At 68.0% G+C, this 56,788-nt stretch carries 49 protein-coding genes (1 of these 49 only partly in view); 22 read left to right on the forward strand and 27 right to left on the reverse strand.

The window, feature by feature from the left end; all coding sequences use genetic code 11:
• The 5 genes from AC1RKE_RS05015 to dapF form a co-directional block, all read right to left on the reverse strand.
• A protein-coding gene (locus tag AC1RKE_RS05015) for a transglutaminase family protein (protein ID WP_183216361.1) crosses the window boundary here: on the reverse strand, positions 1 to 384 show its 5' portion. 432 nt of this gene lie to the left of the window's left edge; 384 of the gene's 816 nt are visible here — the first part of the coding sequence; its start codon is at positions 382 to 384; the stop codon falls past the left edge of the window.
• A 9-nt stretch (positions 385 to 393) separates the two neighbouring features.
• Positions 394 to 813, reverse strand: a complete 420-nt coding sequence (locus tag AC1RKE_RS05020; RefSeq protein ID WP_348683518.1) for a YraN family protein — start codon at positions 811 to 813, stop codon at positions 394 to 396.
• Complete coding sequence (rsmI, locus tag AC1RKE_RS05025; RefSeq protein WP_348683519.1) at positions 810 to 1,682, reverse strand: 16S rRNA (cytidine(1402)-2'-O)-methyltransferase; 873 nt, start codon at positions 1,680 to 1,682, stop codon at positions 810 to 812. Before rsmI ends, AC1RKE_RS05020 begins: the two co-directional genes overlap by 4 nt.
• A gap of 2 nt (positions 1,683 to 1,684) precedes the next feature.
• Positions 1,685 to 4,042, reverse strand: a complete 2,358-nt coding sequence (locus AC1RKE_RS05030; protein WP_191554799.1) for an NADP-dependent malic enzyme — start codon at positions 4,040 to 4,042, stop codon at positions 1,685 to 1,687.
• A gap of 139 nt (positions 4,043 to 4,181) precedes the next feature.
• Positions 4,182 to 5,012, reverse strand: coding sequence for a diaminopimelate epimerase (dapF, locus tag AC1RKE_RS05035; protein WP_348683742.1), 831 nt, complete (start codon positions 5,010 to 5,012; stop codon positions 4,182 to 4,184).
• A gap of 138 nt (positions 5,013 to 5,150) precedes the next feature.
• On the opposite strand from dapF, the gene AC1RKE_RS05040 reads away from it, so the two are divergent.
• From AC1RKE_RS05040 to AC1RKE_RS05055, 4 genes are all read left to right on the forward strand, one after another.
• Positions 5,151 to 5,951, forward strand: a complete 801-nt coding sequence (locus AC1RKE_RS05040) for a potassium channel family protein (RefSeq protein WP_152949275.1) — start codon at positions 5,151 to 5,153, stop codon at positions 5,949 to 5,951.
• Positions 5,952 to 6,043: 92 nt separating this feature from the next.
• Positions 6,044 to 8,203, forward strand: coding sequence for a prolyl oligopeptidase family serine peptidase (locus tag AC1RKE_RS05045; RefSeq protein WP_348683738.1), 2,160 nt, complete (start codon positions 6,044 to 6,046; stop codon positions 8,201 to 8,203).
• 146 nt (positions 8,204 to 8,349) lie between these two features.
• Positions 8,350 to 10,557 (forward strand): prolyl oligopeptidase family serine peptidase, encoded by a 2,208-nt coding sequence (locus AC1RKE_RS05050; RefSeq protein WP_348683737.1) that lies wholly within the window; start codon positions 8,350 to 8,352, stop codon positions 10,555 to 10,557.
• A 69-nt stretch (positions 10,558 to 10,626) separates the two neighbouring features.
• Entirely contained in the window at positions 10,627 to 11,409 is a 783-nt protein-coding gene (locus AC1RKE_RS05055; protein WP_054764438.1) for a DUF1223 domain-containing protein, read from the forward strand.
• A 12-nt stretch (positions 11,410 to 11,421) separates the two neighbouring features.
• Here the strand turns inward: AC1RKE_RS05055 and AC1RKE_RS05060 are convergent, their stop codons facing one another.
• Together AC1RKE_RS05060 and glpK are read right to left on the reverse strand one after the other, a co-directional pair.
• Positions 11,422 to 12,513, reverse strand: a complete 1,092-nt coding sequence (locus AC1RKE_RS05060) for a phosphotransferase family protein (RefSeq protein ID WP_348683735.1) — start codon at positions 12,511 to 12,513, stop codon at positions 11,422 to 11,424.
• A gap of 48 nt (positions 12,514 to 12,561) precedes the next feature.
• The gene (gene glpK / locus AC1RKE_RS05065; protein WP_348683733.1) at positions 12,562 to 14,058 is read right to left on the reverse strand and encodes a glycerol kinase GlpK; all 1,497 of its coding nucleotides are present in this window, start codon (positions 14,056 to 14,058) and stop codon (positions 12,562 to 12,564) included.
• 58 nt (positions 14,059 to 14,116) lie between these two features.
• Between glpK and AC1RKE_RS05070 the strand changes: the two genes are divergently transcribed.
• From AC1RKE_RS05070 to AC1RKE_RS05080, 3 genes are all read left to right on the forward strand, one after another.
• On the forward strand, positions 14,117 to 15,097 hold the full coding sequence (locus tag AC1RKE_RS05070; RefSeq protein WP_395941857.1) for a threonine ammonia-lyase: 981 nt from the start codon (positions 14,117 to 14,119) through the stop codon (positions 15,095 to 15,097).
• 66 nt (positions 15,098 to 15,163) lie between these two features.
• Positions 15,164 to 15,625, forward strand: a complete 462-nt coding sequence (locus AC1RKE_RS05075; RefSeq protein ID WP_333897373.1) for a MaoC family dehydratase — start codon at positions 15,164 to 15,166, stop codon at positions 15,623 to 15,625.
• Between the two features lie 222 nt (positions 15,626 to 15,847).
• Positions 15,848 to 17,005: an OmpA family protein gene (locus AC1RKE_RS05080; protein ID WP_492896548.1), complete on the forward strand. Its 1,158-nt coding sequence runs from the start codon at positions 15,848 to 15,850 to the stop codon at positions 17,003 to 17,005.
• A gap of 488 nt (positions 17,006 to 17,493) precedes the next feature.
• On the opposite strand, the gene AC1RKE_RS05085 is transcribed toward AC1RKE_RS05080, so the two are convergent.
• Positions 17,494 to 18,168, reverse strand: coding sequence for a YiaD family glycine zipper/OmpA-like lipoprotein (locus tag AC1RKE_RS05085; protein ID WP_152949280.1), 675 nt, complete (start codon positions 18,166 to 18,168; stop codon positions 17,494 to 17,496).
• A gap of 229 nt (positions 18,169 to 18,397) precedes the next feature.
• On the opposite strand from AC1RKE_RS05085, the gene AC1RKE_RS05090 reads away from it, so the two are divergent.
• Positions 18,398 to 19,309, forward strand: a complete 912-nt coding sequence (locus AC1RKE_RS05090) for an isopenicillin N synthase family dioxygenase (RefSeq protein WP_182715108.1) — start codon at positions 18,398 to 18,400, stop codon at positions 19,307 to 19,309.
• A 12-nt stretch (positions 19,310 to 19,321) separates the two neighbouring features.
• Here the strand turns inward: AC1RKE_RS05090 and AC1RKE_RS05095 are convergent, their stop codons facing one another.
• From AC1RKE_RS05095 to AC1RKE_RS05120, 6 genes are all read right to left on the reverse strand, one after another.
• Positions 19,322 to 21,262 (reverse strand): pilus assembly protein TadG-related protein, encoded by a 1,941-nt coding sequence (locus AC1RKE_RS05095; RefSeq protein ID WP_224762294.1) that lies wholly within the window; start codon positions 21,260 to 21,262, stop codon positions 19,322 to 19,324.
• A gap of 111 nt (positions 21,263 to 21,373) precedes the next feature.
• Complete coding sequence (locus AC1RKE_RS05100) at positions 21,374 to 23,278, reverse strand: M2 family metallopeptidase (protein ID WP_348683189.1); 1,905 nt, start codon at positions 23,276 to 23,278, stop codon at positions 21,374 to 21,376.
• 119 nt (positions 23,279 to 23,397) lie between these two features.
• Positions 23,398 to 24,108 (reverse strand): monofunctional biosynthetic peptidoglycan transglycosylase, encoded by a 711-nt coding sequence (gene mtgA, locus AC1RKE_RS05105; RefSeq protein ID WP_348683188.1) that lies wholly within the window; start codon positions 24,106 to 24,108, stop codon positions 23,398 to 23,400.
• A complete protein-coding gene (locus AC1RKE_RS05110; protein WP_348683186.1) occupies positions 24,108 to 25,073 on the reverse strand; it encodes a WD40 repeat domain-containing protein in 966 nt (321 codons plus the stop codon). Before AC1RKE_RS05110 ends, mtgA begins: the two co-directional genes overlap by 1 nt.
• Before the next feature lie 104 nt (positions 25,074 to 25,177).
• On the reverse strand, positions 25,178 to 26,116 hold the full coding sequence (locus AC1RKE_RS05115; RefSeq protein ID WP_182715105.1) for a pirin family protein: 939 nt from the start codon (positions 26,114 to 26,116) through the stop codon (positions 25,178 to 25,180).
• A 39-nt stretch (positions 26,117 to 26,155) separates the two neighbouring features.
• Positions 26,156 to 26,644, reverse strand: coding sequence for an Lrp/AsnC family transcriptional regulator (locus AC1RKE_RS05120; protein WP_054764449.1), 489 nt, complete (start codon positions 26,642 to 26,644; stop codon positions 26,156 to 26,158).
• Between the two features lie 150 nt (positions 26,645 to 26,794).
• Between AC1RKE_RS05120 and AC1RKE_RS05125 the strand changes: the two genes are divergently transcribed.
• From AC1RKE_RS05125 to lpdA, 5 genes are read left to right on the forward strand one after another with little or no spacing between them, the layout of a single operon-like run.
• On the forward strand, positions 26,795 to 28,042 hold the full coding sequence (locus tag AC1RKE_RS05125; protein WP_054764450.1) for a 3-methyl-2-oxobutanoate dehydrogenase (2-methylpropanoyl-transferring) subunit alpha: 1,248 nt from the start codon (positions 26,795 to 26,797) through the stop codon (positions 28,040 to 28,042).
• A 2-nt stretch (positions 28,043 to 28,044) separates the two neighbouring features.
• Positions 28,045 to 29,169 (forward strand): alpha-ketoacid dehydrogenase subunit beta, encoded by a 1,125-nt coding sequence (locus AC1RKE_RS05130; RefSeq protein WP_333897645.1) that lies wholly within the window; start codon positions 28,045 to 28,047, stop codon positions 29,167 to 29,169.
• 1 nt (position 29,170) lies between these two features.
• Positions 29,171 to 30,889, forward strand: coding sequence for a dihydrolipoyl dehydrogenase family protein (locus AC1RKE_RS05135; RefSeq protein ID WP_348683184.1), 1,719 nt, complete (start codon positions 29,171 to 29,173; stop codon positions 30,887 to 30,889).
• 4 nt (positions 30,890 to 30,893) lie between these two features.
• Positions 30,894 to 31,355 (forward strand): hypothetical protein, encoded by a 462-nt coding sequence (locus AC1RKE_RS05140; protein ID WP_492896526.1) that lies wholly within the window; start codon positions 30,894 to 30,896, stop codon positions 31,353 to 31,355.
• Entirely contained in the window at positions 31,352 to 32,749 is a 1,398-nt protein-coding gene (gene lpdA, locus AC1RKE_RS05145; RefSeq protein ID WP_054764451.1) for a dihydrolipoyl dehydrogenase, read from the forward strand. The genes AC1RKE_RS05140 and lpdA overlap by 4 nt, the downstream gene beginning before the upstream one ends.
• Before the next feature lie 18 nt (positions 32,750 to 32,767).
• Here the strand turns inward: lpdA and AC1RKE_RS05150 are convergent, their stop codons facing one another.
• The gene (locus AC1RKE_RS05150; protein WP_228184824.1) at positions 32,768 to 33,565 is read right to left on the reverse strand and encodes an SDR family NAD(P)-dependent oxidoreductase; all 798 of its coding nucleotides are present in this window, start codon (positions 33,563 to 33,565) and stop codon (positions 32,768 to 32,770) included.
• Between the two features lie 7 nt (positions 33,566 to 33,572).
• Positions 33,573 to 34,043: an Rrf2 family transcriptional regulator gene (locus AC1RKE_RS05155; RefSeq protein ID WP_182715083.1), complete on the reverse strand. Its 471-nt coding sequence runs from the start codon at positions 34,041 to 34,043 to the stop codon at positions 33,573 to 33,575.
• 167 nt (positions 34,044 to 34,210) lie between these two features.
• Between AC1RKE_RS05155 and AC1RKE_RS05160 the strand changes: the two genes are divergently transcribed.
• The 7 genes from AC1RKE_RS05160 to AC1RKE_RS05190 all read left to right on the forward strand — a co-directional run bounded on the left by AC1RKE_RS05160 (position 34,211) and on the right by AC1RKE_RS05190 (position 45,231).
• Positions 34,211 to 36,187, forward strand: coding sequence for a potassium transporter Kup (locus AC1RKE_RS05160; protein ID WP_348683183.1), 1,977 nt, complete (start codon positions 34,211 to 34,213; stop codon positions 36,185 to 36,187).
• 47 nt (positions 36,188 to 36,234) lie between these two features.
• On the forward strand, positions 36,235 to 37,578 hold the full coding sequence (locus AC1RKE_RS05165; RefSeq protein ID WP_333897394.1) for an RsmB/NOP family class I SAM-dependent RNA methyltransferase: 1,344 nt from the start codon (positions 36,235 to 36,237) through the stop codon (positions 37,576 to 37,578).
• Between the two features lie 47 nt (positions 37,579 to 37,625).
• A complete protein-coding gene (gene rpe / locus AC1RKE_RS05170) occupies positions 37,626 to 38,297 on the forward strand; it encodes a ribulose-phosphate 3-epimerase (RefSeq protein WP_348684977.1) in 672 nt (223 codons plus the stop codon).
• A complete protein-coding gene (locus AC1RKE_RS05175) occupies positions 38,294 to 40,147 on the forward strand; it encodes a heparinase II/III family protein (protein ID WP_183216313.1) in 1,854 nt (617 codons plus the stop codon). Before rpe ends, AC1RKE_RS05175 begins: the two co-directional genes overlap by 4 nt.
• Before the next feature lie 89 nt (positions 40,148 to 40,236).
• Positions 40,237 to 41,841, forward strand: a complete 1,605-nt coding sequence (purH, locus tag AC1RKE_RS05180) for a bifunctional phosphoribosylaminoimidazolecarboxamide formyltransferase/IMP cyclohydrolase (protein WP_395941938.1) — start codon at positions 40,237 to 40,239, stop codon at positions 41,839 to 41,841.
• A gap of 151 nt (positions 41,842 to 41,992) precedes the next feature.
• A complete protein-coding gene (locus AC1RKE_RS05185; protein WP_395941939.1) occupies positions 41,993 to 42,901 on the forward strand; it encodes a dienelactone hydrolase family protein in 909 nt (302 codons plus the stop codon).
• Between the two features lie 287 nt (positions 42,902 to 43,188).
• Complete coding sequence (locus AC1RKE_RS05190; RefSeq protein WP_395941940.1) at positions 43,189 to 45,231, forward strand: S8 family peptidase; 2,043 nt, start codon at positions 43,189 to 43,191, stop codon at positions 45,229 to 45,231.
• A 127-nt stretch (positions 45,232 to 45,358) separates the two neighbouring features.
• Here the strand turns inward: AC1RKE_RS05190 and grpE are convergent, their stop codons facing one another.
• Positions 45,359 to 45,991, reverse strand: coding sequence for a nucleotide exchange factor GrpE (grpE, locus tag AC1RKE_RS05195; RefSeq protein ID WP_201463513.1), 633 nt, complete (start codon positions 45,989 to 45,991; stop codon positions 45,359 to 45,361).
• Positions 45,988 to 47,040, reverse strand: coding sequence for a heat-inducible transcriptional repressor HrcA (gene hrcA, locus AC1RKE_RS05200; RefSeq protein ID WP_182714648.1), 1,053 nt, complete (start codon positions 47,038 to 47,040; stop codon positions 45,988 to 45,990). Before hrcA ends, grpE begins: the two co-directional genes overlap by 4 nt.
• 106 nt (positions 47,041 to 47,146) lie before the next feature.
• Here hrcA and rph point away from each other — a divergent pair, with 106 nt between their 5' ends.
• Positions 47,147 to 47,872: a ribonuclease PH gene (gene rph, locus AC1RKE_RS05205; protein WP_054764458.1), complete on the forward strand. Its 726-nt coding sequence runs from the start codon at positions 47,147 to 47,149 to the stop codon at positions 47,870 to 47,872.
• A gap of 61 nt (positions 47,873 to 47,933) precedes the next feature.
• Entirely contained in the window at positions 47,934 to 48,308 is a 375-nt protein-coding gene (locus AC1RKE_RS05210) for a hypothetical protein (protein ID WP_156314142.1), read from the forward strand.
• 69 nt (positions 48,309 to 48,377) lie between these two features.
• On the opposite strand, the gene pnp is transcribed toward AC1RKE_RS05210, so the two are convergent.
• From pnp to AC1RKE_RS05255, 9 genes are all read right to left on the reverse strand, one after another.
• Positions 48,378 to 50,600, reverse strand: coding sequence for a polyribonucleotide nucleotidyltransferase (pnp, locus tag AC1RKE_RS05215; protein ID WP_395941941.1), 2,223 nt, complete (start codon positions 50,598 to 50,600; stop codon positions 48,378 to 48,380).
• Positions 50,601 to 50,845: 245 nt separating this feature from the next.
• Positions 50,846 to 51,115, reverse strand: coding sequence for a 30S ribosomal protein S15 (gene rpsO, locus AC1RKE_RS05220; protein WP_054764461.1), 270 nt, complete (start codon positions 51,113 to 51,115; stop codon positions 50,846 to 50,848).
• A gap of 72 nt (positions 51,116 to 51,187) precedes the next feature.
• Positions 51,188 to 52,120: a tRNA pseudouridine(55) synthase TruB gene (gene truB, locus AC1RKE_RS05225; RefSeq protein ID WP_348683134.1), complete on the reverse strand. Its 933-nt coding sequence runs from the start codon at positions 52,118 to 52,120 to the stop codon at positions 51,188 to 51,190.
• Complete coding sequence (locus AC1RKE_RS05230; RefSeq protein ID WP_492896533.1) at positions 52,120 to 52,635, reverse strand: hypothetical protein; 516 nt, start codon at positions 52,633 to 52,635, stop codon at positions 52,120 to 52,122. The genes truB and AC1RKE_RS05230 overlap by 1 nt, the downstream gene beginning before the upstream one ends.
• A complete protein-coding gene (rbfA, locus tag AC1RKE_RS05235) occupies positions 52,632 to 53,084 on the reverse strand; it encodes a 30S ribosome-binding factor RbfA (RefSeq protein ID WP_152949303.1) in 453 nt (150 codons plus the stop codon). Before rbfA ends, AC1RKE_RS05230 begins: the two co-directional genes overlap by 4 nt.
• A 65-nt stretch (positions 53,085 to 53,149) precedes the next feature.
• Complete coding sequence (locus AC1RKE_RS05240) at positions 53,150 to 53,827, reverse strand: DUF2459 domain-containing protein (RefSeq protein ID WP_348683132.1); 678 nt, start codon at positions 53,825 to 53,827, stop codon at positions 53,150 to 53,152.
• Between the two features lie 77 nt (positions 53,828 to 53,904).
• Complete coding sequence (locus AC1RKE_RS05245; RefSeq protein ID WP_348683130.1) at positions 53,905 to 54,417, reverse strand: hypothetical protein; 513 nt, start codon at positions 54,415 to 54,417, stop codon at positions 53,905 to 53,907.
• Positions 54,418 to 54,464: 47 nt separating this feature from the next.
• Positions 54,465 to 55,397, reverse strand: coding sequence for a Gfo/Idh/MocA family protein (locus AC1RKE_RS05250; protein WP_348683128.1), 933 nt, complete (start codon positions 55,395 to 55,397; stop codon positions 54,465 to 54,467).
• Positions 55,398 to 55,400: 3 nt separating this feature from the next.
• Complete coding sequence (locus tag AC1RKE_RS05255; RefSeq protein ID WP_182714636.1) at positions 55,401 to 56,564, reverse strand: DegT/DnrJ/EryC1/StrS family aminotransferase; 1,164 nt, start codon at positions 56,562 to 56,564, stop codon at positions 55,401 to 55,403.
• Positions 56,565 to 56,788 lie beyond the last annotated feature (224 nt).

The raw sequence follows: 56,788 nt of genomic DNA on the forward strand, positions 1-56,788 counted from the left end.
GCCGGGGAAGTCCACACCCGCCGCCTTCAGCCCCGCCGCACGGGCGGCGTGGAGATAGAAGACCGCCAGGGCGGCGGACAGGCCGCGCCGCCGCTCGGCCACCTCGATCAGGTCGGTATTGGCGGGATGGTCGTAATGGAGCAGGTCGCCGTTCAGACGCAGGTCGGCGGCCATGGTTTCGGACAGGGCCTCGTCCGGGCTTTCGCCCCCGACCCGCTCCTTCAGCCTTTCACAGGCGCTGCGGGCCAGGGTGCGGACGGGTTGGGGGTCGCGGAAGGGATGATCGTGGATGGCGCAGGCGATCGCCGCCTCCAGCAGGGGGAAGCCCTCGTCGCCGCCGTCACCGGCCGACGTCAGGATGGCCTCGGCCTCTTCCCGGGTCATGCGATCCCTTCAGTTCCCGCGCCTCTGAACGCCGCGAAGATGACGCGGAAATCGACCGGGAGCCAGCGCCACCATATCAATTCTCAATTCAAGTGGTTGCAGGGCCGGGCGATTGCGCCGGACCGCCTCGCCCGCTGCAACCAGCCGATCATGCTGGGCGGGCTTCAGCGCCAGGACGGCGAGGTCGAGCCGGGCGCGGCGCTTGACCTCCACCACGGCAAGGGTTCGCCCGCGACGGGCCAGCAGGTCGATCTCGCCGGAGCGGGTCTTCAGCCGAAACCCCAGAACCTGATAGCCCTTCAGCATCAGCCAGAGGGCGGCGATCCATTCCGCCGCATGACCGGCCTTGAAGGCGGCGCCCCCCTTGGCCTGACGCCAGGCCGCCTTCGGACGTCGCTCCGGCGTCGGGCGGGGCAGGCGGGGGCTCACTTGCCCTGAAGCTCCAGGGCGCGGCGGTACAGGGACTTGCGGTTCAGGCCCAGGGCGCGGGCGACTTCCGAGGCGGCTTCTCCGGTCGAAAGCCGGGTCAGGGCGTCGGCCAGGGCCGCGTCGGCGTCCGCCTGGGTCGCTTCTTCCGCTTCGCCGGGGCCGATGACCACGACGATCTCGCCCTTGGGCGCATCCAGTCGGGGATCGACCGCCAGTTCGTTCAGCGAGCCCCGCACGCATTCTTCGTACAGCTTGGTCAATTCACGCGCCACGGCGGCCGGGCGAGGGCCGAGAACCGCCGCCATGTCGGTCAGGCTGTCGCGCAGGCGCGGCCCGCTTTCGAAGAAGACCAGGGTCTGGCGCTGGCCCTTCAGTCCTTCCAGGGCGGCCGTCCGGCCGGCGGTCTTGGGCGGCAGGAAGCCGGCGAACAGGACGCGGTCGGCGGGCAGGCCAGCGATGCACAGGGCGGCCAACAGACTGGACGGGCCGGGGATCGGGTGGACCGGCAGGCCCTCGGCGATCACGGCGCGGGCGACGACGAAACCGGGATCGGACACCAGGGGGGTGCCGGCGTCGGAGACCAGGGCCACCACCTCGCCGTTCCGGAGGCGCTCGATGGCCTGTTCGGCGGCGCGGCCCGAGGCGTGATCGTCGCAGCGTTCCAGCCTGGCTTTCAGTCCAAAGGCGGACAGCAGCTTGGCGGTGACGCGGGTGTCCTCGGCCAGGACCAGGTCGGCGGCGGCCAGGACGTCGAGCGCCCTGAGCGTCATGTCGCGCAGGTTCCCGATCGGCGTCGCCACCAGATAAAGACCCGGCTCCACCCGCCGGGGCGGGGGGGCGGTGGGCGGGAAGGGGCCGGGTTCGCTCATGATCAGACGGTGGGGGGGACCGCCGTGCTCGGCTTTTCGACCACGGCGGCGGGCGGACGCGGCGCCGAGGTCAGGCCCGAGCCCTGGAAGGCGGGGCCGGCGTCATAGGCGGCGAAGGTGGCGGCGGTGATGATTTCGCTGACGGAAGCGCCCAGGGAGACGATCTGGACCGGCTTCTCCAGCCCGACCAGCAGCGGTCCGATGACGGTCGCGCCGCCCAGGGCCTGGACCAGCTTGGTCGAGATGGCGGCCGAGTGGATGGCCGGCATGACCAGGACGTTGGCCGGTTTGGTCAGGCGGTTGAAGGCGTAGGCGGGATGGCCCTTGGGATCCAGGGCGATCTCGGGCGGCATCTCGCCCTCGTATTCGAAGTCGACGCCCTTCTTGTCCAGGATGCGGATCGCCTCGCGAACCTTTTCGGCCCGGTCGCCGGGCGGATTGCCGAAGGTGGAATAGCTGAGGAAGGCCACGCGCGGATTGCGACCGAGCTTGCGCACCGTCTCGGCGGCCTTGATCGCGATGTCCGCCAGCTCAGCGGCGTCCGGCAGTTCGTGAATGGTGGTGTCGGCGACGAACAGGGTCCGGCCCTTGGCCAGCAGGATCGACAGGCCGATCAGGGTGTCGTCCACATCCAGGACGCGCTGGACCTCTTTCAGGGCCATGTTGAAGTTGCGGGTGACGCCGGCGACCATGGCGTCGGCCCGGCCCTTGGCGACCAGGGTGGCGGCGAAATAGTTGCGGTCCTGGTTGATCATCCGCTGAACGTCGCGGCGCAGATAGCCGCGACGCTGCAGCTTCTCGTACAGCCAGTCGGTGTCCTCGACATTGTGGCCGGAGACGCGGGCGTTGGTGATCTCTATGCCCAGATCGTCGAAATTCAGCCCGGCCTCGGCGGCGTTCTGGCGGATCAGATCCTCGCGTCCGACCAGGATGGGGGTGCCCAGATCGGCCTGTTTGAAGCCCCAGGCGGCGCGGATGACGGCCGGCTCCTCGCCCTCGGCGAAAACGATGCGCTTGTTGGGTCCGCCGCGCACGGCCGAGTTGATCTTCTGCATCAGGGCGGCGGACGGATCGACGCGCGAGCGCAGGGCGTTGCGATAGGCGTCCATGTCGTCGATCTGGACGCGGGCCACGCCCGAATCCATCGCCGCCTGGGCGACGAAGGGCGGGATGTACCAGATCAGCCGGGGATCAAAGGGGGTCGGGATAATGTAGTCCGGGCCGAACTTCAGCTTGCGGCCGCGATAGGCGGCGGCGACCTCGTCCGGCACGTCCTCGCGCGCCAAGGCGGCCAGGGCCTGGGCGCAGGCCACCTTCATCTCATGGTTCACCCGGCGGGCTCGCACGTCCAGGGCGCCCCGGAACAGATAGGGGAAGGCCAGGACGTTGTTGACCTGGTTCACATAGTCCGAGCGGCCGGTGGCGATGATGGCGTCGGACCGGACCGACTTGACGTCTTCCGGCGTGATCTCGGGATCGGGGTTGGCCATGGCGAAGATGATCGGATTGGGGGCCATGGAGGCCACCATCTCCTTGGTGATCGCGCCCTTGGCGGACAGGCCCAGCACCACATCGGCGCCGACCATGGCCTCGGCCAGGGTGCGGTGGGGCGTGTCGGTCGCATGGGCGGCCTTCCACTGGTCCATGCCGTGTTCGCGGCCCTTGTAGACCACGCCGTCCTTGTCGCAGATGACCGTGTTCTCGGCCTTGACCCCGGCGGCCTTCATCAGGGCGATGGAGGACAGGCCTGCGGCGCCGGCGCCGGCCAGAACCACCTTGACCTCGTCCAGCCGCTTGCCGGCGACATGACAGGCGTTGATCAGGCCGGCGGTGGAGATGATGGCGGTGCCGTGCTGGTCGTCATGGAAGACGGGGATGTCCAGCAGGTCCTGAAGTTCGCTCTCGATGACGAAACATTCGGGGGACTTGATGTCCTCCAGATTGATGCCGCCCCAGGTGTCGCCGATATTCTTCACCACGGTGATGAACTCGTCCGGATCGGTGGTCTTCACCTGGACGTCGAAACTGTCCACATCGGCGAAGCGTTTGAACAGGACCGACTTGCCCTCCATCACCGGCTTGGAGGCCATGTGGCCCAGATTGCCCAGGCCCAGAATGGCGGTGCCGTTCGAGATGACGGCGACCAGATTGCCCTTGGAGGTGTATTCGTAAGCCTTGTCCGCATCCTGGGCGATGGCCAGGACCGGCACGGCCACGCCCGGCGAATAGGCCAGCGACAGGTCGCGCTGGGTCGCCATCGGCTTGGTCGGGGCCATCGAGATCTTCCCCGGCGTGGGGATGCGGTGGAAATCCAGCGCCTCCTGGTCGGAGAAGGTCTGTTTTTCTGTTAGATCGGGCATCGGGACGTCCAGGGTTCGGCGCGGCTGTAACCGTTCGTGTCCTAGAGCTTGGGAAGGGCCGCGCCAAGCCTTGACGCCCCGGAAGGTTCACAGACGCGCGCGCAAGTTTCCCTTCGCGTCAGCGTCAACCGCCGGGCTTTCAGAAGGCCAGCGCGCCCGTGCGCTCGACCTCGACCGGGCCGGTCATCAGCACATGATCCGTCGCCGGGTCCCAGTCGATCGTCAGCTCGCCCCCGTCCACCACGACCGTGGCCTTACGGTCGGTCAGACCGCGTCGGACGGCCGCCACCTGGGCCGCGCAGGCGCCGGTGCCGCAGGCCTTGGTCAGGCCGGCGCCCCGCTCCCAGACCCGAAGCCGGATATGGCCCCGGTCCAGCACATGGGCGAAGCCGACATTGACCCCTTCTGGGAACAGGGGGTGGTGTTCGACCAGGGAGCCGGAACCGGTCACGAAGGCGTCGTCCTGCCGGTCGGTGAAGAAGACGACGTGCGGATTGCCCATGGAGACGGCGCCCGGCGTGTGCAGGATCGGCGCGTCGATGGGGCCGAGCTGAAGCTCGATGCCGCGGGTGTCCATCTCTTCGGCCAGGGGGACTTCGGTCCAGTTCAGCCGGGGCCGGCCCATATCGACCGTCACCCTGTGGTCGCCGGCGCGGGACGCCGTGGTCGGGCCTGCGGCGGTGTCGATGACCACCCGGTCGGAGCCCTTGGCCTCCATCAGCAGCCAGCCCACGCAGCGCAGGGCGTTGCCGCAGGTCTCGACCATGGAGCCGTCGGCGTTCCAGACCCGCATGAAGGCGTCTGCCGTGTCGGACGGTTCGATGGCGATCAGCTGGTCGAACCCTTCCCCCGAGGCGCGGTCGGCCAGGGTCGTGATCTGATCCTGCGTCGGCCGGAAGGGCGCGCCCAGGGCGTCGATAACGACGAAGTCGTTGCCGGCGCCGTTCATCTTGACGAAGGATCGGGTCATGGCCGGAATATAGGCCGGCTCCGGCCGTGAGGAAACGGCTCGGCTCTCGGAACCGTTGGACATGGACGGCGGTTCGCGATTGATTGGCCCGCTGCAGCCCGCCCCCTGACACGCGCCGCCGGATGAAAGGCGTCTGAGATCGAACTCGAACCGACGGTCGTTGAAGGCAAGCCCGACAGCCTGCGTCTGCGCGCCCGGCTGCGCTATCTGTATCACGGCAGCCAGCCGCCGGCGGTGCGGTTCCGACTGACCGTCATCGCCGTCGATTTCACCATCATCGCCTTCTTTTTGGCCTCGCCCATACTGAAGAACATGGGGTGGGCCTTTTATGTGCTGGACTATCTGATCGCCGCCCTGCTCGCGGCCGATCTGGCGGCGCGGGCTTATGCCTATTCTGACATTCGCGACTGGCTGAAGAAGCCGATCGTCTGGCTGGACCTGTTCGTCCTGGCGACCCTGCTGTTCCCGATCTGGCTGTTCAACCTGGGCTTCCTGCGGCTGCTGCGGCTGTGGACCCTGCTGAATTCGGACTTCTTCTGGCGGACCGTCGGCTCCCGCTATGACGATACGCGGGTGGAGGCGGTGGTGCGGGCCCTGTCCGGTCTCGTGACCTTCGTCTTCGTCGTGACCGGTTTCGTCTACGCCACCTTCCTGGGGCATGACGGGATCAGCGGCTATGTGGACGCCCTCTATTTCACCGTGGCGACCCTGACGACCACCGGCTTCGGCGACGTCACCCTGCCGGGGTCCGCAGGCCGGCTTCTGTCCATCGCCATCATGCTGGTGGGGATCACCCTGTTCCTGCGGCTGGCCCAGGCCATCATCAAGCCGCACAAGGTCCGCCACCCCTGCGACCGCTGCGGCCTTCAGACGCATGAACCGGACGCCGTCCACTGCAAGGCCTGCGGCAATCTGCTTTGCATTCCCGACGAGGGCTGAGCGAAGATGACAAAACCGTAAGGGTCGGCCGCCTCGCCTTGCCGCCGGGCGGGCCGTCGTTAAGGTGCCGGTCGTCATTTCGGGGACTGTCCATGATCCGCTCATCCGCCGCCGTGCTCGCGGCCCTTCTCGCCTCCACCAGCCTGACCTCGGTATCCATGGCCCAGACCGCCTCCTCCGCCCCCGCCTTCGCGACCAGCGAGGCGAGCGACCCCTATGTCTGGCTGGAGGAGGTCGAGGGCGAGCGGGCCATGGAATGGGTCAAGGCGCACAACGCCCATTCCCTGGGCGTGCTGCAGGGCGATCCCCGCTATGAAACCCTGCACCAGCAGGCGCTGGAGATCGTCCAGTCGCGCGACCGCATCCCGGCGCCGGGCTTCACCCACGACGGCCATATCGACAACTTCTGGCAGGACGCCCAGCATGTGCGCGGCGTCTGGCGGCGCACGACCCTGGACTCCTACAAGACCGCCGAGCCCCAGTGGGAGACGGTTCTGGACATCGACGCCCTGGCCGAGGCCGAGAGCGCGAACTGGGTCTATAAGGGCTCGACCTGCCTGGCCCCCGAAGAGCGCTACTGCCTGATCAGCCTGTCGAACGGCGGCAAGGACGCCGTGACGATGCGCGAGTTCGACAGCGTGACCCGGAGCTTCGTCGAAGGCGGCATCTATCTGCCGGAATCCAAGGGCGGGGCCAGCTGGATCAACAAGGACACCCTTCTGGTCGCGCGCGACTTCGGCCCCGGCACCCTGACCAACTCGGGCTATCCGATGGTGGTCAAGCGGATGCGGCGCGGCGAGAGCCTGGATCAGGCCGACGTCCTGTTCATGGGTGAGCCGACCGACGTCTCGGTGTCCGGCTATACGCTGCGGGACGCCGACGGGGAGCTGAAGGCGACCCTGATCAACCGGTCGATCGACTTCTATTCGTCCGAGACCTATCGCGTCACCGACGACGGGGCGGTGGTCAAACTGGCCCTGCCGGCGAAGTCGGACATCACCGGCTTGGTGGACGGCCGGCTGGTGGTGTCGCTGAAACAGGACTGGACCGCGCCGTCGGGCCAGGACTTCAAGAGCGGCGACCTGATCGCCTGGCCGCTGGACGCCTGGCTGGAAGACCCCGCCACCCCCGCCGTCCTGGTGCTGCGTCCCACGGAACGTCAGGCGGTCGAGGGGGTGAACGCCACCCGCAACACCCTGGTCGTGGCCCTGTACGACAATGTGCGCGGTTCGGTGCGGGTCTATCGTCCCGGCGAGAGCGAGTGGACCTATTCGACCCTGGACCTGCCGCAGAACGTCTCGGTCGGCGTCGGCTCGGCGTCTGAGGTGGACGACAAGGTCTTCGTCAGCGTCACCGGCTATCTGAACCCGTCCAGTCTGTGGCTGGCCGATGCGGCGACCGGAGCGGTCGATCAGGTCAAGTCGATGCCGGCCAAGTTCGACGCCACCGGCATGACGGTGGAGCAGCACGAGGCCCGTTCGGCCGACGGGACGATGATCCCCTATTTCGTGGTCCATAAGGCGGACATGCCGCTGGACGGGTCCAACCCGACCCTGCTGTACGGTTACGGCGGCTTCGAAAGCTCGCTGCTGCCCGGCTATTCGGCCACGGTCGGCAAGCTGTGGCTGGAGCGGGGCGGGGTCTATGTCATCGCCAATACGCGCGGCGGCGGCGAGTTCGGCCCGCGCTGGCACGAGGCGGCCCTGCAGCAGAACCGCCAGCGCGCGCACGAGGACTTCCAGGCCGTGGCCCTGGACCTGATCGCCCGCAAGATCACCAGCCAGCCGAAGCTGGGGATCATGGGCGGCTCGCAGGGCGGGCTGTTCATGGGGGCGATGCTGACCCAGCGCCCGGACCTGATCAATGCGGCCGTCATTCAGGTGCCCCTGTTCGACATGCTGCGCTTCCACAAGCTCTTAGCCGGGGCCAGCTGGATCGGCGAGTACGGCGATCCCGAGATTCCGGAGCAGCGCGCCTGGATCCAGCAGTATTCGCCCTATCAAAACCTGCGGGCGGGCCAGCCCTATCCGGAGGTCTTCATCCACACCTCGACCAAGGACGACCGGGTCCACCCGGGCCACGCCCGCAAGGCGGCGGCGCGTCTGGAAGAGCTGGGCTATCCGGTCCTGTTCTACGAGAACACCGACGGCGGCCATGCGGCGGGGGCCAACCTCCAAGAGACGGCGCGGCGGTTGGCGCTGGAATACACCTATCTGTCGCGGCGGCTGATGGACACGCCGGCGAAGGAGTAAGGTCTCTCTCCGCTCATCCCCGCGAAAGCGGGGACCCAGTGCTTTCGCGAGGTTCGGCGGCTGGGGTCCAGTTCAGTACACATGGGCGGCGCCGAACGCCCAAAGGTCTGGGTCCCCGCTTTCGCGGGGATGAGCGGAGTTTTTAAATGCGTCACCTGATCCTGTCCGCCGCCATTCCGGCGCTTCTGATGGGGGCCTGTGCGAGCACGCCCGTTGCGATCGGTTCAGATGAAGTCGTCGTGTCGACCAATGACCGGCTCCCGCCCCACTTCCCGCGCGACCTGACCCCGGCCGGCGTGGCGGCGGCCGACGATCACCTGGCGCTGGAGCAGGTGGACGGGGCCGAGGCCATGGCCTTCGTCGCCGAGGAGAACCGCAAGTCCCTGGCCGTCCTGACCGGCGACCCGCGCTATGAAACCTTCCGGGCCGAGGCCCAGGCCATCCTGACCGCCACCGACCGGATCCCCAGCCCATCCTTCCTCGGCGACGGGATCGGCAATTTCTGGCAGGACGCGAGCAATCCCAAGGGGATCTGGCGTCGGACTTCGCTGGACAGTTACCGCACCGCAACGCCGCAGTGGGAGACCCTGCTGGACATCGACGCCCTGTCGAAGGCGGAAGGGCGGGACTGGGTGTTCAAGGGCGCCGACTGCCTGGCGCCCGACGAGACCCGCTGCCTGATCAATCTGTCGGACGGCGGCAAGGATGCGGTGGTCGTGCGCGAGTTCGACCTGACCACAAAACGTTTCGTGGACGGCGGTTTCAACCTGCCCGAAGGCAAGCACCGGATCGAATGGCTGGACCGCGACACGCTTCTGGTCGCCACCGATTTCGGTCCGGGCAGTCTGACGGAGTCCGGCTATCCCTTCATCGTCAAGACCTTGAAGCGCGGCCAGACCCTGGCCCAGGCGGTCGAGGACTATCGCGGCGACGCCTCGGACGGCGGCTACGGCGTCAGCCCGGCCGTCTATCGCGACAAGACCGGCCGGGTCACGGCGGTGATCATCACCCGCCCGTTGGACACCTTCCGCTCCGAAACCTGGATGATGGCCCATGACGGATCGACGGTGAAGCTGGCCCTGCCGGACCGGGTCAGCGTCTTCGGAGCGCAGGGGAACCTGCTGATCGTCTCGAACGACGAAGCCTGGACCTTCAACGGCCTCGCCTACAAGCCCGGTTCCCTGCTTTCCATACCCTTGAACCATCTGCGGTCCGACCGCGACGATCTGAGCGTCAGCAACCAGGCCCTTCTGATCTATGAGCCGGCCGCCCGTCAGTCGTTGGGCGACGTGCGGGTGCTGGATCGCCAGGTCGTCGCCTCCCTGTCCGACAATGTGGCCGGGCGGCTGGCGATCTTCGAGAACCGGGGCGAATTCGGCTGGCGCCGCCAGGATGTGGCGACGCCAGAAAACATCGCGGTGGGGCTGGGCGACTCCTCCAAGTCCAAGGGCCAGGTCTTCGTCTCGACCCAGGGCTTCCTGACCCCGCCGACCCTGAGCCTCGCCTCGGTCGGCTCCACCACCCTGACCGAGCTGAAATCCGCTCCGGCCAAGTTCGACGCCTCGACCCATGTGGTGGAGCAGTACGAGGCGACCTCGACCGACGGGACCAGGATCCCCTATTTCATCACCCGCCCGCGCGACATGAGGCTGGACGGGTCGAACCCGACGATCCTGTTCGGCTACGGCGGGTTCCAGGTCAGTCTGAACCCGGCCTACAAGCCCGAGATGGGCAAGCTGTGGCTGGAGCGGGGCGGGGTCTTCGTTCAGGCCAATATCCGCGGCGGCGGCGAGTTCGGGCCCGACTGGCACCAGGCGGCCCTGGACGGAAACCGCCAGAAGGCCTTCGACGACTTCGCCGCCGTGGCGCGCGACCTGGAGCGGCGCGGGATCACCAGCCCGCGTCGTCTGGGCATCTATGGCCGGTCGAACGGCGGGGTGCTGACATCGGTGTCGATCACCCAGCACCCGGAGCTGTTCAACGCCGCAGTGATCGAGAGCCCGCTGATCGACATGCTGCGCTATCACGAGCTGCCGGCCGGCGCCTCCTGGATCGGCGAATACGGCGATCCGCGCATTCCGGAGGAGGCGAAATGGATCGCCCGGTACTCGGCCTATCAGCAGCTGCGGCCCGACGAGGACTATCCGCGCGTCTACATCACGACCAACACCCGCGACGACCGGGTCCATCCGGGCCATGCGCGCAAGTTCGCCGCCCGGCTGGGGGACCAGGGCCACGACCATCTCTATTATGAGGACACGGCCGGCGGCCATTCGAACGACGCCGACCCCGTGGCCAACGCGCGGCGCTGGGCCCGCCACTATGTCTATCTCTCCCAGCAGCTGATGGACTGAACGCCGCCGCAGGCGAGGGTCACGCACTTATGACCCCCGCCTGCGCGCCCGGCGGTTAAGAACGTCGCCATGAGACACAGGATCGGGATCATTGCAGCGGCAATCACGGCGGGCGCCGCCCTATGCGCTGGATCGGTCGCCCAGCCCGCCGCCTCGCGGCCGGGGCGGCACGCCGTCGCCGCCGGACCGCCGGTGGTGGTCGAACTGTTCACCGCCCAGGGGTGCGGCGCCTGTCTGGAGGCCAATGCCACGGTCGAACGGGCTGCGGCCGAGCCGCGCGTCATCGCCCTGACCTACGGGGTCGACTATTGGGACTATCTGGGCTGGACCGACACCTTCGCCCGGCCTGAGTTTTCTCAGCGCCAGCGGGCCTATCGCGCCGCCCTGCGTCAGCGCGGCGTCTCCACGCCCCAGGTGGTCATCGACGGCCGCCGACAGGTCTCGGGCGTGCGCGGACCTGAGCTTGAGACCGCCATCCTCGAGGCGGCGGGCCGCCGCGCTTGGCCGCCCGAGATCGAGTTCCGCCAAGGCGGCGATCAGGTCGGCGTCGGCTCGGGCCGCGTCCCGGCGGGCGGGGCCGAGGTTCTGGCCGTCACCTATACGCCCGGCGTCCAGGTGGTCGAGGTCGGTCGCGGCGAAAACCGCGGCCGCGAGGTGCGCCAGCTGAATGTGGTCCGCGACGTCACGCGCCTGGGCGACTGGCGGGGCCGGCCGATGTTGTACCCCCTGCCTCAGACGCGGGACGAGGACGCTGTGGTCGTGATGATTCAGGACAAGGCGGATCGGCGCATTCTGGGCGCCGCCGTCCGCAGGCCGACCTCCGGGTCCGGCGGGGCGGATCGAGACGGCTGAAGCCGAGGCGGATCAGGCCCCCGCCTTCTTGGCAAACGTCCAGGCCGCCTCGCTGAGCGGCCCGACCTGGGCGGCCATGCTGCGAGCGTGGGCGCTGGCCGCCGTGCCGTCGCGGACACGGCCGGCGATGCCCTGGCAGATGGCGGCGAGACGGAACAGATTATAGGCGTAGAGCCACTCGAGATCGGCAGGTCGCATCCCAGTGGCGGCGGCGTAGCGGTCCACCGTTTCCTCGACCGAGGGAATGCCCAGGGCCTCCAGATCGGCGCCGGCGAGGCCGTTTCGCAGGCTGGCGGGGATGGCCCAGGCGATCAGCAGATAGGAGAAGTCGGCCATGGGGTCGCCCAGGGTCGACAGCTCCCAGTCCAGAACGGCGCGGACGTCCGCCCGATCTTCAGCCAGGATCATATTGTCCAGGCGGAAGTCGCCGTGGACGATGCGGCAGGGACCCTCCGGCGGCAGGCTGGTCGGCAGGAAATCGATCAGTCGGTCCATGGCGGGAACGGCCTCGGTCTCCGAGGCGCGATACTGTTTGGTCCAGCGGCCGACCTGACGGGCGAAATAGTTGCCGGCCTTGCCATAGTCGGCCAGGCCGATGGCGGCGGGATCGAAGGCATGAAGCCGGGCCAGGGCGTCGGTCTGGGCGTGATAGATGGCCCGGCGCTCGGCGGGGCTGAGGCCGGGCAGTTTCAGATCCCAGAAGATACGGCCCTCCACCTTGTCCATCACATAGAAGATCGAGCCGATGACGCCCTCGTCCAGGCAGAGGGCGTGGGGCTTGGCCACGGGAAAGCCCTGGGCGGCCAGGGCGGAGATGACCTGGAATTCGCGGTCGACGGCGTGGGCGCTGGGCAACAGCAGGCCCGGCGGCTTGCGGCGCAGCACATAGGCGGCGGTCGGGGTGGTCAGCTCATAGGTGGGATTGGACTGGCCGCCCTTGAACTGGCGCACCGTCAGAGGGCCGGCGTAGCCCGCGACGTTTTCGGTCATCCAGGCGTCCAGCCCCGCCTCGTCCAGCCGATAGCGGGGATCGACCTCGCGTGTGCCGGAAAAGGCGGCTTGAGCATCCTGCAGAGGCGCGTCGGCGGCGGAGGCGTCGGTCATGTACAGCCCAGTCGGTTCTTTCAGCGTTTCCCTAGAGCCGCCCGCGTCTTAGGCGCGGTCCGGCGCGGCGATGATGGCGGCCTTGACCGCGCGACGCCAGCCTGAAAGCAGACGGTCGCGTTCCTGAGGCCTCATTCGGGGCTTCCAGCAGGCCGGGGCCTCGGCCGGACAGGCCTGAAGATCAGAGATCAGACCCACGCCCAGGGCCGCCAGACGCGCAGCGCCCAGGGCCGTCATCTCCTGGAAGGCCGGACGTTCGACCTCGACCTCGCAGATGTCGGCGACGAACTGCATGGCGAAACTGTTGGCGGTGACGCCGCCGTCCACCTTCAGGGTCTTCAGGGGCGGGGCGCCGTCCTGGGCCAGGGCGTCGAGCAGATCCCGGGTCTGATAGGCCAGGGCCTCCAGCGCCGCGCGGACGAAATGGGCCGGGCCGGAATCCCGCGTCAGCCCGACCACGGTTCCGCGCGCCTCCGGCTCCCACCAGGGGGCGCCCAGGCCGGTGAAGCCGGGGACCAGATAGACACCGCCGTTGTCGGCCAGGCTCTGGGCCAGGGCTTCGGACTGGCGGGATTCGGAGATCAGCTTGACCCCGTCCCTCAGCCACTGGATCGCCGAACCGGCCGAGAAGATCGACCCTTCCAACGCGTAGGCGGTGCGGCCCTCGGCCTGGTAGCCGAGCGTGCCCAGGAGACGGCGGGTCGAAGCCACCGGCTCGGCGCCGACATTGGCCACCAGAAAGGCGCCGGTGCCGTAGGTGATCTTGGCGTCGCCCGGCGTGAGAGCGCCGTGGCCGACGAGGGCGGCCTGCTGATCCCCCGCCGATCCGGCGATGGGCAGGGGGCGGCCGAACAGCGCCGGATCGGTCTCGCCGATCCGGCCGGCGCAGGGGACGATGGCGGGGAGGGCCTGGCGCGGCACGTCGAACAGGACGCACAGGTCGTCGCGCCATTCCACCGTCTTCAGGTCCATCAGGGCGGTGCGCGATGCATTTGCGGCGTCGGTGGCGTGAACCCGGCCGCCGGTCAGTTTCCAGATCAGCCAGGCGTCGATCGTGCCCAGCTTGACCTCGCCCCGCGCCGCCCGATCGCGCGACCCGGGCGCGGCGTCCAGCAGCCAGGCGAACTTGGTCGCCGAGAAATAGGGATCTAGGATCAGGCCGGTGGCGGACTGGACACCCGGCTCACGCCCCTCGGCGGTCAGGCGGGCGGTCACCTCGGCGGTGCGGCGGTCCTGCCAGACAATGGCGCGGTGCAGGGGCTCCCCCGTCGCGGCGTCCCAGATCACCGACGTCTCGCGCTGGTTGGTCAGGCCCACGGCGGCGAACCGGTCGACCCCGCCCGCCTGGCGCACCACTTCGCGGCAGGTCTGGAGGGTGGCGGACCAGATTTCGCCCGCGTCATGCTCGACCCAGCCGGAGTGCGGGAAATGCTGGGCGAGTTCGATCTGACTGACGGCGACCGGGCGCAAGTCGTGGCCCCGCACCTCGAAGGCGATGGCCCGGGTCGAGGTGGTGCCCTGGTCGATGGCGAGGATCAGGCTCATTGTCTTTCTCTCCCTGCGCCGTCTTGGGCGACGCCTGCGGTCGGGCTAAGGGGAGCATATGACGACGCACCTGCCCAGCTATGAAGGCGTTCTCGACGCCGCCCGCCAGATCGACGGGTTCGCCGTCCGCACCCCCCTGATCGAGAGCCCGGCCCTGAACGCCGTGGTCGGCGGCCGGGTTCTGATGAAGGCGGAGAACCTGCAAAGGGCCGGGGCCTTCAAGTTTCGCGGCGCCTATAACCGCATCAGCCGGCTGAACGCCGAGGAGAAAAGGCGCGGGGTGGTGGCCTTTTCGTCCGGCAACCACGCCCAGGGCGTGGCCGCCGCCGCCGCCCTGGTGGGAACGCCGACGATCATCGTCATGCCGTCGGACTCGCCCCAGGTGAAGGTCGAGGGGGTGATCGGCTTCGGCGGCGAGGTTCGGCTCTATGATCGCTGGACCGAGAACCGCGAAGAGATCGGCGCCGCCATAGCCTCAGAGCGGGGCTGCGTCCTGGTTCCGCCGTTCGACGATCCCTTCATCATCGAGGGCCAGGGGACGACGGCCCTGGAGATGCTGGACCAGGCGGACGCGCCGATGGATCAGCTGTTGTGCGGCGCCTCGGGCGGCGGGCTGATGGCCGGGATCAATCTGGTCATGGCCGAGCGCAGCCCCGAGACCCGCGTCCTGGTGGTCGAGCCCGACGCCTATGACGACACGGCCCGGTCGCTGGCGGCCGGGGAACGGGTCGGGCGCCCGGCGGGGTCGCCCTCGATCTGCGACGCCCTGATGGCGCCCATGCCCGGCGTCCTGACCTGGCCGATCAACCTCCGCCTGGCCGGCGCCCTGACCGTGTCCGACGCCGAGGTCGCCGAGGCGGTGCGGTTCGCCTTCCGCCATCTGAAACTGGTGGTGGAGCCCGGCGGGGCGGTGTCCCTGGCGGCCCTGCTGGCCGGAAAGGTCGAGGGCGCGGGCCGCACGACAGGCCTGATCCTGTCCGGCGGCAATGTCGATCCCGCGCTTTACGCCGCGATCATTGAGGGGCGGTTCGAGGGTTGACCCTTTTCACTGCTCCGGAGCTGGGTCAAGGTCTTGGAAAATAGAGAGACGGAGGAGAAGACGGCCATGACCCGGACACAGGATGTTCACGCCTTGATCGGTCAGGAAGTCGGGGTGTCCCGATGGTTCGAGATTGGTCAGGATCGGATCGACGCCTTTGCGGACTGCACCGAGGACCATCAGTTCATCCACGTCGATCCCGAGGCGGCCAGGGCGACGCCCTTCGGCGGAACCATCGCTCACGGTTTTCTGACCCTGAGTCTGGCGTCCACCATGAGCTATGACTCCGTGGCGCCGCTGGATGGTCTGACCATGGGCGTCAACTACGGTTTCGACCGGCTGAGGTTTCTGGCGCCCGTCCCGGCGGGATCTCGCGTGCGGGGCCGGTTCCGCCTGTTGGATGCAACCGACAAGGGCGAGGGGCGCTGGCTTCTTAAACATGAATTGACGATCGAGATCGAGGGCGCCGACAAGCCGGCTCTGGTGGGCGAATGGCTCGGGATGCAGATCGTTTCCGCAGAGAGCTGAAGGTTGAGCCGCCCTCGGCGGAAGACGGGAAAAACGACGGAACTCGGACGAATCTGCGTGTGAAGGCCAATTACATCTGTAGCATCAATGGCACGGCGCCTCATTTCGGGGCTTGCGTCGTCAAGTTTCAGCCTCGACCTTCCACGGCAACGCTGGTAAGAGCCGCCTAGGCGGTAAGATCCGCCCTAGGTTCTAACAGGCGGAGGGCTATACCCTATGCGTATGAAGACTATCGTGCTGGCCTCCAGCGCAGCGGCCGCCCTGGCCCTGTCGGCTGGCGCGGCCTCGGCAGATCCCAACGGTTGGTATGGCGCGATCGACGCCGGCTACCACATCATCGACGACATCAACGCCGAGTCGTCGACCACCGGCGCGAACTGGAACTATGAAGTGAACAACGGCTGGGCGGCCTTTGCTCGCCTCGGCTATCGCTTCAACCCCAACTGGCGCGTCGAGCTCGAAGGCGGCTACCGCTCGGGCGACATCGGCACGGTGCGCGCCGTTTCGGGCACCCAGGGTCTGTGCAATCTGACCCCGGCGACGGGCGGCTGCTATTCGCCGGAAGGCGACATCGAGTCCGCCACCCTGATGGCCAACGTCATCTATGACTTCGGCTATGAAGCCTGGGGCGTGCGTCCCTTCGTCGGCCTGGGCGCCGGTGTGAACCACGTTGCCACAAACATGCTTGGCAACCAGCGCGCCAATCGCGCCGCGACCATTGATGTCGACGACAACTCGACCAAGTTCGCCGCCCAGGCGATCGCCGGTCTGGCCTGGGCCGTCAGCGACCGCGCCAACATCGACCTGACCTACCGCTATCTGACGGGCGACGCCTCTTGGGAATCGGTTTCGGCCGGTGTGACGGGCGCGACCCAGTTCGGCGAATGGGACGGCGACTACGACCAGTCGCACACCGTGACCCTGGGCCTGCGCTACAGCTTCGGTGCCGAAGAAGCGGCCCCGCCGCCTCCGCCGCCTCCGCCGCCCCCGCCGCCCCCGCCGCCTCCGCCCCCGCCGCCCCCGCCGCCGGTTCCGCAGACCCCGGCCGCGCGTCAGTTCGTGGTCTATTTCGACTGGGATCGCTCGGACCTGACGGCTGAAGCCCGTTCGGTGGTCGCTCAGGCCGCCAACTACGCCAAGACGGGCCGTCCGACCCGCGTCCTGATCGTCGGCTACACCGACACCTCGGGCTCGGCCGCCTATAACGTCGGCCTGTCGAACCGTCGTTCGCGCACCGTCGCGGACGCCCTGGTCGCCCAAGGCGTCAACGGCGGCGTCATCGCCCTGGACGGCAAGGGTGAAACCGCCCTGGCCAAGCCCACCGCCGACGGCGTGCGCGAACCGCTCAACCGTCGCGCCACCATCGACATCAACTTCTAAGACAGGCGAAGGATCGACCCGGTTTCAACGGGTCGATCCCGCCGATCTCGAAGCTGACGAGCTGAACGCCGTCTCCGAAAGGGGGCGGCGTTTCTGTTTGCGGAGGGGGTGTCTGCAACAGGTCGCCCCCCGTGCCGTGTTTTCCAGCATGTGGCGGCGAAGAGGACGGAGGGGCGGCGCGGCGTCTCAGCCGGCTGTACTGGCCAGAGCCGGAGCTTGCGCGGCGGATGTAGGCAGAGAGGGGGCGAGAAGGGCCTCGCCGGCCGTGATCACGAGGGTGGCGCTCAGGACGGCGCAGATCACAGCGACTGCTGCGAGTGTCAGACTCTTGGCCAGGTCCCGGTCATCCGGCGTCATGGTTCCTCCCCCGACGTCCTTCTGGGAGGATCACGACGCGCGCGGGGATGCAAGTCACGGAACGGTGTCAGGCGGACAAAAGGCGGCGTCGCGAGACGCCGCCTTCCGGATTGCGGATTGTTCTGAAAGCCTCAGCCGGTGAAAGGCCGGATCAGAATCTCGACGCGGCGGTTCTGGGCCTTGCCTTCGGGAGTCGCATTGGACGCCACGGGGTTCCGAGAGCTGGCGCCGGCGACATAGAGGCGCTCGGCCAGGACGCCGCGACGCACGAGTTCCGCCGCCACGCTGCTGGCGCGGCGCTCCGACAGGGGCTGGTTGATCGCATCGCCACCCGAGGAATCCGTATGACCGATCACGTCGATGGTGGAGCGATCATATTCCTGCAGCACCCGGGCGACGTCATCGAGCACGGGCAGGAAGCGCGGGTCGATCGAATACTGGTTGGTGGCGAAGGTGACGTCGGACGGCATGCGGAGCACCAGATTGTCGCCCTGGCGCGCCACGCCGACGCCGGTGCCGGAGAGCTGAGCCTCCATGGCGCGTTGCTGGCGGTCCATATACTGACCGACCGCAGCGCCGCCCAGCGCGCCGACGCCCGCGCCGATCAGGGCGTTCTTACGACCCTGTTCGCCGTTGGATGTATTGGTCAGATAGCCGAGCAGGGCTCCGCCCAGGGCGCCCGCGATGGCGCCGGTTCCGGTGTTGTTGCGGACGGGGGTTGAGCGATAGGGGTCGGTGGTGGTGCAGGCCGCCGCGCCCAGTAGGGCGGCGATGGAGACACCGGCGACGAAAATCTTGGCGCGCATGGATTGGTCCTTCCGATTGGCAGTCTGGCGCGAGAAACGCCCCCCTACTGTCTAGGTTCCAAGCTGTACCTTAGGTGAACGGGCGAGCGGTTCTTGCGGGACCGACGGCTTGAACCTGACAGGGGCGCGGAATGGGGGTAAGGAACCGCCGCACATTGTCTGAACAAGGACGACGCCCGTGAGCGCGATCTCGGCCCCAACCGCCGCCTCAACCATCACCCCTGTCTCCATGACCTTGTATGACAAGGATTTTCAGGCGTTCAGCGATGAGCTGGGCGCCTCCTTCACCCGGTTCGGCTTTGGGGTTGTGGCCGACCATGGTCTGGACGAGGTGCGTATCGCCGCCGCGATCGACGCCGCCAAGACCTTCTTCGCCCTGCCGGAAGCCACCAAACGCCAGTACCACCAGCCGGGAACCGGCGGGGCGCGGGGTCTGACCCCGTTCGGTGTCGAGGCGGCCAAGGGGGCGACCGCCGTGGATCTGAAGGAATTCTGGCACGTTGGTCGCGAACTGCCGCAGGACCATCCGTACCGCCGCTTCATGCGAGACAACCTTTGGCCCGAGGAGGTGCCCGGTTTCCGCGACCATCTTTACGGCATGTATGAGGATCTCGACGCGCTGGGGCGGCGCATTCTCCGGGCCATCGCGCGGTACCTCAAGCTGAGCGACGACTATTTTGACGACAAGGTCGAGATGGGCAACAGCGTCCTTCGCATGTTGCACTATCCGCCGGTGCCCGCCGATGCGCCGGGCGTGCGGGCCGGCGCGCACGAGGACATCAACGTCATCACCCTGCTGCTGGGCGCCGAAGAGGCTGGGCTGCAGCTGAAGGAGAAGGACGGCAGCTGGCTGGACATTGCGCCGCCGGCGGGCGCCCTGGTGGTCAATATCGGCGACATGCTGCAACGGTTAACCAACCACGTCCTGCCGTCGACGACGCACCGGGTGGTCAATCCCGCGCCCGAACGTCGGGGCTTCGCCCGCTATTCGACGCCCTTCTTCCTGCATTTCAACCCGGACTTCCCGATTGAGACGCTGCCGAGCACGATCACGCCGGACAATCCCGATCGCTATGCCGGCAAGACCATTCTGGCAGAGGACTATCTGACCGAACGTCTGCGCGAAATCCGCCTGCTCTGAGGCGAGTCGTCCCTAGCGGGAGATGCGCAGCCGGGTGATGTCCCGTCCGATGTCTCGGAAGGCGTCGGAAAGGTCGGTGGAGCTGGACGCCTGGAAAGCCCGGTCGGGGTTGGTGGCGCACCGCGCCATCAGCTCGCCGGCGGAATCGATCGGACCGGTCATATTCTGGGCTGCGCCGATATCGAAGCCGACCGTATAGACGATGACGCCGGCGGCCTTCATGTTTTGACAGAGCCGATAGGCTTGGTCGAAGGAAGAGCCGTTGGTGGCGGGCTGGTTGATATGGGTGTCCGCCCCGCCGCTGCCGACCCCTGCGTCTCCGGCGATCACGCCCCGGAAATAGGGGGTGTTGAACTCCCCGTCGGTCATCAGCACGACGGCCTTCAAGGTCTTGGTCGAGTCATAGGCGGCGGGCGCGCCTGCGCCTGACCACAGGCCGAAGGTCGGCGAAACCAGATACCAGCCCCAAGCCAAACCGATATGGCCCGCCGTCGATCCGACCGCCGACATTCCGTTGATGGCGTCGGTCAGGGTCTTCTTGACGTTGGTCAGGGGGACGATTCGGGAGGCCGGGCAGGCGTTGCCGGTTCCGGCGTAGCTTCGTCCAACCCAGGACGAGGTGGACGGGGCCGCATCCGTATAGGCCTGCGCCCCGGCTCTTTCCGACACGCAGGTCGTTCCGGGAAAGCGCGTCCAGGTTCCTGCCGCATTGACGAAATCTCGGTTCGAACAGCCGTCCACGCCGCAGACCAGCTGGCCGCCCGACGTATAGGCGGCTCCGCCCATGGGGGCGTTCGCCAATTGGGCTTGAGAGGCGTCGAGCGCCAAGGTCGCCGTGGTCGCGCTGACGCCGGCGACGCGGAAACCGATGTCATTCAACTGGCTGAGGCCCCCCATGCCGCTCAGGACAGCGGCGTCCCCATCGGGCGACAGGCCGTGGCGGGCCATTGTAATGACGATGTTGCAGTCCGCCCGGGCGCATTTGGCGACATAGGCCCGGCCTGAGAAGGCGGAATAGTAGCGGCTGTCCTTGCCGAGGAGGCTGAAGGTGTTGGTCGTGGCGTTGCCCACCGTAAGGGCGACGCCGTTCAGGGGTGCCATCGTTTCCGCGCTCCAGATCGTCACGATGTCGCCGTTCTTGAAGCCGTGGTTAGAGGCGGTGACCACGGCCGTATAGGCGCGGGTGATGCCGGTGATCGTCTTGACCGAGCCCGTCAGCCAGGTCGCTGCGGTGATGGACTGGGTGCTGGAGCCGAGCGCTCCGCGCGCCCTATCAGCATAGGTGTCGCCTACATTGACGCCCATGGAATAGGGAGCCAGGGCCACCTTGGAATAGAAGGGCGACTGGTTGTCTTGGACGACGATGTCGATCAGCTCCTTGGCCGCCGACTTCAGATTGTCGATCTTGCGGCCGCTGGAGCAACTGGCGGCGCAGTCGTTCATCGAGCCGGTGATGTCCAGGACCAGGGCCACCTCCACATCGCGCGAGGAGCGGTTGACCTCGGATCGCACCGAGACGGGCAGGGTGTCGTCCAGCAGTTGGCCGTAGGGCGGAAGCACGATGTTGGCGACCAGGGTCTTTACCCGCCCCTGAGCGGTGGCGATGACGACGCTCTTGTCGTTCATGGCGACCTGAACGTCGCCGTCCTGAACCGGCTCGAGCTCAATCCCCTTCAGATTGGCGCGAAGATTGACCAGGGTGATGCTCTTCAGCTCTTCCGGCGTCGTATAGGGAGACCGCGCGGCGGCCAGGGCGGCGGCGTCCAGGGCGTCCTGAAACTGGGCCTTGGCCGTGGTTATGCGGTGAATGTCGACGCCGCCCAGGGCCAGCATGACGATGACGGGCAGGCTGAGAGCGAAGATGATCGCTACATTGCCGCGCCGGTCGCCGCCCAGCCGGAAGGCCAGGGCCCGAAGGCCGCTGAGGACCTTATGGATCGGTTGTGGCGCCAATGTCGTCGCTTCCTTACAGGCGCGCGCCGCCCGCATGAGGCCACAATGGCCTCATGCGGTTAAAGGAAGGCTGACGGATCGCGGTTAACAGACCCGGCCTAAGGACCGTCTTCAGGCCTGCGACCAACCGCAGTCATGGCCGCGGTTTTGGACCGTCAGCCATTGATTCAAAGGGGCGAAATAGTCGGCGACCGCCGAGGCGTCGTTCCGCGTCTCGCCGGTGAAAGCCTCGAGCGCCTCGGGCCAGGGCTTGGACTGGCCCATTTCCAGCATGGCGTTGAAACGGGCGCCGACGTCCTTGTTCCCGTAAACCGAGCAGCGGTGCAGCGGGCCGGTCCACCCCGCCTGCTTGCAGGCCGCGCGCTGGAACTGGAACTGGTAGATGTGGGCCAGGAAATAGCGGGTGTAAGGGGTGTTGCCCGGCACATGGTATTTGGCGCCCGGGTCGAAGGCATTGGCCGGTCGCGGGCCCGGCGGAACCAGGCCCTGGTATTTCAGCATGTCGGCGGTCCAGGCGGCGTTGTACTGGTCCGGCGTGGTCTCGCCGGAGAAGACGCCCCAGCGCCAGCGGTCCACCATCAGGCCGAAGGGTAGGAAGGCGATCTTGTCCAGCGCCATCTTCAGCAGGAAGGGAATGTCCTCTTCCGCCCCCGGCGTCGTCTTCAAAAGGCCGATCTGGTTCAGATAGGTGGGGGTCAGGGCCGACAGGCCGACGAAGTCGCCGATGGCCTCGTGGAAGCCGTCATTCGCGCCGTTGCGGAACAGCATCGGCTGGTTCTTGTAGGCGCGCTGGTAGTAGTTGTGACCCAGCTCGTGGTGGACGGTGTAGAAGTCGTCGCCGTTGACGTTGGTGCACATCTTGATGCGGATGTCGTCGGCGTTGTCGAGATCCCAGGCCGAGGCGTGGCAGACGACCTCACGGTCGCGGGGGCGCACGATCTGGCTGCGTTCCCAGAAGGTCTGGGGCAGAGGATCGAGGCCCAGCGAAACGTAGAAGCCTTCGCCCGTCCTGACCATTTTCACCGGGTCGTAGTCGGCGGATTTGAGCAATTCGGTCAGGTCGTAGCTGGAGGCGCCGCCGCTGGTCGGGGCCACGACATCATAGATATTGCCCCATTGCTGCGACCACATATTGCCCAGCAGATCGGCGCGGATCGGGCCGTGGTCGGGTTGAACGGCGTCGCCATATTTGGCGTTCAGCCGGGCCCGGACATAGCAGTGAAGGTTCTCGTAGAAGGGCTTGACCTGGGCCCAGAGCCGATCGGTCTCCTCGGCGAAGTCGTCGGCGGGCATGTCGTAGCCCGACCGCCACAGGGCGCCGGTGTCGGAAAAGCCCAGTTCGCGCGCCCCCTCATTGGCGATCTCGACCATGCGGGCGTAGTCGTTCTTCATCACCGGCGAGATGGTGCGCCAGCCTTCGTAAAGGGCCTTGGTTTCGTTCGGGTCGCGGCTGTCGGCCAGGATCAGCGAGGCCTCGTCCAGGGTAATCTGCCGTCCCTTGAAGTCGAACTTGCCGGTCGAATAGGTCGAATCCAGACGGGTGGCGATCTGCGACAGCTCCTCGGCGGCGCCGGGGCGGTTCGGGGCGGGCAGGACGATGCCGAGCCGCAGCAGGTTCAGCTTGCGGCGGACCACCGGATCGACTGCGACGTCGTTGAACTTGGCCGCCTGGTTGGCGAACTGGACCTGGAGCTCGGTCGCCTCGGCGTTGACCTTGGATTCCAGCCACATGGTGTCGAAGGTGATGTTGGTGGCGCGGGCCCACTGCACCCGGGCGGCGTATTCGCCGAAGGTCAGCATCTTGGCCTCGGCGTCGGCGACGAACTGGGTCGCGCCTTCGGCGGTCGTGGGATAGTCGGCCCTCAGGCCGGTGGCGGTGACCGGGGCGGGGGTGAAGGTCTGGGCGCCGGCGTCGGCCTGAAGCGGCAGAGCCTTGTCCGGGGTCGGGGAGGCGGCGCAGCCGGCGGCGAAGGCGAGGGCGCAGACCGCAGCGGCGGTCGTCATCTGACGCTTCATGATGGATCTCCTGAACAGCGGGCGCAGGAGAGGTCAGGGGCGGCGCCGCGTCAAGCGGAGCGGTTCAGCGGGCTTTCTTGCGGGCTACCGGCCTTCGGCCTACTTGAGCTGTCTCTGGGCTACCGGCCTTCGGCCTGTTTGAGTCGGACGCAGCTGTCCAGGCCGTCGTTGCGCACCGTACCCATGGCGGCCTGGATGCGGGCGGCGCGGCGACGGACGTAGGGGCCGGGGGCTGCGGCCTGATAGCGGCGCGGCGCCGGCAGGATGGCGGCGAGGCGGGCGGCCTCGCGCCGGCTCAGGTCTGCGGCGTCCTTGCCGAACCAGTGCTGGGCCGCGGCCTGTGCGCCGTAGACGCCCGGCGCCCATTCGACGACGTTCAGATAGACCTCCATGATCCGGCGCTTGGACCAGACGGCCTCGATCAGGACGGTGTATCCGGCCTCGAAGCCTTTGCGGACCCAGTCGCGGCCGGGCCACAGGAAGACGTTCTTGGCCGTCTGCTGGGTGATGGTGGAGCCGCCGCGGATGCGCCCGCCCTCGGCGTTATGATCCAGCGCCTTCTGGATGGCCTCCATGTCGAAGCCGTGGTGGCTGCAGAAGCGGGCGTCCTCGGCGGCGATGGCGGCGTCGACCAGATGGGGCGAAATCTGCTTCAGCCCGCGCCACTGGTAGTCCAGCCCCTCGCCGCGCACGGCCTGGCGCAGCATCAGGATGGTGGGCAGGGGCGGGAAGAGGGCGACCCAGAGGACGCCGCCGACCGGCACGGCGGTCAGGATGGCGGCGGCGATGACGACCGCCCGGAGCCAGGATGGACGAGGCCACCTCGCCATCAGAGGATCGCCACCCCGGCGGCCCCGTCCTCGTCGGCCCAGGCGACCGTATCAGCCGCCGGGCTGAGGCAGAGGGCGACGATGACCGGGCCCTTGTCGGCCTTGACGACGTTCAGGCCCTGGGCGGCCGGATGGGCGACCCAGACCCGGCCGTCGGTCAGGCCGGCGGCCAACAGGCCGTGGTTCACGCGGGCCGAGACCCGATTGATCAGGCTGGCCTCGTCATAGCCGATCTCGGTCGCCTCGCGGCCCATCGGGCCGTTGGAGCCGATGAAGGGCCAAAGCACGGCGCCCTGGGCGCCCGAGGTGGCCAGCAGCTGGCCGTTCGCCAGGAAGGCCAGGGAGCGGACCTTGGATGGATAGCCGCCCATCCGCAGATTCTTGGCGTCCTTCAGCCGCCAGCCGTGAAGCTGATTATCCTGCATGGTGGTGACGACGAAGGCGCCGTCGGGCGAGAAGGCCACGCCGGTGTGCGACCCGGCCCAGCTCAGCCTGGTCGGCTGCTGCTTCTCGATCCGGGCGTACCAGAGGGCCGCGCCGCCGTAGGTCGAGGCGGCGATGCGCCGTCCCTTGGGTTCGAAGGCCACGCCGGAGACGGTGCGTTCATGCTGGAAGTCGCGCCGGAAACCCGGTTCGGACGGATCGATCACCGACAGGGTGCGCCCCCAGGAAAAGGCGATCAGGCCCGACGCTGGCGAGGCGTCCACGGCGTCGATCCACTGGTTCTTCGCCTCGGCCAAGACCGCAGGCTCGACGCCGGGGCGGCTCCAGACCAGCCGACCGTCGTCGCCGCCGGTCACCACCCCTTCGCCGGACGGATGAACCGCGGCGCACAGGACGGCGCCGTCATGCGCCTGGACCGTCGCGCCGTCGGCGAACCGGACCGAGCCGTCGCCGAGGGCGAAGACGGCGCCGGTGTTGTCGAACAGGGCGGCGGTGACCTGGGCGTCGAATGCGAAGTTCATGCGCGAGGCGTTAGCCGGTTGCAGGGGCGGGGGCAAATGGGGGAGAACAAGTCATCCGTTTCTCCCCCCCCCCCGGAACGGGGAGAGAGAATGCGGGTGCGCCCTCAGACCGGATCTGTCGGCTTGGGTTCGACCGGGGCCGGGGCGGCCTGGGCTTGGACCGGCTCCTCCGGAAGGGGGATGAACTCCAGATCGTCCTCGCTCGGGAGTTTCATCCGACCGGCCTTCCAGTCGGCCTTGGCCTGGTCGATGCGGGCCTGGCTGGAGGCGACGAAGTTCCACCAGATCAGCCGTTCGCCCACCGGCTCGCCGCCAAGGACCATGACGGTCGATTGCACTAGGGCCTTGACCGTCGGCTCGGCCGTCGGCTCCAGCACGATCATCTGGCCTTCATGGAAGGTGCGGTCGCCCACTTCGATCGCCCCCTTGGCCACGAACAGAGCGCGCTCGCTCATGCCGCCGCCGCCCTTGCCCGGAGGCGGAGCGGTGCGGACGCCGGGCTGAAGCTCCCAGTGCACATAGAAGAGGGGCGAGGACACCGGCGCGCTCGCCTTGGCGCCATAGGCTTCTCCGGCCACCAGACGCGCGAACAGGCCGCCGTTCTCATAGGAAGGCTGGGCGTCCTCGCCCAGATGATGAAAGGAGGGGTCGATTTCCTCGGCCTCGTCGGGCAGGGCGACCCAGGCCTGCATGCCGTGCATCGGCCCGCCGCGGCTCTTCTTCAGTGGATCGGTGCGCTCGGAATGGACGATGCCCTTGCCGGCCGTCATCCAGTTCACCTCGCCGGGGCGGATGGGCTGGTTATAGCCGAGATTGTCGTGGTGCAGGATCTCGCCCTCGAACAGATAGGTGAGGGTCGACAGGCCGATGTGGGGGTGCGGCCGCACATCAATGGCGGCGGCGCCCGGCGCAAACTCGGCCGGGCCCATCTGATCCAGGAAGATGAAGGGCCCGACCATCCGGCGCGAATGGAAGGGCAGGACGCGGCCGACCTCGAACCCGCCCAGGTCCTTACGGCGCGCGTCGATCACCAGTTCGATCATGTTCGGCATCCCCTCGGCGGAAGACGCCGCCGAACGGTCTTATCCGACGTGAGGGGTCACTATGCCAAGAGGCAGGGCGGTCACATTCTTCACGCCGCGGGTGACGATATGGCTCTCGCAGTCTGAGACGATGCCCAGGGCCAGCAGCTTTTCGCGCAGGAACTTGTCGAAGGCGTGCATGTCGGAGGTGATGATTCGCAGCACATAGTCCTCGCGGCCCGTGATGGTGGCGCACTGGACCACTTCCGGCCATTTGGCGACCGCCGCCTCGAAGATGTCGAGGTTCTCGGCCGAGGGCAGCATCAGTTTGACGATGGCGTAGACCTCGAAATCCAGGCCCAGCAGCTTGGCGTTCAGCAGGGTGACGCGCTTGGTGATCAGGCCGGAATCTTCCAGCCGTTTGATGCGCCGCCAGCAGGGCGAGGCCGACAAGCCGACCCGATCCGCCACTTCGGCGACCGACAGTCCGGCGTCTTGTTGCAGGATATCCAGGATCCGGGCGTCGATGGGATCGAGTTCGTCCGCCAATGCGTTTCTCCGATTGTGGTTATGGCGAAATAAAATACCCTAAATAGGGATTTTGCAAGGTCAATTTGAGCGAGCGCCTGCTTAGGGGCCGTGTTATCACACGTCCAGAGGAAACACGGACGCATCCTCCGAACGGAACCGGACGCCCGCATGAACGACAAAATGAGCCAAAAGAACAGTCGCCCCCTTTCTTTGCGCGTGCCTGAACCCTCGGGTCGGCCGGGCGACGCGCCGGATTTTAGCCATCTGACGATGGACCCCGCCGGAGCCGTGGATCGGCCGGAGGTTTCGACGGCGCCCTATGAGATGCGCGATCACGCCTTTCGACTGATCCGGGTGCTGGACGAGGATGGAAACGCCGTCGGGCCGTGGAATCCGCGCCTGGACCCCGAGACACTTCGTCGCGGCCTGAAGGCCATGATCCTGACCCGCGCCTTCGACGACCGGATGCACCGCGCCCACCGTCAGGGCAAGACCAGCTTCTATATGAAGTGCACCGGCGAGGAGGCCATCGCAGTCGCCCAAGGCATGATCCTGAGCCGCGAGGACATGGGCTTCCCCACCTATCGCCAGCAGGGGCTGCTGATCGCGCGCGGCTATCCGCTGACGGCGATGATGAACCAGATCTATTCCAACGCCGAAGACCCGATCAAAGGCCGCCAGCTGCCGATCATGTATTCGGCCAAGGACTACGGCTTCTTCACCATCAGCGGCAATCTGGGCACCCAGGTCCCCCAGGCGGTCGGCTGGGCCATGGCCAGCGCCTACAAGGGCGACGACAAGATCGCCATCAGCTGGATCGGCGACGGCGCCACGGCCGAGGGCGACTTCCACAACGCCCTGACCTTCGCATCCGTCTATCGCGCCCCGGTCATCCTGAACATCGTCAACAACCAGTGGGCTATTTCGTCCTTCCAGGGCATCGCCGGCGGGCTGGAGACCACCTTCGCCTCCAAGGCCATCGGCTACGGCCTGCCGGCCCTGCGGGTGGACGGCAACGACTTTCTTGCGGTGTGGGCCGCGACCCAGTGGGCCGAGGAGCGCGCCCGCTCGAACCAGGGGGCGACGGTGATCGAACTGTTCACCTATCGCGGCGCCCCGCATTCGACCTCGGACGACCCCAGCCGCTATCGCCCCGGCGACGAGCACGAGAAATGGCCGCTGGGCGATCCGATCGAGCGGCTGCGCCAGCATCTGACGCTGATCGGCGAATGGGATGACGAGCGCCACATGGCGGCGCTCAAGGAGGCGGTCGAACAGGTTCGCGCCGCCGGCAAGGAGTCCGAGGCCATCGGCACCCTGGGCCAGTCGCGTCCCAGCGTGAAGACCATGTTCGAGGAGGTCTATGCGACCGAGGACTGGCGCCTGGTCGAACAGCGTCGCGAGGTGGGGGTCTGATCATGAGCGAGCAAACCACCTTTATCGAAGCGGATCGTACTGACGGAGTCGAACCGGACATGGTCGATCAGAACGCCGCTCCCGCTTCGGAAGCGACCGGCGCCGGCGTCGTTCCGATGAACATGATCCAGGCCCTGAACTCGGCCCTGGACGTCAAGATGGCCGAGGATCCGAACGTCCTGTCGTTCGGCGAGGACGCCGGCTATTTCGGCGGGGTCTTCCGCGTCACCGACAAGCTGCAGCAGAAGCACGGCCTGACCCGCAGCTTCGACGCCCCGATCAGCGAATGCGGCATCGTCGCCGCCGCCATCGGCATGGGCGCCTATGGCCTGCGCCCGGTCGTCGAGATCCAGTTCGCCGACTACATCTATCCGGCCTATGACCAGATCGTCTCCGAAGCGGCCAAGATGCGCTATCGCTCGGGCGGTCAGTTCACCAGCCCGATTACGATTCGCAGCCCCTACGGCGGCGGCATCTTCGGCGGTCAGACCCACAGCCAGTCGCCGGAAAGCCTGTTCACCCATATCGCGGGGCTGAAGGTCGTCATTCCGTCCAACCCCTATGACGCCAAGGGCCTGTTGATCGCCGCCGTCGAGGATGACGACCCGGTCGTCTTCTTCGAGCCGAAACGTCTGTACAACGGCCCGTTCGACGGCTGGCACGAGAAGCCGGTCTCGCCGTGGAAGGCGCAAGAATTGGCGCAGGTTCCGACGGGCAAATATGTCGAGCCGATCGGCAAGGCGCGCGTGATGCGCGAAGGAAACGACGTCACCATCCTGGCCTATGGCACAATGGTCTGGGTGGCGCTGGCGGGAGCCGAACACGCCGGCGTGGACGCCGAGGTGATCGACCTGCGCTCGCTCGTGCCGCTGGACATCGAGGCCATCGAGGCCAGCGTGAAAAAGACCGGCCGATGCGTCATCGTGCACGAGGCGCCCAAGACCTCGGGCTTCGGCGGCGAACTGTCGGCCCTGGTGCAGGAGCGTTGCTTCTATCACCTGGAGGCGCCGATCGCGCGCGTCACCGGCTGGGACACCCCCTATCCCCATGCTTTCGAATGGGAATATTTCCCCGGACCGCAACGGGTTTCAGACGCCGCGAAGAGCGTCATGTCGGGAGGACGTTAAGATGGGTCGTTTCGTCTTCAAACTGCCCGACGTGGGCGAAGGCACCGCCGAGGCCGAACTGGTCGGCTGGCACGTCAAGGTCGGCGATACGGTCGCCGAGGACCAGATCGTCGCCGACGTGATGACCGACAAGGCCACCGTAGAGATCACCGCGCCTGTGTCCGGCAAGGTCATCGCCCTGCACGGCGAGCCCGGCGCCATGGTGCCGGTGCGCGGGCCGTTGGTCGAGTTCGAGGTCGAGGGGGCGGGGAATGCGGAAGAGAGCCCCTCCGTCTCTCCGCTGCGCTCCGAGCCACCTCCCCCCGCTTCGCGCGGGGAGGAGACAGTAGCGGCATCGTCTCCTCCCCACGCCAGTGGGGAGGGGGACCGCGCGAAGCGTGGTGGAGGGGCTCTTGACGCCCCCCAGGCCTCCACCGGCAACTATGTCTTCAAACTGCCCGACGTCGGCGAAGGCACGGCCGAGGCCGAACTGGTCGGCTGGCACGTCAAGGTCGGGGATGCGGTCGAGGAAGACCAGATCCTGGCCGACGTCATGACCGACAAGGCCACGGTCGAGATCACCTCGCCGGTCGCCGGAACGGTCGTCGCCCTGTACGGCGAGGCGGGCAAGGCCGTGCCGGTCGGCGGGCCGCTGGTGGCCTTCGATGTGGCCGGGGCCGGCAATGTCGCCAAGAGCCCCGTTCAGGCCCCCTCCGTCGCCTCCGGCGCTGCTTCCCCCAAGGGGGGAGGATCGACGCCGGCAGCCCCACCAAAATCTCCCCCCCCTGGGGGGAGCACCCGCGCAGCGGGGGAGGGGGGCAAACCGGCCCCCGCCCTGACCGGCCGGGCCCGCGGCGAACGCCCCCTGGCCTCGCCCGCCGTGCGCAACCGCGCGCGCGACCTGGGCGTCGATCTGACCTTCGTGCCCGGCTCCGGCCCGGCCGGGCGGATCACCCACGAGGATCTGGACGGCTTCATCGCCCGCGGCGGCCAGGTTCCGACGTCCGCCGCTCCGGCCGGCGGCTCGCCCTTCGCCCGCGCCGAAGGGACCACCGAGGTCAAGATCATCGGCCTGCGCCGCAAGATCGCGGAGAAGATGGCCGAGAGCGTGCGCCGCATTCCGCACATCACCTATGTCGAGGAAATCGACATGACGGCGCTGGAGGAGCTGCGGGCCCATCTGAACGCGACCAAGGCGAAGGATCAGCCCAAGCTGAACCTGCTGCCCTTCATCGCCCGCGCCATCGTGGTGGCCCTGCGCGATCAGCCGCAGATCAACGCCCATTATGACGACGAGGCGGGCGTCCTGATCCAGCACGCCCCGGTCCATCTGGGCATCGCCGCCCAGACGCCGAACGGCCTGATGGTGCCTGTGGTCCGCCACGCCGAGGCGCGCGACGCCTGGGATACGGCGCTGGAGATCGCCCGCGTCTCGGGCGCGGCCAAGGACGGTTCGGCCAAGCGTGAGGAGCTGTCGGGCTCGACCATCACCATCACCTCCCTGGGAACCCTGGGCGGGGTGGTCCACACCCCGATCATCAACCACCCCGAGGTCGCCATCGTCGGCCCTAACAAGATCGCCGAACGGGTCGTGGTCCGCGACGGCCAGATGGTGGTGCGCAAGATGATGAACCTGTCGTCGTCGTTCGATCACCGGATCGTCGACGGGCATGATGCGGCGGTGTTCGTCCAGCGGATCAAGGGATTGCTGGAGCAGCCCGCGACCTTGTGGATGGGGTGAAGTGATGCTCCGGCTCACCGGCGCCTTAGCCTTGGCAACTGTGATGATGGGCGGCCCAGTTTTGGCCTGCTCGCTGGCGCTTGGGGACCAGGTCGAAGTCCGAGCTCGCGACCTTCGCGCCGTGACCGGCGTCTACGAAGCGAGGATCGAAAACACGGCTTGGCTAGATCAATACGGGAACAACGTCGACTTCACAGTAAGGCCGACCTTGGCTGTCTGGGGACCAGTATCGCCGCGATCTTTCCGTCTGTCATACAGAGCGGGAGCCTGCACGAATTGGCTTTTTCCCATGGATGACGAAGGTGAGCCGCGGAATGGCTTGAGGGTATTGGTTTTCGCGAGCCCTGAAGCCGAAACGGACAAGACTTGGCTCTACATCGTGAAGGCTGACGCCGAATATATCGAAAGCTTTATGAGCGACTGGCGTGCGGCAATAGCTGGCCAGCCTCTACCGGGACCCAAATGACCCAGACCCTGAAGACCAAAGTCCTGATCATCGGCGCGGGCACGGGAGGCTATGTCGCCGGCATCCGTTGCGGCCAACTGGGCCTCGACACCGTGCTGGTGGACGGCGGCGATGGGCTGGGCGGGACCTGCCTGAACGTCGGCTGTATTCCGTCCAAGGCCATCATCCATGCGGCGGGCAAGTTCGAGACCGTGGCCAAGGCGGCCGGGGGCGGGACCCTGGGCATCACGGCGGCCAAGCCGGCGATCGACCTGAAACAGACGGTCGCGTGGAAGGACGGCATCGTCCGTAAGCTGAACGCCGGGGTCGCGGCCCTGCTGAAGAAGGCCAAGGTCAAGGTGATCAAGGGCTGGGCGGCCTTCGAGGACGCCAAGACCTGCATGGTGAAGACGGAAGACGGCGACATCCGCATCACCGCCGAACACGTCATTCTGGCGACGGGATCGGAGCCTGTCGAACTGCCCTTCCTGCCGTTCGGCGGCGACGTCATCTCCTCGACCGAGGCGCTGAGCCTGTCGGATGTCCCGAAGAAGCTGGTCGTCGTCGGCGGCGGCTATATCGGGCTGGAGTTGGGCATCGCCTATCGGAAGCTGGGCGCCGAAGTCGCCATCGTCGAAATGGCCGACCGGATCCTGCCCCTGTATGACAAGGCCCTGACCGATCCGGTCGCCAAATGGCTGGAGAAGCACGGGGTCGAGCTTCATCTGGGCGCGCGGGCCGGCGGCTTCGGCGACGGAAAACTGTCGATCACGACCAAGGACGGCGAGCCGCTGCAGCTGGAGGCCGACAAGGTGCTGGTCACGGTCGGCCGTCGTCCGCGCACCCAGGGCTGGGGTCTGGAGAATATGGGCGTGGCCATGGCCGGTCCGTTCGTGAAGATCGACAACCGCTGCGCCACCAGCATGAAGAATGTCTGGGCTGTCGGCGACCTGACGGGCGAACCGATGCTGGCGCACAAGGGTTCGGCCCAGGGCGAGGTGGTCGCCGAGATCGTCGCCGGCCACGACCGGGTGTTCGATCCCACGACGATCGCCGCCGTCTGTTTCACTGAGCCGGAGATTGTTTCGGCGGGTCTGGGTCCCAGCGATGTCGAGGGCCGCGACGATGTGATCACCGCCGTCTTCCCCTTCGCCGCCATCGGCCGGGCCCTGGCCATCGAGGCCGGCGAGGACGGCGGCTTCGTGCGCGTGATCGCCTCCAAGGCCGACCACCGGCTGCTGGGGATCCAGGCCGTGGGCCAGCATGTGTCGGAACTGTCCAACAGCTTCGCCCAGATGCTGGAGATGGGGGCGGTGCTGGAAGACGTGGCCGGGACCATCCACGTCCACCCGACCCTGGGCGAAGCCTTCCACGAGGCGTCCCTGCGGGCCCTGGGCCACGCGATCCATATCTGACCTCGGCCTGGAGCGGTCCTACAGCCGCTCCAGCCGCCTGGCGTGGTTCGCCACCATCTTCAGGGCCAGACCGTCGGGCAGGACGCGCGCCAGGCCCGCCATGACATTGTTCATGACGCCGGGCGTCACGCTGGCCCGGTTCGCCTCGCAGGCGTCGTAGCCGATCTGCGCCACGCGGCCGGCGTCCATCCACATCCAGGCCGGATAGGCGCGCGACACCTGATCGCGAGACCCATTGACGTCGTGGAACTCGGTCAGGGTGTAGCCGGGGTTCAGCACCGTCACATGGACCCCCGTCCCCAGGGTCTCCAGATGCAGGCCCTGGGAGGCCTTGATCAGGAAGCTCTTGATCGGACCATACAGGGTGTCGCCGCCCGTCGCCGGCATCTGGCCCGCCAGCGAGGCGACGTTCAGCACCCGGCCGAAGCCCCGCCCGACCATGCCGGGCAGGACCAGGCGCGACAGCTCCACCGGCGCGGTCAGCATGACCTGGATCATGGCCCGGTGGGCGGCGAGGTCGGTGTCGAGGAAGCCTGTGACCCGGCTGAAGCCCGCATTGTTGACGAGGCCGTCAACCGTCAGGCCCCGTGCCGCGACGGCGGCGATCAATCGTTGCGGGGCCGTCGGATCGGACAGATCCTCGGGGATCACGGTCGCGGTCACACCGTAGGCGGCGGTCAGTTCATCGGCCAGGGCCTGCAGCGGCCCCTCGCGTCGCGCGGTCAGGATCAGGTTCCAGCCCTTGGCCGCATAGGTCCGGGCCAGGGCGGCGCCGATGCCAGCCGAGGCGCCGGTGATCAGGACCGTTCGGCTCATCGGGGCGTCAAGCCGCGACAGGGCAGGATTTGTGCGGCGTAAAGGCCGCCAGGGACGCAGGATTTTCCGCCAGCAGATCGGCGATGGTGATCTTGGACAGGGCCTCGGTCGCGGCCTCGTCGGCGGCGGTCAGGGCCTTGGCCACCTGGCGAGGAATATGTTCGCTGATCGGGCAGCCCTTGGCGCCGGACGGCGGCGAGCCGATGTGGGCGCAACCGTTGACGGCCTTCAACACCTCGTCCAGCCGGATGTCCTGCGGCTGGCGCAGCAGCCAGGAGCCGCCGGTCGCGCCGGGGCGGGTGGCGATCAGACCGGCCTTGGCCAGCAGGGCCGTCACCCGGCGCACCACAACAGGATTGGTCGGTATGGAGGAGGCCAGAACGCCGCTGGGCGCCGCGCGGTCAGGCGAAAACGCTCCCTTGTGGGCCATATAGGCCAGGGCGTGGGCGGCGACGGGGAAGCGCTGGCTGTCTGACATGATCGTGTTCCTGAAGGGAAAATAGGCGTTCGCGCGCCGAATCACAAATCTCCGCCCGTCTGGAGAAACCGAATCCCGCGCGCCGCGATTGAAGCGGACGCGGAATGAGCCTAAAGGCTCGCCGCTTTGAAGGGCTCGACCTGTCGTCGACGACCCGGAGGATACGCATGGCCGGGGACACTCCCCACGACGCGGGCGCTCTCCCCGCCGCGTCGAACACGCCGAACAAGTCCACCCACGCCACGGGACCCGAGTCCCAAGCTCCAGCAGGCCAGATCGCCAAACACGGCGGCTTCTGGGCCCTGACGGTCGGCGCGATCGGCGTGGTGTTCGGCGACATCGGCACCAGCCCGCTCTACGCCCTGCGCGAGGCGATCGATCACGCCCGCTCGGGCGTCGGCGGCGACCTGGCCGTGGTCGGCGTGGTCTCCCTGGCCTTCTGGGCCCTGATGGTGGTGGTGACGTTCAAGTACGTCTTCTTCCTGATGCGGGCCGACAACAAGGGCGAAGGCGGCACCCTGTCCCTGATGGCCCTGGCCCAGCACGCGGTCGGACGGCGCAGCGCCTGGATCTTCATCCTGGGCGTCTGCGGCGCGGCCCTCTTCTATGGCGACGGCATCATCACCCCGGCCATTTCGGTGCTGTCGGCCGTCGAGGGCCTTCAGGACGCGCCGGGCCTGGCCGGACGTCTGGATCCCTTCATCGTGCCGATCTCCGCCGGGATTCTGGTGGCCCTGTTCATGGCTCAGTCGGGCGGCACCGCCAGCCTGGCCAAATATTTCGGCCCGATCACCGCCGTCTGGTTCCTCAGCCTCGGTGGCCTGGGTCTTTATCACATCTTCGACGACGTCAGCATTCTGCGGGCCCTGTCGCCCCACTACGGCGTCATGCTGCTGATCAATGACGGCTTCCTGGGCTTCGTCATCCTGGGCAGCGTCTTCCTGGCCGTGACCGGCGCCGAGGCCCTTTATGCGGACATGGGCCATTTCGGAAAGGCGCCGATCCGCATGGGCTGGCTGGCCTTCGTCCTGCCCTGCCTGACCCTGAACTATCTGGGCCAGGGCGCCCTGATCCTGGACAATCCCGGCGCATCTGAGAATCCCTTCTGGAACATGGTGCCGGAGATGGCCTATTGGCCGATGCTGATCCTGGCCACCGCCGCCACCGTCATCGCCTCCCAGGCCGTGATCACCGGAGCCTTCTCGGTCACCCAGCAGGCGGTGCAGCTGGGCCTGCTGCCCCGGATCGACATTCGCAACACCTCCGAAACCCAGGCGGGCCAGATCTTCGTGCCGGCGGTCAACACCTTCCTGATGATCGGGGTCCTGCTGCTGCTGGTGGTCTTCCAGAGCTCGCACAATCTGACCGCCGCCTATGGTGTGGCGGTCACCGGGACCATGCTGGTCAACACCCTGATGAGCTATTCGGTGATCACCAAGGGCTGGAAGTGGCCGATGTGGGCGGTCGCCGGAACCCTGATCCCCTTCGCCTTCATCGACGGCGTCTTCCTGACCTCCAACCTGCTGAAGATCCCCGACGGCGCCTGGATGCCGCTGGTGCTGGGGGCCTGTCTGGTGCTGATCATGTGGACCTGGGTGCGCGGCACTCAGATACTGACGACCAAGACCCGCAAGGACAGCCTGCCTCTGACCGACCTGATCGAGATGCTTCAGGCCCGGCCGCCGCACCGCGCGCCCGGCACGGCCATCTTCCTGACCAGCGATCCCGACGTCGCCCCGGTCGCCCTGATGCACAATCTCAAGCACAACAAGGTCCTGCACGAGAAGAACGTCATCCTGACCGTGCGCACCTCCGAGCGGCCCCGAGTCAAGGAGGCGGATCGGGTGCGGATGGAGCCGATCAATGACGACTTCAAGAAGCTGACCATCACCTATGGCTTCATGGAGACGCCGAACGTGCCGCGCGCCCTGGGTCTGTGCCGCAAACAGGGACTGAAGTTCGACATCATGTCGACCAGCTTCTTCCTGGGCCGCCGGTCGCTTATCCCGTCGGCGCGCCAGGGCATGCCCCTGTGGCAGGACCGGCTGTTCATCTTCCTGATGCGCAACGCCGCCAATCCGACCGACTTCTTCCACATCCCGCCCGGCCGCGTGGTCGAGCTGGGCGCCCAGGTGGCGGTTTGAGGCCGGGCGCCCGGCCGGGCCAGAACTCCGAGGCGCGGGGCCGCCGGATGGCGACCAAGGGCAGGCCGCGTCCAGCTTCCGCTTCGGAAGCCTTGTCTGAAACCCCGCACCAGGACGATATCGGGGTGGAGGCCCGCCTCGTCGCCGGCCTGTTGCTGAACGCGGCGCTGGAGCGACGCAACGGACTGGACGAAGCCCTGTCCCAGCCGGCCGCCCGCGCCCTGGCGCCGGTCGATCGCGCCTTCGCCCGGGCGGTGGCCATGGCGGCCCTACGGCGTCTGGGCGAGATCGACCAGATCCTGGACCGGCGTCTGAAGAAGTCGCCGCCCGAGGCCGTGCGCACCTTGATGCGCATCGCCCTGGCCCAGACCCTGGTGCTGGAGACCCCGGCCTTCGCCGCCGTCTCCACGGCCGTGAAACTGGCCGAGCGGGACCCCAAGACCCGGCCGTACAAGAACCTGGTCAACGCCGTGCTGCGCGGGGTGGGGCGCGACGGCCCCGGCCTGACCACGGCCGAGAGCAATCTGCCCGACTGGATCGCCGCCCGCTGGCGGGCGACCTATGGCGAGGCGGCCCTGACCGGCCTGGCCCTGGCCGCGCGCGAGGAGCCGCCGACCGATCTCAGCCTAAAGCCCGGCGTCGATCCCGCCGCCGTCGCCGAGGCGGTGGAGGGCGAGGTTCTGGACGGGGGTACGGTCCGCACCGGCCGTCGCGGCGATGTCGCCGCCTGGCCCGGCTTCGAGACCGGCGATTGGTGGGTTCAGGACGCCGCCGCCGCCGTCCCCGGCCGCCTGCTGGACGTCAAGCCCGGCGAGACCGCCCTGGATATGTGCGCCGCCCCCGGCGGCAAGACCCTGCAGCTGGCGGCCGCCGGCGCTTCGGTGGTGGCCCTGGACCGTTCGGCCCCGCGTCTGAAACGCCTGACCCAGAACCTGGAACGCACCGGACTGACCGCCGAGGTGGTCGCCGTCCCCGCCGAGGACTGGGAGGACGACCGCACCTTCGACGCCGTGCTGCTGGACGCCCCCTGCACCGCCACCGGCACCTTCCGCCGCAATCCGGAGGTTCTGCGCGCCACCAAGCCGGCCGAGGTCGCCAAATTGGCCGACGTCCAGCACCGGCTGCTCGACGCCGCCGCCGAACGGGTCAAGCCGGGCGGCCGTCTGGTCTATTGCACCTGTTCGCTGGAGCGCGAGGAAGGGGAGACCCAGGTGATCGCCTTCCTGCGCCGCAACCCCGGTTTTCGCACGGTTCCCGCCGACCCCGCCGCCGTCGGCGCCCCGGCTGAGGCCCTGACGCCGGAAGGCTGGCTGCGCATTCTGCCGTCCCAATGGGCCGAACGCGGCGGCCTGGACGGCTTCTTCGCCGCACGGCTGGAGCGGATTTCCTGACGGTCGGCGGCTTGCCCCCGTGGGCAAGCCGTCCTATCCGAGGGGCCATGGCCGCACCCCTGATCTGCCCGTCCATCCTCGCCAGCGATTTCGCGCGCCTGGGTGAAGAAGTCCGCGCTCTGGAAGCCGCAGGCGCCGACTGGATCCACATCGATGTGATGGACGGCCATTTCGTGCCCAACATCACCCTGGGCCCGGACATCGTGAAGGCCATCCGACCGCACACCCGTCTGCCGTTCGACGTCCATCTGATGGTCGCGCCGGTCGATCCGTGGCTGGAAGCGTTCCGCGAGGCGGGCGCAGACGTCCTGACCGTCCACCCTGAGAGCGGAGCGCACCTGCACCGCACCCTGGGCCGCATCCGCCAGCTCGGCGCCAAGGCGGGCGTCGTGTTTAATCCCGCCACCCCGCTGTCGATCCTGGAAGAGGTGGTCGATCTGGTGGATCTGGTTCTGATCATGTCGGTCAATCCGGGCTTCGGCGGCCAGAAGTTCATCGACAGTTCGCTGAAGAAGATCGAGACGGCGCGGGCCATTCTGGATCGGGCCGGGTCGGCGGCTCATATTCAGGTGGACGGCGGCGTGACCTCGGCCAATGCGGGGTCTTGCGTCGCCGCTGGGGCCGACGCCCTGGTCGCGGGCTCCTTCGTCTTCAAGGGCGATTATGCGGCCAATATCGCCGCCCTGAAGTCCGCCCCGAACGCTTCGACCGCCGGGTGAGCCCCTTGGGTCCCTTCGCTCCGCGGCGCGAGCCCGAGACGCCGGACGTCGCCTCGGGCCAGATTCCGGGCCTTCCGGGCGCGCCGGTCCGCACGCCCGTCCGGGCGGGGCAGGCGGCGACCAGCGCCGGTCTTTGGCCCGCCATCGCCGGGCGTCTGATCACCCGTCAACTGTGGATCGAGCTTTACGGCCTTCCCGGCTATGGTCTGACCCTGGGCCCGGTGCTGGGCGGGGGCAAGGTCACGGCCTTTGCGGCGACGCCGAGAGATTTCCGGCCGCACGATTCCGCCCCGGGCAAGAACCTGCTGGTCGGGCGCTTTATCCTGGCCGGCGCCTCCATGGAGGTTGAGCCCCCGTCCGATCCATGGAACCGACCCAGTCCGTCGCGGCCCTTCGCCGTCGAATTGCACGCCTTCAACTGGCTGCCGGCCCTGATGGCCCAGGGCGAGCGCGGCGCGCGCGAGGCCCTGCGCCTGACCCTGGCCTGGGCTGACGCCTTCGCCCGCTGGTCGCCCTTCGCCTGGGGGCCGGAGATTCTGCCGCGCCGGGTGATCAACCTGGCCTGCGCCGCCCGCCGCATGGGGGCGGTGGCGACCGAGGCGGAACGGTTGAGGCTGGCCGACAGTCTGGCGCGCCAGACGCGCCAGCTGTTGCGTCCGCCGGGCGGCCTGGCCACGCGGGCGGAGCGTCTGACCGCCGCCGCCATCGGGGGCTGCGTCCTGGCCGGCGCGCCGGGGCAGGGCCTGCGTCGCCGCGCCCTGGGCGGTCTGGCGGGGGCGCTGCGCGTCACGGTTCACGACGACGGTTCGCATGCGTCACGCAGTCCCGAGGCGGGGCTGGAGCTGCTCTTGGACCTCCTGACCCTCGACGACGCCCTGGCCCAGCTGTCCGAACCGACGCCGCAGCCGGTGTCGGAGGCGATCGACCGCCTGACCCAGGGCCTGCGCCTTCTGACCCTCCCCGACGGGCGGCTGGCCGGTTTTCAAGGCGGCGGTCCCTCATCGGCCGCCCGTGTGGCCGCCGCCCGCGCCCATGACGAGGCCGCGACGGCGAGCCGTGCGGCCGATCCCACCCATCCGCCGGTCGGCCGGATCGGCGGACTGGTGCGGATCGCCAGCCCCCTGTTGTCCATCGTCGCCGACGCCGCCTCGCCCGCGCGCGGCGCCTGGGGCGCCACGGCCTGCGCCCAGCCGCTGGCGCTGGAGATCGCCTGCGGCAAGGACCGTCTGGTCACCGGCTCCGGCTGGACCCCCGCCGCCACCGATCGTCAGGCCCTTCGCCTGACCCCCGGCCATTCGACCCTGACCCTAGGCGAGCGGTCGCTGAACGAACCCTTGGGTGGCTGGAAGGGCGAGCTTCTGGGACCGCGCCTGGTCGGGCCGCCGATCCATGTGACAACCGACCAGAGGGAAGCCGAGGGCGCGGTCTGGCTGGAGATGGAGCATGACGGCTGGAACGAAGCCTTCGGCCTGAACCATCAGCGGCGCCTGTATCTGGACCAGAGGCTGGACGAGTTGCGGGCGGAGGAGAAGCTTTTCCCGACGCCCGGCCGCAAGGAGGTGATCCGCCAGATCGCGGCCCCCTACGCCATCCGCTTCCATCTGGAGCCGGGGGTTCAGGCCTCGCTGGCGCGGGACCGTCGCTCGATCCTGCTGCGCGGCGCCTCGGGCCGGGGCTGGTGGTTCCGCACCGACGGCCCCGACGTGGCCATAGAGCCCAGCGTCCATATCGACGCCGGGCTGACCCGCCGCAGCTTGCAGATCGTCGTGCGCGGCTCGGCCCGCACCGACAGCGAGAGCCGGATCCGCTGGAAGCTGAGCCCGGCAGGCGCGAGCGGCGATCCGAGTTGATCCTCGTCAGAAACCGTCCGTGGGGTGACGAGGCGGCCGTTTGGCGCTAGAGGGCGCCCCATCCTCCCCCAGCCTTCACGGACGCCGCCATGCCCGCCGCTCCCGACTTTCCCCCCGCCCCTGATCGGGTCAAGCCGCAACGCGCCCTGATCTCCCTGTCCGACAAGGCCGGGCTGGAAGAGGTCGCCCGCACCCTGAACGACCTGGGCGTCGAACTGGTCTCGACCGGGGGCACCAAGGCGGCGATCGCCAAACTGGGCCTGCCGGTCAAGGACGTGGCCGATCTGACCGGCTTCCCCGAGATGATGGACGGCCGGGTCAAGACCCTGCACCCCGTGGTCCACGGGGGCCTGCTGGGCGTGCGCGACGCGGCCGACCACGCCCAGGCCATGACCGACCACGGCATCGGCGCCATCGATATCGTCTGGATCGACCTCTATCCGTTTGAATCAACCGTTGCGGCGGGCGGTTCGTTCGAGGCGGCGGTCGAGAACATCGACATCGGCGGCCCGGCCATGATCCGTTCGGGCTCCAAGAACCACGGCTATGTCGCCGTCGCCGTCGACGGCGAGAGCATCGGCCTGATCCTTGAGGCGCTGAAGGCGGAAGGCTCGACCGATCTGGCCCTGAGAAAGCGGCTGGCCGCCCGCGCCTTCGCCCGCACCGCCGCCTATGACGCCGCCGTCTCCGCCTGGTTCGCCCAGCAGGTCGAGGACGCCGCCCCGGCCCGCAAGTCGATCGCCGGTTCTCTGGCCCAGACCCTGCGCTATGGCGAGAACCCGCACCAGACCGGCGCCTTCTACCGCACCGGCGAGCGCCGGCCGGGCGTGGCCTATGCGACCCAGGTCCAGGGCAAGGAGCTGGGCTACAACAATATCGCCGACGCCGACGCCGCCTATGAGCTGGTCGCCGAGTTCGAACAGCCCGCCGTGGTCATCGTCAAACACGCCAACCCCTGCGGCGTGGCCGTGGGCAAGGATCTGTCGGAAGCTTATGCCCGCGCGCTGGAATGCGACGCCGTCTCGGCCTTCGGCGGCGTGATCGCCGTCAACCGGCCGCTGAACGGCGACGACGCCCGCGCCATCACTGGAATCTTCACCGAGGTCGTCATCGCCCCCGGCGCCGACGACGAGTCCAAGGCCGTCTTCGCCGCCAAGAAGAACCTGCGCCTGCTGATCACCGACGGCCTGCCCGATCCGCACGGGCCGGGCGAGGTGTTCCGTTCGGTCGCCGGCGGCTTCCTGGTCCAGAGCCGCGACCGGTCGCTGATCAAGCCTTCGGATCTGAAGATCGTGACGAAGCGCCAGCCGACCCCGACCGAGATCCAGGACATGCTGTTCGCCTTCACCGTGGCCAAACACGTCAAGTCCAACGCCATCGTCTACGCCAAGGACGGCCAGACCGCCGGCATCGGCGCGGGCCAGATGAACCGCCGCGACAGCGCCCGCATCGCCGCCATCCGCGCCAAGGAGGCCGGCGAGGCGAAAGGCCTGACCCAGTCCCTGGCCGAGGGGTCGGCCTGCGCCTCGGAAGCCTTCTTCCCCTTCGCCGACGGCCTCTTGGAAGCCGTCGCGGCCGGGGCCACGGCGGTGATCCAGCCCGGCGGCTCGATGCGTGACGCCGAAGTTATCGCCGCCGCCGACGAGAAGGGGATCGCCATGGCCTTCACGGGCGTGCGGGTCTTCCGGCACTGACCTCTTGGGGAAGAAGGGCGCTATCGCTCGCGACGCGGTCGCTCGCTGCTTGAGCGCCCTTCTTCCCATAGTCGGCGTCCTCGCGTTCGTGACTGGACGCTGAAACGAGGGCGTGATGGTCTGGCGGCTCCCCCGTTTCTGGAGCCGTCCCATGACCACCCTGATCCGTCCCGAAGGCCAGACCGCCGATGATCTGAAGCTCAGCCGCAGGGCGGTGGGGGCGCTGGGGGCTCTGGGGGGGCTGTTCTTCTCCGGCTATGCGGTGGCGGCCCTGGCCAGGGAGGCCAAGCCGATCACCACCGACGCCGCCGGATTGGAGACGGCGGAGGTCGCCTATCCGGCGCCGGACGGGTTTCAACTGCCGGCCTATGTGGCGCGTCCGGCCGGAGACGGCCCCTTCCCCGTCGTGATCGTCGTGTCCGAGATCTTCGGGGTTCACGACTATATCAAGGACGTCTGCCGCCGCCTGGCCAAACAGGGCTACGCCGCCATCGCCCCGGCCTTCTTCGTCCGGGTCGAAGATCCGGCGCCCCTGTCCGACATGGGCCGGATCATGCAGATCGTCGGGGCGGCGAACTATGAACAGGTGATGGGCGACTTGTCGGCCACCCTGGAATGGGCCAGCCAGCAGCTGTGGGCGCGCGACGGCAAGGTTGGGATCACCGGCTTCTGCTGGGGCGGCAAGGTGGTGTGGCAGGCGGCCGCCCGTTTCGCCGCCATCGGCGCCGGCGTGGCCTGGTACGGGCGTCTGGCCCCCGCCCCCGACGCGACGCCGGTTCAGGTCTCGTCCGGCCAGCCCTGGCCGGTGGATCTGGCCGACGATCTGAAGGCGCCGGTCCTGGGTCTGTACGGCGGTCAGGACCAGGGCATTCCTCTGGCCAGCGTCGAGCGGATGCGCCAGGCCCTGGCCCGCGCCGGTCAGACCCAGAGCCGGATCGACGTCTATCCCGACGCCCCGCACGGCTTCCACGCCGACTACCGCGCCAGCTACGCCGAGGCGGACGCCAAGGACGGTTGGGCCAAACTGCTGGCGGTTTTCGATAAAGCGTTAAAGAATTAGGCGGTTACTGGGTGAAGGCGCGGCGACCGACCGCGCGGCTCGGGAGGAACGACGTGGTCGGAAAACGGTTGAAGCGGACGATTCTGCTGAGCGTCGGCCTTCTGGCCCTGCCGCTGGCGGCCTGCGGCGGGGGCGGTGGAGGAGGCGGTTCCGGTTCGGTGACGCCGGTGATTCCTCCCCCGCCTCCACCGCCCCCTCCTCCTCCTCCTCCACCGCCCCCTCCGCCTCCCCCAGCGCCGCCGTCCACCACGTCACGAGAGTATGAGCGCAACTATGGTCTGGCCAATGTGAAGGCCGAGGCCGCCTGGCGGGCCGGCGCCACCGGAAGCGGGGTCACCGTCGCCGTGGTCGATTCCGGCGTCAGTCGAGACCAGGCGGACCTCATCGGGCGGATTTCCGCCGCCTCGACCGACGTGGTTCCCGGCCGTAATGCGCCCTATGTCGCCGACAGCAGCCACGGGACACGGGTCTCCGGGGTGATCGCCTCCAACTTCAACGGCCAGGGCACGATCGGCGTCGCCTATGAATCCACGATCTTGTCGATCCGCACCGACATCTCCGACTGCGAGGAGAAGAACACCGACGTCTGTTTCAGCAGTTCGGACCTGGTCCGGGCCCTGGACTACGCCGTGGCCAATGGGGTCAAGATCATCAACATGTCCCTGGGCGGCGACGACCGTCTGGGTTCGGCCTTTGAGGCCGCGCTGCTCCGGGCGGTCAATTCGGGGGCGGTGATCGTCGCCTCCTCCGGCAATGACGGCGAGGCCAATCCCGGCTGGCCGGCGCGCTACGCCGTCGATCCGCGCTTCGCCGGGGCCGTGATCGCGGTGGGATCGCACAACGCCTCCAACGCCATGTCCAGCTTTTCGAACAGGGCCGGGGTGGCGGCGGCGGGCTATATCTCGGCGCCGGGCGAGGCGATCGTCACAGGCTGCGATACGACCAGCTGCTGGCGGGTCAGCGGCACGTCCTTCTCGGCCCCGCACGTCGCCGGCGCCCTGGCCCTGTTGATGGACGCCTTTCCCAATCTGACCGGCCGCCAAGCCCTGTCCCTGCTGATAGAGACTGCGCGGGACGCCGGGGACGCCGGGACCGACGTCGTCTATGGCCGCGGTCTTCTGGACCTGGCGCGCGCCTTCCAGCCGGCGGGGACCACTTCTGTGCCCCTGGCGGACGGCGCGACCCTGGTCGCCGCGACGGAGCCCGGCAGTTTTGTCGGCTCGGCCTTCGGCGACGCCTTTGCACGCCAGACGGCGCTCGAGACCGTGCTGTTCGACGGCTATGATCGAATGTTCGCGGTCCAGCTGGGCGGCGCCTATCCGACGGCGCCCAGCCGTTCGTACCAGGCTGCGCCGTTCGAACCCAGCCGCACCGCCACGACCAGCCTCAGCCTGCCCCGCGGCGGGCGGCTGAGCCTGACGGCGGCCCAGCTTGACGAACCGGTCGAGGCGGTGACGGCCCGCCGCGACCTGACCGATGCGCCCTGGCTGGGCGACGAACCCCGCCAGGAGGCCCTGCTGGATCTGGAGATCGGCCGCCTGAACTTCGCCACCTGGCAAGGTCGCGGCGGCGCCGTCTCTCCGTTCAAGGGCGCGGCCGGCGACGGTTTCGCCGCCCTGGCCCAGGCCGATCATGCGGCGCGCGGTCAGGTTCGGCTCGGCGCCTTCACCCTGGCGGCCGAGAGCGGCGGGGGGGACCGTCGCATGCCGCTGCGTCGGGTCGAGGAAGCGGCCTCGACCTACAGCCGCGCCACCCTGGCCTGGCGCGGCGCCGACGGCGGCCTGTCGCTGAGCCTGGGCGCCCTGGACGAACGGCTGGGGCCCTTGGGGGCCTTCATCCCGGGCGGTTCGGACTTCGCCCTGCCGTCGCGGACCCGCTTCTATGCGGTCGGCGGGGACTGGGCCCTGCGACCGGGTCTGGCCCTGCTCGGCGAGGCGGGCCTGGGCGCCACCGAGACGCAAGGGCGTTTCCTGTCGACGGACGGGGCGGCGATCAGCTCCAACTGGCGGCTGGCCCTGCTGACGGGTTGCACCGCCCTGTGCGATCGGATCAGCTTCACCGTCTCACAGCCGCTCCGGATGGAGCGGGGGACCTTCTCGGCCTGGCTGGCGGACGTGCCGGTCGATTATTTCGACCCCCTGACCTATTCGCGTCGCCGCTTCTCGGCGGCGCCCAGCGGGCGTCAGATCGACTTCATCCTGGGCGGCGAACGCAGTCTGAGGGACGGCTCCAGCCTGTCGCTGCAAGCCGTGGCCAGCCGCGAGCCGCGCCACACCGCCGACGCCGCGCCCGAGTTCGCCCTGATCGGGGGCTGGCGACGCCGGTTCTGAGGGGGTGTCGGCGCTGGTGAAGGTGAGCGAGAATTGTGCGGCCTCGAACGTCGTGCCGAACGCCTCGCTCACCTGCCGCTCACCAGCACTATTCACTAGCACAAACCCCCTCAGAGGAGGGCGGTGATCAAGCCTTGCCGTCGAAGGCGTGAGTCTGGGGTTCGCCGCCGCCGCCGCCATAGGGGTTTGACGGCTGGGCGCCCGAGCCCTTGGCGGCCACCACCACCATGGCCGGGCGGATCGTGCGGCCGAACAGTTCGAAACCGGACTGCATGGTCTGGACCACGGCTCCGCCCGGCACCGTGTCCGACGGCTGTTCAATCATGGCCTGGTGCAGATGGGGGTTGAAGGCCTCGCCGGCCTCGGGCGCGACCCGCTTCAGACCGTTGGTCTCGAACGCCTGCAGCAGGGCCTTCTGCGTCATTTCCAGACCCGTCACCAGACCGGCCGTGGCGCCCTCGGCGTCCTTGGGCGCGGCCATCAGGGCGCGCTCAAGATTGTCGGCCACGCCCAGCAGATCCTTGGCGAAGCGCTGGATGGCGTAGGCGCGGGCGTCGTTCTGCTGGGCCTCTGAACGGCGCTTCAGATTCTCCATCTCGGCGGCGACGCGCAGGGCGCGGTCCTTCCACTCGTCCCGCTCGGCGATCACGGCGTCCAGCGGCGCCAGATTGTCCGACGGCTCGGCGTCCAGTCCGTGTTCGGCGTTCAGTTCCGCCTCTTCCATTCCGTTCAGCTCATCGTTCTGGGGTTTGTCGCTCACGTTTCTTTCCCGTCCAGCATTCGGCCCAGCACCCGGGCGGTATAGTCCACCAACGGAATGACACGGGCGTAGTTCAGTCGCGCCGGTCCTATGACGCCTATGGCGCCCAGAACCCGCTGTCGGCCGCTCATATAGGGCGCCGCGATCACGGCGGAACCCGAAAGTGAAAACAGACGGGTTTCAGCGCCGATGAAAATCCGCACCCCCTGGGCCGCGTCCACCCCGTCCAGCAGGCCGATCAGCTGTTCCTTCTGCTCCAGATCGTCGAACAGGACCCGCACCCGCTCAAGATCGGCCAGGCCTTCGCCGTCCTGCAGCAGATTGGCCCGACCCCGCACGATCAGGGCCCGCTCGCGGTCCGGCCCGCCGGACCAGGCGGCCAGGCCGTCCTCGACCAGCCGGGCGGCGGCCTGGTCCAGCTCGCGCCGGGCGATCTCCAGCTCCTGGGTCATTTCCCGCTTGGCCTCGGCGAAGGGCCGGCCGCGCAGCCGGGCGTTCAGGAAGTTGGAGGCCTCCGTCAGGGTCGAGGGGGTGACCCCCGCCGCCAGGCTCATGATCCGATTCTCCACCGTGCCGTCGTCGGCGACGATGACCGCCAGGGCCTGATCCCCGCCCAGGGCGACGAACTCCACATGTTTGACCCCGGCGTCGCGCACCGGGCTGGAGACCACGCCTGCGCCCCCCGCCAGGCCCGACAGCAGATTGGACGCCTCGTCCAGGGCGGCCTCGAAATTGCGGCCCCGGCCGGCCAGGCGGGCGTCGATCTCGCGCCGCTCCTCCTTGGTGAGGTCGCCGATCTCCAAGAGGCCGTCGACGAACAGGCGCAGACCCGCATGGGTGGGAATCCGCCCCGCCGAGGCGTGGGGCGAGGCCAGAAGGCCCGCCAGGGTCAGGTCCTGCATCGTATTGCGGATCGAGGCCGGCGACAGGGCGATCCCGCCCAGCGACAGGGTCCGCGACCCCACCGGCTCGCCCGTCTCCAGATAGCTCTCCACAATGCGCCGGAAGATGTCGCGCGCGCGCGCGTCCAGGCCGGCCAGCCCCGCCAGAGACTGGCCCGTCGCCGGACCGCCGTCGAACGGCGGGGTTTTGGGGGCATACAGGCTCACGTTTTCAGGATAATCACCGCCGCCCCAGCTTCCAAGGACTCATCTCATGCGCCATTCGCAACGCACCGACGCCCAGCTGCGTCCCGTGACCATCGAGACCGGCGTCAATCGCTACGCCGAGGGCTCGTGCCTGATCACCTTCGGCCACACCAAGGTTCTGGTGACGGCCTCGGTCGAGGAGACCATTCCCGGCTGGATGCGGGGCAAGGGCCAGGGCTGGGTCACGGCCGAATACGGGATGCTGCCCCGCGCCACCCACACCCGCGGCCGCCGCGAAGCCGCCGCCGGCAAACAGACGGGCCGGACGCAGGAGATTCAGCGTCTGATCGGCCGCAGCTTGCGCGCCGTCGTCGATCTGAAGGCGCTGGGCGAGCGTCAGGTGGTGCTGGACTGCGACGTGATCCAGGCCGACGGCGGCACCCGCACCGCCGCCATCACCGGCGCCTGGGTCGCCATGGCCTCGGCCCTCAACTATCTGCGCGACGAAGGCGTGCTGAAGGCTGATCCAATCCTGGACCAGGTGGCGGCGGTGTCCTGCGGCGTCTGCGACGGGGTTCCGGTGCTGGACCTGGACTATGAAGAGGATTCCGAGGCCGAGGCCGATTCCAACTTCGTCCTGACCGGTTCGGGCCAGATCGTCGAGATCCAGGCCACGGGCGAAAAGCGCGGCTTCACCCGCGCCGAGTTCGACCGTCTGTTCGCCCTGGCCGAGACCGGCTGCGCCGAACTGTTCGCCCTGCAGAAGGCGGCGCTGGAGGCGGTGCGCTCTTAAGGAGTTTCGTGCGTTCAACAGGCGGGTCATCGTGGCTATGACCCTCAGCCCGGAGTTTTCGATGCGCCCTTTCCTGTCCGCCTGTTTCGCCCTGTCGGCCGCCCTCGCGGTCGCCGCCTGCCAGTCCGGGGAGGACAGGACCGCGCCCGCTGCGGACCCCGGTTCGGGCGCGCAGACCATAGCAGAGACGGCTCCGGGTCCGGCGTCTTCGGATCAGCCCGATACGGGCGCTGAACGAGGCCTCGCAGCCCAGACCGCATGCCGCGCGGATATCGGCGAGGCGGCGGCGGCGCGTCTGGTCGAGCGCTGCATCAAGGTCAGCCCGGCCACCCATCCGCCCTGCCACGCCGACAATCCCTGCGCCCTGATCCGGGGCGAGATCGACCGGTCCTGCAAGCTGTGGGACAAGGATCCGCCCGCCGAATGCCGCTCTTGAGACGGCTGTTATGAAAAAGGCCCCGCCGTCGCCGGCGGGGCCTTCGTCATTCAAACCTCAGGCCGAGGCTCAGTCGCGACGGCGACGGCCGCGATCGCCGCCTTCGCGCTTGGGACGGCCGCCGGTGTCTTCCGACAGCGGCTCCTCGTTGCGTTCGGCGCGTTCGGCGTTGATCTTGTCGGTGATGTCTTCGCCGGTGGTCTGGTCCACGACCTTCATCGACAGCTTGGTCTTGCCGCGGTCGTCGAAGCCCAGGAACTTGACCTTGACCTCCTGGCCTTCCGACAGGACGTCGGCCGGGTTGGCGACGCGTTCCAGAGCGATCTGGGACACGTGGACCAGGCCGTCCTTGGCGCCGAAGAAGTTCACGAAGGCGCCGAAGTCGACGACCTTGACCACCTTGCCGGAGTAGATGGCGCCCACTTCCGGTTCCGAGGCGATGGACTGGATCCAGGCCTTGGCGGCGTCGATCTTCTCCTGGTCATTGGCGGCGATCTTGATCGTGCCGTCGTCGCCGATGTCGACCTTGGCGCCGGTCTTCTCGACGATCTCGCGGATCACCTTGCCGCCCGAACCGATCACTTCACGGATCTTGTCGACCGCGATCTTGATCGTCTCGATCTTGGGCGCATGTTCGCCCAGCGAGGCGCGCGGGGCGTCCATGGCCTTGGACATCTCGTCGAGGATGTGCAGGCGGCCGGCAGAGGCCTGGGTCAGGGCCTGTTTCATGATCTCCTCGGTGATGCCGGGGACCTTGATGTCCATCTGCAGCGAGGTGATGCCTTCCGAGGTGCCGGCGACCTTGAAGTCCATGTCGCCCAGGTGGTCTTCGTCGCCCAGGATGTCCGACAGGATGGCGAACTCGCCCGACGGCTCCAGGATCAGGCCCATGGCGATGCCCGAGACCGGACGGACCAGCGGCACGCCGGCGTCCATCAGGGCCAGGGACGAACCGCAGACCGTGGCCATCGAGGACGAGCCGTTCGACTCGGTGATCTCGGAGACCAGGCGGATGGTGTAGGGGAAGTCTTCCTTCTTCGGCAGCATCGGACGGATGGCCCGCCAGGCCAGCTTGCCGTGACCGATTTCGCGACGGCCGGGCGAGCCCATGCGGCCGGCTTCACCCACCGAATAGGGGGGGAAGTTGTAGTGCAGCAGGAAGGACTCCTTGTAGGTGCCCTGCAGGCTGTCGATGTACTGTTCGTCCTCGCCGGTGCCCAGGGTGGCGACGACCAGGGCCTGGGTTTCGCCGCGGGTGAACAGGGCCGAACCGTGGGTGCGCGGCAAGACGCCGACTTCCGATACGATGGCGCGGACCTTGTCCAGGGCGCGGCCGTCGACGCGGTGGGCGTTCTCGATGATGTCGCGACGCAGGACCTCGGCTTCGCACTCCTTGAAGGCGGCCGAGAATTTGGAGCTGTCGACGCCCTCGGGCTTGTCGTCGGTCTTGACCAGGGCTTCGGCGGCCTTCTTCTTGGCGGCGTCGACGCCCGAGCGGCGCTCGTACTTGCCCGGATGGGCGTAGGCGGCCTTGATCTCCTCGCCGACCAATTTCTTGATCGCGGCGACGACGTCGGAATGGTCTTCGGCCTGGAAGTCGAACGGCTCCTTGGCGGCGTGTTCGGCCAGGTCGATGATGGCGTCGATCACCGGCTGCATGCCGGCGTGGGCGAACATCAGGGCCTTCAGCATGGTCTCTTCCGACAGCTCCTTGGCTTCGGATTCCACCATCATCAGGGCGTCCTGGGTGCCGGCGACCACCAGGTCCAGCTCGGAGCCTTCCATCTGGTCCACGGTCGGGTTCAGCACCAGCTCGCCGTCGATGAAGCCGACGCGGGCGGCGCCGATCGGACCCATGAAGGGCACGCCGGAAATGGTCAGGGCGGCGGAGGCGGCGACCATCGACAGGACGTCCGGATCATTCTCCAGGTCGTGCTGCAGCACGGTGACGACGACCTGGGTCTCGTTCTTGAAGCCCTTGACGAACAGGGGGCGGATCGGGCGGTCGATCAGGCGGGAGACCAGGGTCTCCTTCTCGGTCGGACGGCCTTCACGCTTGAAGTAGCCGCCCGGGATCTTGCCGGCGGCGAAGGTCTTTTCCTGATAGTTGACCGTCAGGGGGAAGAAATCCAGGCCCGGCTTGGGCGAACGGCCGTAGACGACGGTGGCCAGAACCACGGTCTCGCCATAGGTCGCCAGCACGGCGCCGTCGGCTTGGCGGGCGATGCGGCCCGTCTCCAGAGTCAGCGGGCGTCCGGCCCACTCGATCGTCTTGCGTTTGATATCGAACATATTTCGTCTTTCGTATCCCGGACGGCGTATTCCGTGCGGGGTCCCATCATTGGGCGGATGCGTCGGCGTTCAGTCCTTCGATCCAAAGGTCGCCGCGCCATCGCGGAGACCCGGGTGAGGACCGGCTCGGCCCTCGCGTCTGCGCCGTTAAAGTCCTGCGGCGCGCAGGTCGGTTCTAATCGCACAACGAGGCGCGGACGTGACCGCCCGCGCCTCGTCATACAGTCTTACACAGAGCCGCGCCCTTAGCGACGCAGACCCAGCTTGGCGATGAGCGCCTGATAGCGCCCGGCGTCGACCTTGTTCAGGTGGTCGAGCAGACGGCGGCGTTGCGACACCATCTTCAGAAGGCCACGGCGAGAGTGGTTATCCTTCTTGTGGGTCTTGAAGTGTTCGGTGAGGTTGGCGATGCGTTCCGACAGGATCGCGACCTGAACCTCGGCCGAGCCGGTGTCGCCGGCGGTGCGGGCGTTGTCGGCGATGATTTCGTTCTTGCGTTCAGCAGTGATCGACATCGAAAGTCTCCCTGAGTGGCCTACCGCGCTACGCGCTACTTGAGGCCGGGCTGGAGTCTCCTGATCAGGCGATCAGGAAAGGTTGAAAACGCGGTCGGGTTCTAACCGGCCGGCCCGCAACTGACAGAGGGCGACGAGGGTCTGGCCCTGAAAGGCTGAAACCGTTCGCGAGCCGTCTGACAGACGGGTCTTGAGGGTTTCCACCTGACGGGGGAGCAGAACGATCGGTCGTCCCTGCCGAAGCGAGAAGGCGTCCTGTTCCGTCACGGCCAGATCCGGGATGTCGTCCAGAGCGGTCGCGACGGGAAGCAAGCCTTCCGAGGCGGCGCCCCTATGCACCATTTCCTCCAGAGAATCCAGAGTGACGGCGTTTTCCGTGCTGAAGGGCCCGACCCGCTCGCGCCGCAGGGCTGACACATGACCCTCCGCGCCCAGGGCCAGGGCCAGGTCGCGCGCCAGCGAACGGACATAGACGCCCTTGCCCGTCAGGATGCGGATCTCGACATGATCGGCGTCCGGCGCGGCCGTCGCCTCGGCCGAATGGATGACCACCCGCCGGGACGGCAGTTCGAAATCCACCCCGTCGCGGGCCAGATCATAGGCGCGGGCGCCGTCCACCTTGATGGCCGAGAAACGCGGCGGGGTCTGGTCGATCTCGCCGACGAAGGCCGGCAAGGCGGCCTTCACCTGGTCGAGGGGCGGGCGCACGTCGGAGCGGGCGATGATCTCGCCCTCCCGGTCCACGCTGTCGGTCGAGACGCCCCAATTGATCGTGAAGCGATAGACCTTCTTCGCCTCCATCATCATCGGCACGGTCTTGGTCGCCTCGCCCAGGGCAATGGGCAGGATGCCGCTGGCCAGGGGATCCAGCGTCCCGGCGTGACCGGCCTTCTGGGCGTTGAACAGGCGGCGGATGCGACTGACCGCCTCGGTCGATCCCATCTCGAACGGCTTGTCCAGGCAGACCCAGCCGTCGACGACGTCGCCCTTCTTCCGACGGCCCATCACTTGCCCTTCGGATAATAGATCATTGTCAGCCCCAGGTTAGAAAAACTCACCTGGATTTCGTCTTGATAGCCCGGAGTCCGCCACATCTCGATATCGACCTTTGCGGGAACCGGCCAATTTTGACATCCATCCTGAGCATTGGACGTGAGGACGACTTCTTCGAGAGGATACTGAAGTCCGGATCGGCCGGTCGCTGTGCGTGCTCCAGCGAGGCGCGCGGTTAAGATGCACTTCTTGAATTCAGCGCGAACGCGACCATCGCCGACGATCAGGCGCTGCCCACGAGAGTCTGTCCAAGCACCATCGCCGACGAAGGGATCCCAGGTTGGGGGAAGAAATTCTATGCGGGACGCACCGTTGTTCGGGTTGCCGAGCATCATCGCCGCCTCGGCCCCGACGATCACGGGTATAGCGAGAGGCAGTAGCAAAGGGTTTCCTTCCTTGATGCTTCCGCATCCTGACACCAAAGCCGCAAGCGCTAAGGTGGAGAACCGGGCGCACCACACGATCATTGGCCCTCGTCCTCGTCGCGGCGTTCCAGGTCGGCGCGGACGCGGGGGTCGTCGAACAGACGGTCAATGTGGCTGGCGGCGTCGAAGCTCTCGTCGTGGCGGAACTTCAGGTCGGGAGTAAACTTCATGTCCAGCCGGCGGCCCAGCTGGCCGCGCAGGAACTTGGCGTGGACGTTCAGCGCCTTGATGATCTCGCTCTCATGGCCGGCGACCGGGGCGGTCTCCACGCCCGCGCCCAGGGGCTCGACGAAACAGGTGGCGTGTTTCAGGTCCGGCGACAGGCGGACCTCGGTCACGGTGACCGAGACCCCGGACAGGGCCTCGTCGTGGATGTCCTCCTCGCGCAGGATGTCGACCAGGGCGTGGCGGATCAGTTCGCCGGCGCGCAGCTGGCGCTGGCTGGGACCGGCAAGGCCGGATGAATTTCGGGTGTGTTGCTTACGGGCCATCGGCCGCTCCTTCTTCATCGCCCGCCGGGGTTCGGACCCGGCCGGATAAGCGAAAGGCGGGCGGTCTAGGCGTGTGGGACCGCCGTGTCCAGTTCTGCGGCCCGGACGGACCGCATCACCTCGCTGGAAAAGATCGACCGCGCGGGGCGGATCGTCACGCCGCCGGCGTTCAGGACGCCGGCCGTCCAGTGGTTGCAAAGATGCAGGATGGAAAAGGTTTCGCGGCTGGCGAAGAAGCGGGCGTCGTCGCCGGGGCGGGCGGCGGCGACGCGGGGCGCGCCGCTCGACAGGTCCAGCGACGCCTCGATCCGATCCGCCATCCGGTCGAAGGCGACGGGCGTCAGATGAAGGGCGGCCCGCCGATCGGGGGCGTGTCGCGCGCGCGGGTCGTCCGCCTCCGGGTCCAACATGACGACGGACGGATTGCCGGGCCGGAAGAAGGCGCGCGCGCCGTCGGGCAGGCGGTCGGAGATCGGGCTCTGATCGACATAGAATCGGGCGTCGCCCCAGCCGACCAGAATCCAGTCACCCGGCGCCAGGGTCTCAACCGCCCGTCCCAGGGCGCCGCCTCGTCGTTCAAGCGCCGCGCGCGGCAAGGCCAGATCGGAATGAAAGCCGTTGTCCAGAAGATAGACCACGATCGGGACGTCGGTCGCCGGCGGCGCGGCCGGACCGAGGCGGGTCCAGGTCAGAAGGGCGGCGACAAGGCCGACTAAAACCACCAGGGGCAGGGCCCATCGCATCGCCGTCATCTCCGAAGGTTCGGCCGATCGCCAGACTAGGCGATCAAGCGGTGCGGTTGGAAGGCGGGTTCGCCCAATCAGGCGCCGGGGGCGTCGGCGAAGGGGGAGGCCGGCGCCGTCTGCCACTCTCCACGCCATTCATAGGTCAGGGTCACGCAATGGCGGTGGGTCCCGTCGGCCCAGCGACCGACTGCGTTCAAGGTCAGGGGGCGTGGCGCGCGGATGCGGCTTGCCGCCAGCCAGACCTGATCGGCCCCCGGACACAGGGCGCGGGCCAGACCGCGCCCGTCGCCGATCTGCTGCACTTCATAGAGGTCCGCGCCTCGGGCGTCCTCCGGCAGGATCCGCCGGGCTGCATCGGGGCCGCCGCGCGCCAGGTCGGCCGATCCACGGGCGGTGGTCGAGAACAGCCGCTCTATGGCGACGGCGCCGAACAGGCCGCGCCTCACCTGAAGGGTGATCCCCTTGGTCAGGGCCTGGGTGATCCGATCTGTGGCGTTGTAGGAGAAATAGCGGGTGTCGGCCTGGGCCGGGGCGGCGGCCGACACGGTCAACAGGGCGACGGACAGGGCGGCGAGGGGCGTGCGCATGCCTCTTTCCTTCCTCTCCATTGCGGCGACTTTAGGCCTCGCCCCGATCAGTGTTCACCCAGGCAGCGCAGGGCGACCTCCAGATTGCGCAGGCCGTCCTCGCCGGTCACCGCCGGGGTCTCGCCGGTATGGATGGCGCGGGCGAAGGCCTCCAGCTCCTTCTTCAGCGGTTCGGCGGTCCAGCTGTTCAGCATTTTCGTCGAATAGGAGCCGTCAGGCTGCTGGCCGAAATATTCGGTCACCTGGCGGGTGATCAGGTCGGCGACGATGAACTTGGTCTTGGTGGCGACCTGCAGGGTGCGGGTCTTGTAGGGGGTGACCCAGTTGGTGGTGATGTGGGCGATGACGCCGTTGTCCAGCCGGAACTGCAGCAGGGCCGTGTCCTCGCGCTCGGCGCGGGTGCGGGCCAGCTGAGGCTGGACCTCGACGATCTCGGACCCGGTCAGGTGGCGGATGATGTCGATGTCGTGAACCGCCAGGTCGATGACCACCCCGACCTCGCCCATGCGGGGCGGGAAGGGGCCGACGCGGGTGATCTGGATGGAGATGATCTCGTCGTCGGCGACGGCTCGCTTGACCGTCTCGACGGCCGGATTGAACCGCTCGACCTGGCCGACCATCAGGACGCGGTCATTGGCCTTGGCGGCGTCGATCATCCGCTGGGCGTCGGCCACGGTGGCGGCGATGGGCTTTTCGACCAGGACGTGGACGCCCTTTTCCAACAGGGCCACCCCGACTTCGGCGTGGAAGCGGTTGGGCGTGGCGACGACGGCGGCGTCCAGGCCGGCGTCGACGAAGGCCTGGGCCGTCGTGACCGGGGTCGCCTCATAGGCGGCCGCAACGCCCTCGGCGACGACCGCATCGGGATCGAAGACCGTGGTCAGGTCGAACTCGCGCATCTCGGCCGCGACGCGGGCATGGTTGCGGCCCATGACGCCGACGCCGGCGACGCCGAACTTGAGGACGGGGGTGTTCGGCATGGTTCAGCCCTTGTAGCCGGCGACGGCGGCGATGATCCGGTCCTGGGTCGCCTCATCCAGGTCCGAGTGCATGGGCAGGCTGAGGACTGCATCCTTCAGCCGCTCGGTGACCGGCAGGCCGCCGGCGCCCTGGGGGAACCGCTGGTAGGCCGGCTGCAGGTGCATGGGCACCGGATAGTAGACGGCGGTGGGCACGCCCTGTTCCTTCAGATGGGCGGCCAGGCCGTCGCGGTCCGCATGCTCGATCGTGTACTGGGCCCAGACGGACACGCCGCCGTCGATGACATGGGGCACGGCCGAGACATGGGGGGCCAGACGTTCATTGTAGCGGGCGGCGATCCGGTTGCGCCATTCGATCTCCTGACCGAACACCTTCAGCTTCTCGATCAGGACGGCGGCCTGGATGGTGTCCAGCCGGCTGTTCATGCCGATGCGCATGGCCAGATATTTAGGGTCATGGGCGAAGGCGGCCGCCCCGGCCTCCAGGTCCTTGGCCACGACCTTCCCGTGGACGCGCAGGGAGTCCATCTCCTGGGCCAGGTCGTCGTCGTTGGTCAGCACGGCTCCGCCGTCGCCGTAACAACCCAGCGGCTTGGCCGGGAAGAAGCTGGTCGTGGTGACGTCGGCCCAGTTCAGGGGATGGGCGCCGTTCAGGGTGCAGCCGAAGCCTTGGGCCGAGTCCGAAATCAGCTTCAGACCGTGGCGGTCGCAGATGGCCCGGATGGCGGGATAGTCGGCCGGCTGGCCGAACAGATCGACGGCGATGACCACCTTGGGCGTCAGGCGCCCCTCCGCCTCGACCGCCTCGATGGCGGCCTCGAGCTTGGCCGGGTCCATATTGTAGGTGCGGGCGTCGACGTCGACGAAGACCGGCGAGGCGCCCAGCCAGGGCACGACCTCGGCCGTGGCGGTGAAGGTGAAGCTGGGGCAGAAGACAGCGTCGCCGGTGCGGATGCCCCAGGCGATCAGCGGCAGGATCAGGGCGTCGGTGCCGTTGGCGCAGCCGAGCGCATGCTTGGCCTGGCCGAAGGCGGCCAGGTCGGCCTCGAACTGACGGACCTGGGGCCCCATGACCCAGGCGCCGCCGACGACGGCCTCCTGGACGGCGGCCTCGATCTTGCCGGAGAGGCGCAGGCGCTGGGCCTGGAGGTCAATGAAGGGGATCATGCGGGCGCTCTCCACGGTGATTCGGGGGCGGCGGACCGACGGATCGGCCGCGAGGATGGCCGCCCTCCTAGCAAGATCAGTCCCAGGGACCAAACGGGGCTGCGTCACTTCGCGTTGCCCTTTGCAACGTTAGAGCCTGATCCGTTGAGGAGGAACCGCCTCGCGGCTCCGCCTGAAACGATCATGCTCTAGGGCGGTGTTCGACCGCTCTTGGCGCCGGCTTG

This window comes from Brevundimonas sp. GW822-FHT03E11 (genome assembly GCF_058801445.1).

Bases quoted from the DNA above. Each gene is read 5' to 3' on its own strand.
- rsmI (WP_348683519.1), bottom strand. From the start codon at position 1,682: ATGAGCGAACCCGGCCCCTTCCCGCCCACCGCCCCCCCGCCCCGGCGG.
- AC1RKE_RS05030 (WP_191554799.1), bottom strand. From the start codon at position 4,042: ATGCCCGATCTAACAGAAAAACAGACCTTCTCCGACCAGGAGGCGCTG.
- dapF (WP_348683742.1), bottom strand. From the start codon at position 5,012: ATGACCCGATCCTTCGTCAAGATGAACGGCGCCGGCAACGACTTCGTC.
- AC1RKE_RS05045 (WP_348683738.1), top strand. From the start codon at position 6,044: ATGATCCGCTCATCCGCCGCCGTGCTCGCGGCCCTTCTCGCCTCCACC.
- AC1RKE_RS05050 (WP_348683737.1), top strand. From the start codon at position 8,350: ATGCGTCACCTGATCCTGTCCGCCGCCATTCCGGCGCTTCTGATGGGG.
- AC1RKE_RS05055 (WP_054764438.1), top strand. From the start codon at position 10,627: ATGAGACACAGGATCGGGATCATTGCAGCGGCAATCACGGCGGGCGCC.
- AC1RKE_RS05060 (WP_348683735.1), bottom strand. From the start codon at position 12,513: ATGACCGACGCCTCCGCCGCCGACGCGCCTCTGCAGGATGCTCAAGCC.
- glpK (WP_348683733.1), bottom strand. From the start codon at position 14,058: ATGAGCCTGATCCTCGCCATCGACCAGGGCACCACCTCGACCCGGGCC.
- AC1RKE_RS05070 (WP_395941857.1), top strand. From the start codon at position 14,117: ATGACGACGCACCTGCCCAGCTATGAAGGCGTTCTCGACGCCGCCCGC.
- AC1RKE_RS05075 (WP_333897373.1), top strand. From the start codon at position 15,164: ATGACCCGGACACAGGATGTTCACGCCTTGATCGGTCAGGAAGTCGGG.
- AC1RKE_RS05080 (WP_492896548.1), top strand. From the start codon at position 15,848: ATGAAGACTATCGTGCTGGCCTCCAGCGCAGCGGCCGCCCTGGCCCTG.
- AC1RKE_RS05085 (WP_152949280.1), bottom strand. From the start codon at position 18,168: ATGCGCGCCAAGATTTTCGTCGCCGGTGTCTCCATCGCCGCCCTACTG.
- AC1RKE_RS05090 (WP_182715108.1), top strand. From the start codon at position 18,398: ATGACCTTGTATGACAAGGATTTTCAGGCGTTCAGCGATGAGCTGGGC.
- AC1RKE_RS05100 (WP_348683189.1), bottom strand. From the start codon at position 23,278: ATGAAGCGTCAGATGACGACCGCCGCTGCGGTCTGCGCCCTCGCCTTC.
- mtgA (WP_348683188.1), bottom strand. From the start codon at position 24,108: ATGGCGAGGTGGCCTCGTCCATCCTGGCTCCGGGCGGTCGTCATCGCC.
- AC1RKE_RS05110 (WP_348683186.1), bottom strand. From the start codon at position 25,073: ATGAACTTCGCATTCGACGCCCAGGTCACCGCCGCCCTGTTCGACAAC.
- AC1RKE_RS05115 (WP_182715105.1), bottom strand. From the start codon at position 26,116: ATGATCGAACTGGTGATCGACGCGCGCCGTAAGGACCTGGGCGGGTTC.
- AC1RKE_RS05125 (WP_054764450.1), top strand. From the start codon at position 26,795: ATGAACGACAAAATGAGCCAAAAGAACAGTCGCCCCCTTTCTTTGCGC.
- AC1RKE_RS05130 (WP_333897645.1), top strand. From the start codon at position 28,045: ATGAGCGAGCAAACCACCTTTATCGAAGCGGATCGTACTGACGGAGTC.
- AC1RKE_RS05135 (WP_348683184.1), top strand. From the start codon at position 29,171: ATGGGTCGTTTCGTCTTCAAACTGCCCGACGTGGGCGAAGGCACCGCC.
- AC1RKE_RS05140 (WP_492896526.1), top strand. From the start codon at position 30,894: ATGCTCCGGCTCACCGGCGCCTTAGCCTTGGCAACTGTGATGATGGGC.
- lpdA (WP_054764451.1), top strand. From the start codon at position 31,352: ATGACCCAGACCCTGAAGACCAAAGTCCTGATCATCGGCGCGGGCACG.
- AC1RKE_RS05150 (WP_228184824.1), bottom strand. From the start codon at position 33,565: ATGAGCCGAACGGTCCTGATCACCGGCGCCTCGGCTGGCATCGGCGCC.
- AC1RKE_RS05155 (WP_182715083.1), bottom strand. From the start codon at position 34,043: ATGTCAGACAGCCAGCGCTTCCCCGTCGCCGCCCACGCCCTGGCCTAT.
- AC1RKE_RS05160 (WP_348683183.1), top strand. From the start codon at position 34,211: ATGGCCGGGGACACTCCCCACGACGCGGGCGCTCTCCCCGCCGCGTCG.
- AC1RKE_RS05165 (WP_333897394.1), top strand. From the start codon at position 36,235: ATGGCGACCAAGGGCAGGCCGCGTCCAGCTTCCGCTTCGGAAGCCTTG.
- rpe (WP_348684977.1), top strand. From the start codon at position 37,626: ATGGCCGCACCCCTGATCTGCCCGTCCATCCTCGCCAGCGATTTCGCG.
- purH (WP_395941938.1), top strand. From the start codon at position 40,237: ATGCCCGCCGCTCCCGACTTTCCCCCCGCCCCTGATCGGGTCAAGCCG.
- AC1RKE_RS05185 (WP_395941939.1), top strand. From the start codon at position 41,993: ATGACCACCCTGATCCGTCCCGAAGGCCAGACCGCCGATGATCTGAAG.
- rph (WP_054764458.1), top strand. From the start codon at position 47,147: ATGCGCCATTCGCAACGCACCGACGCCCAGCTGCGTCCCGTGACCATC.
- AC1RKE_RS05210 (WP_156314142.1), top strand. From the start codon at position 47,934: ATGCGCCCTTTCCTGTCCGCCTGTTTCGCCCTGTCGGCCGCCCTCGCG.
- pnp (WP_395941941.1), bottom strand. From the start codon at position 50,600: ATGTTCGATATCAAACGCAAGACGATCGAGTGGGCCGGACGCCCGCTG.
- rpsO (WP_054764461.1), bottom strand. From the start codon at position 51,115: ATGTCGATCACTGCTGAACGCAAGAACGAAATCATCGCCGACAACGCC.
- truB (WP_348683134.1), bottom strand. From the start codon at position 52,120: ATGGGCCGTCGGAAGAAGGGCGACGTCGTCGACGGCTGGGTCTGCCTG.
- AC1RKE_RS05230 (WP_492896533.1), bottom strand. From the start codon at position 52,635: ATGATCGTGTGGTGCGCCCGGTTCTCCACCTTAGCGCTTGCGGCTTTG.
- rbfA (WP_152949303.1), bottom strand. From the start codon at position 53,084: ATGGCCCGTAAGCAACACACCCGAAATTCATCCGGCCTTGCCGGTCCC.
- AC1RKE_RS05240 (WP_348683132.1), bottom strand. From the start codon at position 53,827: ATGCGATGGGCCCTGCCCCTGGTGGTTTTAGTCGGCCTTGTCGCCGCC.
- AC1RKE_RS05245 (WP_348683130.1), bottom strand. From the start codon at position 54,417: ATGCGCACGCCCCTCGCCGCCCTGTCCGTCGCCCTGTTGACCGTGTCG.
- AC1RKE_RS05250 (WP_348683128.1), bottom strand. From the start codon at position 55,397: ATGCCGAACACCCCCGTCCTCAAGTTCGGCGTCGCCGGCGTCGGCGTC.
- AC1RKE_RS05255 (WP_182714636.1), bottom strand. From the start codon at position 56,564: ATGATCCCCTTCATTGACCTCCAGGCCCAGCGCCTGCGCCTCTCCGGC.